This is a genomic window from Mesorhizobium sp. GbtcB19, from assembly GCF_019091085.1.
Lineage (GTDB): Bacteria > Pseudomonadota > Alphaproteobacteria > Rhizobiales > Rhizobiaceae > Mesorhizobium.
The window spans coordinates 1-57,671 of the sequence record NZ_JAGXJY010000027.1; the positions used below are offsets into that span (position 1 = coordinate 1).

At 65.0% G+C, this 57,671-nt stretch carries 43 protein-coding genes (1 of these 43 running past the window's edge); 12 read left to right on the forward strand and 31 right to left on the reverse strand.

Features of this window, described 5'->3' with window-relative positions; genetic code table 11:
* Positions 1-100: 100 nt before the first annotated feature.
* A complete protein-coding gene (locus KVT37_RS28760) occupies positions 101-1,270 on the reverse strand; it encodes a PLP-dependent aminotransferase family protein (RefSeq protein ID WP_217578448.1) in 1,170 nt (389 codons plus the stop codon).
* Positions 1,271-1,561: 291 nt separating this feature from the next.
* Here KVT37_RS28760 and KVT37_RS28765 point away from each other — a divergent pair, with 291 nt between their 5' ends.
* From KVT37_RS28765 to KVT37_RS28775, 3 genes are all read left to right on the forward strand, one after another.
* Positions 1,562-1,837 carry a hypothetical protein gene (locus tag KVT37_RS28765; RefSeq protein ID WP_217578404.1) on the forward strand — a complete coding sequence of 92 codons (276 nt, stop codon included), beginning with the start codon at positions 1,562-1,564 and terminating at the stop codon, positions 1,835-1,837.
* Between the two features lie 287 nt (positions 1,838-2,124).
* Complete coding sequence (locus KVT37_RS28770) at positions 2,125-2,439, forward strand: GYD domain-containing protein (protein ID WP_217578405.1); 315 nt, start codon at positions 2,125-2,127, stop codon at positions 2,437-2,439.
* A 22-nt stretch (positions 2,440-2,461) separates the two neighbouring features.
* Complete coding sequence (locus KVT37_RS28775) at positions 2,462-2,758, forward strand: putative quinol monooxygenase (protein WP_217578406.1); 297 nt, start codon at positions 2,462-2,464, stop codon at positions 2,756-2,758.
* 107 nt (positions 2,759-2,865) lie between these two features.
* Here KVT37_RS28775 and KVT37_RS28780 read toward each other — a convergent pair whose 3' ends face one another.
* The 10 genes from KVT37_RS28780 to KVT37_RS28825 all read right to left on the reverse strand — a co-directional run bounded on the left by KVT37_RS28780 (position 2,866) and on the right by KVT37_RS28825 (position 13,939).
* The gene (locus KVT37_RS28780) at positions 2,866-3,021 is read right to left on the reverse strand and encodes a hypothetical protein (protein WP_217578454.1); all 156 of its coding nucleotides are present in this window, start codon (positions 3,019-3,021) and stop codon (positions 2,866-2,868) included.
* A gap of 223 nt (positions 3,022-3,244) precedes the next feature.
* Positions 3,245-4,447 carry an amidohydrolase family protein gene (locus KVT37_RS28785; RefSeq protein WP_217578407.1) on the reverse strand — a complete coding sequence of 401 codons (1,203 nt, stop codon included), beginning with the start codon at positions 4,445-4,447 and terminating at the stop codon, positions 3,245-3,247.
* Positions 4,448-4,557: 110 nt separating this feature from the next.
* Positions 4,558-5,808 (reverse strand): S8 family serine peptidase, encoded by a 1,251-nt coding sequence (locus KVT37_RS28790; RefSeq protein WP_217578408.1) that lies wholly within the window; start codon positions 5,806-5,808, stop codon positions 4,558-4,560.
* A gap of 24 nt (positions 5,809-5,832) precedes the next feature.
* On the reverse strand, positions 5,833-6,924 hold the full coding sequence (locus KVT37_RS28795) for a trypsin-like serine protease (protein ID WP_217578409.1): 1,092 nt from the start codon (positions 6,922-6,924) through the stop codon (positions 5,833-5,835).
* A gap of 4 nt (positions 6,925-6,928) precedes the next feature.
* A complete protein-coding gene (locus KVT37_RS28800) occupies positions 6,929-8,212 on the reverse strand; it encodes a hypothetical protein (protein ID WP_217578410.1) in 1,284 nt (427 codons plus the stop codon).
* 47 nt (positions 8,213-8,259) lie between these two features.
* A complete protein-coding gene (locus KVT37_RS28805; protein ID WP_217578411.1) occupies positions 8,260-9,678 on the reverse strand; it encodes a hypothetical protein in 1,419 nt (472 codons plus the stop codon).
* Positions 9,678-11,000 (reverse strand): hypothetical protein, encoded by a 1,323-nt coding sequence (locus KVT37_RS28810; RefSeq protein ID WP_217578412.1) that lies wholly within the window; start codon positions 10,998-11,000, stop codon positions 9,678-9,680. The genes KVT37_RS28805 and KVT37_RS28810 overlap by 1 nt, the downstream gene beginning before the upstream one ends.
* 642 nt (positions 11,001-11,642) lie before the next feature.
* Positions 11,643-12,098: a GFA family protein gene (locus tag KVT37_RS28815; protein ID WP_217578413.1), complete on the reverse strand. Its 456-nt coding sequence runs from the start codon at positions 12,096-12,098 to the stop codon at positions 11,643-11,645.
* 181 nt (positions 12,099-12,279) lie between these two features.
* Positions 12,280-12,828: an isochorismatase family protein gene (locus tag KVT37_RS28820; protein WP_217578414.1), complete on the reverse strand. Its 549-nt coding sequence runs from the start codon at positions 12,826-12,828 to the stop codon at positions 12,280-12,282.
* Between the two features lie 202 nt (positions 12,829-13,030).
* Entirely contained in the window at positions 13,031-13,939 is a 909-nt protein-coding gene (locus KVT37_RS28825; protein WP_217578415.1) for a LysR family transcriptional regulator, read from the reverse strand.
* A gap of 98 nt (positions 13,940-14,037) precedes the next feature.
* Between KVT37_RS28825 and KVT37_RS28830 the strand changes: the two genes are divergently transcribed.
* Entirely contained in the window at positions 14,038-15,270 is a 1,233-nt protein-coding gene (locus KVT37_RS28830; protein WP_217578416.1) for an MFS transporter, read from the forward strand.
* Positions 15,271-15,432: 162 nt separating this feature from the next.
* Here the strand turns inward: KVT37_RS28830 and KVT37_RS28835 are convergent, their stop codons facing one another.
* Positions 15,433-17,445: an amidase gene (locus KVT37_RS28835; RefSeq protein ID WP_217578417.1), complete on the reverse strand. Its 2,013-nt coding sequence runs from the start codon at positions 17,443-17,445 to the stop codon at positions 15,433-15,435.
* A gap of 243 nt (positions 17,446-17,688) precedes the next feature.
* Positions 17,689-19,260 carry a WD40 repeat domain-containing protein gene (locus KVT37_RS28840; RefSeq protein WP_217578418.1) on the reverse strand — a complete coding sequence of 524 codons (1,572 nt, stop codon included), beginning with the start codon at positions 19,258-19,260 and terminating at the stop codon, positions 17,689-17,691.
* A 261-nt stretch (positions 19,261-19,521) separates the two neighbouring features.
* On the opposite strand from KVT37_RS28840, the gene KVT37_RS28845 reads away from it, so the two are divergent.
* Positions 19,522-19,614, forward strand: coding sequence for a putative RiPP precursor (locus KVT37_RS28845; protein WP_217578419.1), 93 nt, complete (start codon positions 19,522-19,524; stop codon positions 19,612-19,614).
* 175 nt (positions 19,615-19,789) lie between these two features.
* Here the strand turns inward: KVT37_RS28845 and KVT37_RS28850 are convergent, their stop codons facing one another.
* The 10 genes from KVT37_RS28850 to KVT37_RS28895 form a co-directional block, all read right to left on the reverse strand.
* Positions 19,790-20,980 (reverse strand): hypothetical protein, encoded by a 1,191-nt coding sequence (locus KVT37_RS28850; protein ID WP_217578420.1) that lies wholly within the window; start codon positions 20,978-20,980, stop codon positions 19,790-19,792.
* Between the two features lie 349 nt (positions 20,981-21,329).
* Positions 21,330-22,103, reverse strand: coding sequence for an exodeoxyribonuclease III (gene xth, locus KVT37_RS28855; protein WP_217578421.1), 774 nt, complete (start codon positions 22,101-22,103; stop codon positions 21,330-21,332).
* A 167-nt stretch (positions 22,104-22,270) separates the two neighbouring features.
* Positions 22,271-22,924: an alpha/beta fold hydrolase gene (locus KVT37_RS28860; RefSeq protein ID WP_217578422.1), complete on the reverse strand. Its 654-nt coding sequence runs from the start codon at positions 22,922-22,924 to the stop codon at positions 22,271-22,273.
* Between the two features lie 210 nt (positions 22,925-23,134).
* On the reverse strand, positions 23,135-24,265 hold the full coding sequence (locus KVT37_RS28865) for a tetratricopeptide repeat protein (RefSeq protein ID WP_217578423.1): 1,131 nt from the start codon (positions 24,263-24,265) through the stop codon (positions 23,135-23,137).
* 7 nt (positions 24,266-24,272) lie between these two features.
* Entirely contained in the window at positions 24,273-25,181 is a 909-nt protein-coding gene (locus tag KVT37_RS28870; RefSeq protein WP_217578424.1) for a Ku protein, read from the reverse strand.
* A 381-nt stretch (positions 25,182-25,562) separates the two neighbouring features.
* On the reverse strand, positions 25,563-28,058 hold the full coding sequence (gene ligD, locus KVT37_RS28875; RefSeq protein WP_217578425.1) for a DNA ligase D: 2,496 nt from the start codon (positions 28,056-28,058) through the stop codon (positions 25,563-25,565).
* 264 nt (positions 28,059-28,322) lie between these two features.
* The gene (locus tag KVT37_RS28880) at positions 28,323-28,547 is read right to left on the reverse strand and encodes a hypothetical protein (protein WP_027165877.1); all 225 of its coding nucleotides are present in this window, start codon (positions 28,545-28,547) and stop codon (positions 28,323-28,325) included.
* Between the two features lie 93 nt (positions 28,548-28,640).
* A complete protein-coding gene (locus KVT37_RS28885) occupies positions 28,641-29,870 on the reverse strand; it encodes a GNAT family N-acetyltransferase (RefSeq protein WP_308642790.1) in 1,230 nt (409 codons plus the stop codon).
* Positions 29,871-29,879: 9 nt separating this feature from the next.
* Positions 29,880-31,187: a hypothetical protein gene (locus tag KVT37_RS28890; protein WP_308642791.1), complete on the reverse strand. Its 1,308-nt coding sequence runs from the start codon at positions 31,185-31,187 to the stop codon at positions 29,880-29,882.
* Entirely contained in the window at positions 31,184-32,368 is a 1,185-nt protein-coding gene (locus KVT37_RS28895; RefSeq protein ID WP_217578426.1) for a glycosyltransferase, read from the reverse strand. Before KVT37_RS28895 ends, KVT37_RS28890 begins: the two co-directional genes overlap by 4 nt.
* 377 nt (positions 32,369-32,745) lie before the next feature.
* Between KVT37_RS28895 and KVT37_RS28900 the strand changes: the two genes are divergently transcribed.
* Together KVT37_RS28900 and KVT37_RS28905 are read left to right on the forward strand one after the other, a co-directional pair.
* The gene (locus KVT37_RS28900) at positions 32,746-33,912 is read left to right on the forward strand and encodes a DUF1972 domain-containing protein (protein WP_217578451.1); all 1,167 of its coding nucleotides are present in this window, start codon (positions 32,746-32,748) and stop codon (positions 33,910-33,912) included.
* Positions 33,909-35,177, forward strand: a complete 1,269-nt coding sequence (locus KVT37_RS28905) for a glycoside hydrolase family 5 protein (protein WP_217578427.1) — start codon at positions 33,909-33,911, stop codon at positions 35,175-35,177. The genes KVT37_RS28900 and KVT37_RS28905 overlap by 4 nt, the downstream gene beginning before the upstream one ends.
* A 72-nt stretch (positions 35,178-35,249) precedes the next feature.
* Here the strand turns inward: KVT37_RS28905 and KVT37_RS28910 are convergent, their stop codons facing one another.
* Positions 35,250-35,888 carry a TetR/AcrR family transcriptional regulator gene (locus tag KVT37_RS28910; protein ID WP_217578428.1) on the reverse strand — a complete coding sequence of 213 codons (639 nt, stop codon included), beginning with the start codon at positions 35,886-35,888 and terminating at the stop codon, positions 35,250-35,252.
* A 179-nt stretch (positions 35,889-36,067) separates the two neighbouring features.
* On the opposite strand from KVT37_RS28910, the gene KVT37_RS28915 reads away from it, so the two are divergent.
* A complete protein-coding gene (locus tag KVT37_RS28915) occupies positions 36,068-37,267 on the forward strand; it encodes a TCR/Tet family MFS transporter (RefSeq protein WP_217578429.1) in 1,200 nt (399 codons plus the stop codon).
* Positions 37,268-37,499: 232 nt separating this feature from the next.
* Here the strand turns inward: KVT37_RS28915 and KVT37_RS28920 are convergent, their stop codons facing one another.
* From KVT37_RS28920 to KVT37_RS28930, 3 genes are all read right to left on the reverse strand, one after another.
* A complete protein-coding gene (locus KVT37_RS28920; protein WP_217578430.1) occupies positions 37,500-44,897 on the reverse strand; it encodes a tetratricopeptide repeat protein in 7,398 nt (2,465 codons plus the stop codon).
* Between the two features lie 446 nt (positions 44,898-45,343).
* Positions 45,344-46,594: a VpsF family polysaccharide biosynthesis protein gene (locus KVT37_RS28925; RefSeq protein ID WP_254634325.1), complete on the reverse strand. Its 1,251-nt coding sequence runs from the start codon at positions 46,592-46,594 to the stop codon at positions 45,344-45,346.
* Positions 46,595-46,646: 52 nt separating this feature from the next.
* On the reverse strand, positions 46,647-48,740 hold the full coding sequence (locus tag KVT37_RS28930; protein WP_217578432.1) for a Wzz/FepE/Etk N-terminal domain-containing protein: 2,094 nt from the start codon (positions 48,738-48,740) through the stop codon (positions 46,647-46,649).
* Between the two features lie 246 nt (positions 48,741-48,986).
* On the opposite strand from KVT37_RS28930, the gene KVT37_RS28935 reads away from it, so the two are divergent.
* The 4 genes from KVT37_RS28935 to KVT37_RS28950 all read left to right on the forward strand — a co-directional run bounded on the left by KVT37_RS28935 (position 48,987) and on the right by KVT37_RS28950 (position 53,720).
* On the forward strand, positions 48,987-50,516 hold the full coding sequence (locus KVT37_RS28935) for a formyl transferase (RefSeq protein WP_217578433.1): 1,530 nt from the start codon (positions 48,987-48,989) through the stop codon (positions 50,514-50,516).
* A complete protein-coding gene (locus KVT37_RS28940) occupies positions 50,513-51,721 on the forward strand; it encodes an FAD-dependent monooxygenase (protein WP_217578434.1) in 1,209 nt (402 codons plus the stop codon). The genes KVT37_RS28935 and KVT37_RS28940 overlap by 4 nt, the downstream gene beginning before the upstream one ends.
* A 143-nt stretch (positions 51,722-51,864) precedes the next feature.
* Positions 51,865-53,073 carry an FAD-dependent monooxygenase gene (locus tag KVT37_RS28945; protein WP_217578435.1) on the forward strand — a complete coding sequence of 403 codons (1,209 nt, stop codon included), beginning with the start codon at positions 51,865-51,867 and terminating at the stop codon, positions 53,071-53,073.
* A gap of 149 nt (positions 53,074-53,222) precedes the next feature.
* On the forward strand, positions 53,223-53,720 hold the full coding sequence (locus KVT37_RS28950) for an N-acetyltransferase (protein ID WP_217578436.1): 498 nt from the start codon (positions 53,223-53,225) through the stop codon (positions 53,718-53,720).
* 208 nt (positions 53,721-53,928) lie between these two features.
* Here the strand turns inward: KVT37_RS28950 and KVT37_RS28955 are convergent, their stop codons facing one another.
* The 4 genes from KVT37_RS28955 to KVT37_RS28970 all read right to left on the reverse strand — a co-directional run.
* A complete protein-coding gene (locus KVT37_RS28955; protein ID WP_217578437.1) occupies positions 53,929-54,666 on the reverse strand; it encodes an ABC transporter ATP-binding protein in 738 nt (245 codons plus the stop codon).
* Positions 54,659-55,810, reverse strand: coding sequence for a hypothetical protein (locus tag KVT37_RS28960; RefSeq protein ID WP_217578438.1), 1,152 nt, complete (start codon positions 55,808-55,810; stop codon positions 54,659-54,661). The genes KVT37_RS28955 and KVT37_RS28960 overlap by 8 nt, the downstream gene beginning before the upstream one ends.
* A gap of 103 nt (positions 55,811-55,913) precedes the next feature.
* Positions 55,914-56,924 (reverse strand): LacI family DNA-binding transcriptional regulator, encoded by a 1,011-nt coding sequence (locus KVT37_RS28965; RefSeq protein ID WP_254634326.1) that lies wholly within the window; start codon positions 56,922-56,924, stop codon positions 55,914-55,916.
* A gap of 105 nt (positions 56,925-57,029) precedes the next feature.
* Positions 57,030-57,671 carry the 3' portion of a zinc-dependent alcohol dehydrogenase family protein gene (locus tag KVT37_RS28970; RefSeq protein ID WP_217578452.1) on the reverse strand. 369 nt of this gene lie beyond the right edge of the window, so the window shows 642 of its 1,011 coding nt (coding positions 370-1,011); its start codon lies off the right edge, out of view; the stop codon is at positions 57,030-57,032.

Sequence of the window (57,671 nt, forward strand, 5' to 3'; positions counted from 1 at the left end):
AGCCACCGCATCAAGAAATGCGCATGGAACGACGACTACCTAATCCAGGCCCTGACCCATATGCGATAGCCCTGCCCCCTTGTGGGGGAGATCAGCAGCTTCAACTCCGCAGCAGTTTCGCCAGCCTCGGCACACCCTCACCCACCGCGCGGTCGTCGGCCAGCGTGAACGACATGCGAAGCGTGTTGCGGCCGGTGCCGTCGGCGTAGAAGGCGTTGCCAGGCACGAAGGCGACGCGCGCCTCCTTGACCGAACGCGCCAGGAGCTCGGTGGCGTTCGCGCCTTCCGGCAGCGTCAGCCAGACGAACATGCCGCCGTCCGGGCGGCTCCAGGAAATGCCGTCGGGCATGTTGGCTTCGAGTGCGGAAAGCAGCGCGTCGCGGCGCTTGCGGTAGGCGCCGATCAGCTTTTCCACCTGGCCGTCGAAAATGGTTTCGGCGACGCGGTGCATGACCATCTGGTTGATCGAGGGGCTGTGCAGGTCGGAGGCCTGCTTCATCAGCACCAGCTTTTCCACGACATGGCGCGGCGCGCAGACCCAGCCGACGCGCATGCCGGGCGACAGGATTTTCGAGAAGGAACCGCAATAGAGCGTGCGCGCCTTGTCGATACCGCCCGAGCGGGCGCAATCCAGCGCCAGGATCGGCGGCACGCCCTCGCCGTCATAACGCAGCGCGCGATAGGCGGCGTCCTCGATCACGGCGATGTCGAGTTCGCCGGCAAGGTCAAGCACCGCCTCGCGCTGCCTGGCGTCCAACGTGTTGCCGGTCGGATTGGCGAAATCCGGCACCAGATAGGCGAATTTCACCTTGCCGCCATTCGCGGCCGCAGCGGCGCGATAGGCCTCCGGCGTCATGTTGCCGCCGGCGGTGTTCAGCCGGTCGTAGCGCGGCTCATAGGCGTTGAAGGCCTGCAGCGCGCCAAGATAGGTCGGCCAGGTGACCAAGGCCGTATCGCCCGGCGACAGAAAGAGCTTGCCGAGATAGTCGAGCGCCTGCTGCGAACCGGAGGTGATGAAGATGTTGCCCTCGTCGCACTGGATACCGAGCTTGCCCATCTGGCCGGCCAGCCATTTGCGCAGCGGCAAAAACCCTTCGCTGACCTGATACTGCAGCGCCGTCCCTGCTTCGGGGCCGCCGAGCACGGCCTGATAGGCATCGCCGATCGCCTGCGCCGGAAACAGCGACGGGTCGGGAATGCCGCCGGCAAACGAGATGATGTCCGGCTGGTCGAGCAGCTTCAGCAGCTCGCGGATTTCCGAAGCCTTCATGCGCGTGGAGCGCGAGGCCAGCAGGTTCAACAGGGTCAAGGCGCACCTCCCGTGGGGCGTGTTCTATTTAGGTCAACTTGGCTGACCTATTATCAGGCTTTTCTGCCGAGTTGAATAGCCCAGCCGCGTATCGGGCGCAGGCCAATCGCGGCCGTACCTGCCGCTGCCCCGACCATAATAGTCACCGAAACGTGACCAACGGTAAATATCAGTCGCCTCTAATTCAACCGGCATAGGTGGTACTGATGAAGTGGCTCTGCAGGGAGCCAAAAAAGATGGGAGATACAGGCTATGAATACGAAGATCGCATTTCTGAGCCTATTGGCCGCGTCGGTCATCGCCGGCACGGCATTCGCCGGCATCCTCGACGAGCCGAAGATGATGGCGCCCTTCTTCACCGACAAGACCATGAAGACGATGAAGTCGGACGCCGACATGAAGAAGGTCTGGGCCAAGATGTCGAAGAAGCACCAGACGGCAATGATGAAGGAATGCCAGGACGCGGCGATGAGCAAGCCGCATGCCGAATTCTGCGCGAAGTTGAATGCGCTGGCCGGCCACGCCTGATCGGGTTAGACGGCAGGGTGGCGGGCCAGAGGACCGCCACCCCGCCTTGTCGCCGGCAACGATCCGTCAGGCGGGCGGCGTGGCAAGGGGCCAAGCAAATCGCCTAATTGCCGCTATATTAGAAAGAGAGCATATTACCTCGAGCTGGAGGTACGCTCCGGTCGAACCGCCCGTTGCGCACGATCGTCCGAGCGGTCCACGGACCAGTCAAATGCCAGGAGAAACAGGCACGCCCGTGCTGCCCGCATCATTGGGTAGCCGGGCACTGATATCTGGAGGAGGATCCCATGAAGGTTACCATACTCGCGACTTACGAACCCCATGCCGCCAAAGGGCTGATGCAAGGATCGAATCGGGAAGTAGCCATTGCGGCGCTGTTTGAAAGTGTCGGCGGCCGGATGCACAGCCTGATGTTCACGCGCGGCATCTACGACGTCATCGTCAATGGCGAGGTGCCGGACCAGATTGCCGGGATGGGCATGACGCTCGCCGTGCGGGCAAGCGGTTCGGTGAGCGATCTCGTCGTTCTCGAAGAGCTCGACATGAAGGCGGTGATCGCGGCGGCCAACAAGGCCGCCGGCGCCTACAAGCCGGCCGGCTGATGCCAGACTGAAGGAGGAAACCATGACCGCCTACAATGTAGTTCGCTTTCGCACCAAGCCGGGCAAGGAAAAGGCCTTCATCGACGCGCATGAGAAGGTAACTCTGAACGCCAAGGGCTTTCGCAAGGGCGCCTTGATCAAGACCGGCGAGCGCACATTCTGCATGGTCGGCGAATGGAACGACATGGACAGCCTCGCCGCGGCGCGCCCGATGATGATCGGCATTCTCGACACGTTCCGCGATATGCTCGAGGACCTCGGCGGCGATCTCGGCGTGACCGATCCGGTGTCCGGCACAGTCGTTGCCGAAATTGGCTGAGGACGTTTCCTGTAAGCGTGGCCGGGCCACCATGCGTGCCCGGCCGACGCCGGCGGCTGAACTCGGCGACATGCCGCCCGCGTTGGGGCGGCGCGTTTGTCTTTACCTCAGAACGGCAACCGGATTTCGTCCGGCTCGGTCCTGTCCGGCCAGCCGATGTCCTTCTGGATATCTGCCGGCAGCTCGTTGAGCTCGCGCGTCGTGCGGCGGCGCTTGCTGGCCTGCGCGAAGGCAGCACGTATCCGGTTGAGACTTTTGAACATGGACAGCTCCCATAAATCAGCGGCGCAAAACCGATGCCGCCCATTCACCCGGCGCCGCTTTTGCGATGCGTCTGTAACCAGCGGATTGCGCGCGAACGGTGAAATGCTTCACGAAGCCGAAGCGGCTTGAAACATATGCATGCAAACTAAATTATGGGATCGGCCAGATGGCTTGCGTGTCAGATGAGGCATCGGCGCGAACGGCACGCCGCTGCTTGACGACTTACGCGACCACCTTCCCGCCCCGCGCCACTTCCCTGCCCGCGCGATAGACCGTGCGCTCCTTCGGCACAGCCACCACGGCTTCCGGGACATGCTCGGCCTTGAGCGCGACGAAATCCGCCTTGGCGCCGGCGGCGATGCCGTAGCCTTCCAGCCCTAGCGCCTTGGCGCCGGCCTGGCTCACCACGTCATAGGCGGCTTCCAGCTCCCAATCCTCGTAGAAGCCGGAGCGGTAGCCGATCATGTTGGCGCGGTTCAGCATGTCGCCATCGCCATAGGGCCACCAGGAATCGCGGATGTTGTCGGAGCCGGCAAAGACCGTCACACCCGCCTTGCGCAGCGCCGCCACGGGCGGGAAAGCATGGTCGCCGGGCGCGTTGGTCATGATGGCGAGGCCGGCGGCGGCGATGCGCTCGCCGGCCCTAGCCAGCGCGTCGGCTGAAATGTCGCCCAGCGCATAGGCGTGGCTGACGGCGACCTTTCCCTGCATGCCCGATGCCGTGGTCCGGGCGGCGATCTCCTCGATCTCGAACAGGCCGAGCGTGCCGCCGTCATGCAGATGGATGTCGACACCGGCGCCGCGTTTCTCGGCAAGGCCGAAGACGATTTCGAGATGGCCTTTCACGTCGCGGTCGAAGCTCGCCGGATCGAGACCGCCGATGAGGTCGCAGCCGAGCTTCAGCGCCTCGTCGAGCAGCTCCGCCGTGCCGGGCGAGGATAGGATGCCGCTCTGCGGGAAAGCGACGAGCTGGATGTCGATCAAGTCGCGGTATTTCTCCCGCACGCCGAGGATCGTCTCAACATGCTTCAGCCCGACCGCGGCGTCGACCATGACGTGGCTGCGCATGGCGAGGCTGCCATGGCCGACGCAGAGCTCGAGCTGGCTCTTCGCGCGCTCCGCCATCGGCGCGGCCTGCGCGAGGTTGCGCATCTGGAAAGCCACCCGCTCGCGCACGTCGAAACCGTTGGTGCACGGAATGTGCGGACGCCAGGCATCGCCATAGAAGGACGTGTCGAGATGGATATGGCCCTCGACGAAGGCCGGCAGCACGAGCTGACCGGCGAGATCGATGGCGCTGGACCCGGCTGCATTGCCGGCCGGCGCAATGGCGCGGAAGCGGCCGCCGGCGACGGTGAGGTCGGCGACCGTACCGTCGGCCAGCCTGGCGTTGAGAAAATGAGTCTGGTTCAAGATGCAATCCATTGAAAGTGAACGGCATCAGTGGTCGTCGCTTGGCGGGCCAAGGTCAATGCCGCCAGAGATAGAAACTGTTTCGTCTCGACTTATCTTCTTCTCTTAGAGCAGGTCTGCCCTCATGCCACTGCCAGCTCCTGCTGCAGCTGCGTTACCGCCGCGAGCGCGTCGACGCGCAGGAAGCGCTTGCCGGTAACGGCCAGGCTGGTGACCTCCGAATCGTCCTCGATGACCTTTGCCGACTGCCTGATGATGCGGACCAGCATCGCGATATCGGGACGAGCATTCCTCTTCTCCTTCAGGTGCAGCGACTGCAGGAGCGCAATGACGCCGGCGACGACAGGCGCCGCCTGGCTGGTGCCCTGGCGCACGATGGAAGAGCCGGCATTGCCGCCGATGCCGGTTGCGAGCACCCACGAACCCGGCGCGAAGATGACGGTGCCGCAGCCGTCGGCGTCGACCTTTTCCATGCGCTGCGTATAGATGGCGAGTTGATCGGCGCGCGAGCTCTGGGTCGAGGGGCTGCCGTATTCCGCTCCCAGGCTGCAGGGGCGGCCGGCAGCGTCGTTGCAGGGCTGGTCGTAGACGGCGCCGACGCTCACCACTTGCCTGACGATCGCCGGATAGCACATGCCCTCGGCGGCGAGTTCCTTCGTGGCGAAAAGGCCGTAGTAATTGCCGGCAGCGGCCACGACAGGAATGTTGCGCGCCGCCAGTGCCAGGATCGCCTGGGTGACGGGGTTGGCCGCAAAGCCTGAATCGTCGGCATGATTCTTGTTGTCGCCGACCGAGAGGCAGACAACGCTTATGCCCAGCCGGTCCGCATTGTCGAGAACCCAGTTCAGCCCGTTGGCGATTGCCGAGCTTATGTCCGCGCTCTGGTCGGAGCCGGTGCCTTCGAGAATTTTGACCGGCACGATGCGGCAGGCAGGCGCGACGCCGATATGAACCCCTTTTGCCGCCAGCGCGCCGGCGACATGGGTGCCATGGCCGGACGCATCGGTGATATCGTCTCCGGGCGGATCGGACATGCAGTTGACGCTGGCCGCGATCCGCAGGTCGCTGGGCTGGAAATCGAGATGACCGGTGAAGCAGCCGCTGTCGAGCACCGCCGCCGTCACGCCCTCCCCGTTGGCGATGGCATGGGCTTGCTCGAAATGCACCAGGCTGCTGACCTCGGCCATTTCGAGGGCGTGGCCGGACGATGGTTTGAACGGGATCTGATCCGGTATCGGCGGAGCAACGAAATTGATTTCTGTCGCGGCGGCGGCGCGCAACTTGTCGCGCCCCTTGGCGCGCTGGCCGGCACTTTTCGCCGGCTTGCGTTTCTTCGCCTGTTTGACAGCTTTGGCTGGCCCGGGTTTGCGCATGGCTTTCCCCCTCGCGATCGAGTGCTACTGCGAATTGCCGGAGCCTTCCGGCGCCAAGGTCAGCTCAACGGTGCGAACATGCACCCCGAACGACCACAGCCAGTTGAGCACATCGGAATGACCGATGGCCGTGTAGACGCCCCCGCCGCCGCAGAGCATTCCAGGCAGATGATCGGCATAGATCAGGGCGCGTGAGGTTACGCCGACCAGCGCCGGCGGCGGCAGGAAGGTTTTCCCTTTTGCGTCGGTCTGTTCGGGAGGATACCAGTAGACAGGACCGCCGCTGTCGCCGTTACAGGTGTCGACAGGGATACCCGTGCTGCCGGCGCTGACACGGCCAAGCACGAATTCATGAAAGCCGGCGCAGGGCGTTCCGCCGAAATTGCCCTGGCTGCAAAAATAAGAACCGATGTCGATGCGTCCGCGCTCAAGCGTGCGCGAGAACGTGCCGTTCTGCGTGATGCCGTAACCGGCGGCGGTGAGTTGCTTGGCTCCGGACGCGTAAACCGCGTGCATGCTGGCGACGCGCGTAAGTGGTCCACTGGGCGTCGGGTCCTCGCCATCCTTTTCGTCCTGACGGCTCTGCACGAAAAACAGCGCCAGGTCGCGGCCTGCATTGTCGACAGCGTCGTCGCAAACGTAGCCAGGGAAGCGCACCGCTTCGCGGACTGGACGTAAGGTAAATTTCGCGATCGTGTCCGGATCATCAGGCAAATCGAAGGTGCGTTTGTCAATAAACCGGTAGCTCGCGATCACGCCGCAGGAACAATGGCCAGCTGTCAGCACCGCGTGCTGGTCGTGAAGCAGCGTACCGGTGCAGACTGCTTCCTGATCACTGGCGGGCGACGGGCGGAAGGTAATGCGCACGACGTCCTGGTAAACGCCCGACGGCACCGGCGCCGCATTGATCATCTGCGGGCTGAACTGGCCTTCGCGGTCGTCGGGCACGGACGGCGCGCCGGTGCCGGCCTGCAACGTCTGAAATGTCCCGGTCTGATAGGGGTCGTCTTCCGCGGCGACTGGTCCCATGCAGACGGCAACGAGCAAGGCTGCCAAAAAGGCGAGGCGCACGGCGGAAGAGACCGCGTAAAGCCCCCTGCCCGGCAATCCGTTCATCGCCTCACTCTCCCGCCTGCATCGCCTGGAAGCATTGCGCGCGGCCTTCGGGCGTGGCGTTGATCGTCTCGTCGTCGAGGCAGGAGCCCAGCCGCTGCAAAGCCGGCGACGTCGTCTCGGCGGAGCGGACACCCGGAGCCGCCGGCGCGACTGCCGCGACGGCGCCGCCGCCGTCCGGCCCGACGGCCAGGCGCTGGCCGACCGAGATATCGCCTTTCGCCAGCGCCTGGTCGGCGGTGGTGTCCTGGCGCATCTTTCGCAGCGTCTGGATCAGTTCCGCGTTGGTCTGCCACAGTTCCTTGCGGTTGGCGGCCTCGTTCTGGAAGATCGACAGCGTCGCGGCCGGGATCGAGAGCGCCACCTGCGCGGCATAGAGCGGAATATCCACGGCGGCATTGAGCTCGCTTGGCTTCACGACGGTGACGTTCTTCAACAGGCCGTTTTCGAAGACCACGTCGGTCTCCGCCGTGACGAACATGGCGCGGTTGACGCCAAGCGCGAAGATCGGCGCATGGTTCGGCATCGACACGTATTCGGTGCCGGCAAGGAGCCAGGGTTCGCTCGGGCTGTCAGGATCCTTCTTGCGCAGGATCTTGATGCGGTGCGACAGTTCCGGCCGGTAGAGCACGCCGCGCTGCATCAGCTTGCGGGCATCGGCTCTCTCCTGCTGGTCCGGATAGACAGCGCGGCCAGCGCTCGGCTGGCGGCACAATTGCGGCGACCATCCCTCCACATAAGGGTCGTCGCGGTCGTCCATGTAGACGCAATAGCCGAATGGCCTGAGCGCCTTGTTGACCGCCTCGGCCTCGCGTCTGTCGAACGGATCGTAGTCGAGCGTCGCATAGAGCGCGGTGTCGCTGAGTTGCAGTTGCGCCGATCGGCCGAGATCGGCGAGTTCCTGCGCTTTCGAGGCGGCAATGAGGTCCCCGGTCGCCTGGATAATCGCATTCGCAATCGGCTTCGACCTGTCGTCGGCGAACGTGTAGATGCGGGCGAGCAGGCCATTTTCGCTGCGCTGAATACCGACGCGGTCGTTGGAGAAAGCCGACAACAGGAAATCGAGGCAGAATGTATCCGTCGTGTCGCTGACCAGCTCGGTATTGGCTATCAGTTTCAGGCCGTAATTGGCGGGCGAGCCGCCGATTTCGACATGAACGAGACGCTTTGGCAGAAAATAGGCGCCGGCATTGACATGGCATGCGCCTGGCGGCGAAGCGGTCGCCAGGCCGGCCGGCCCCTCGACCGAACCGGTCTCCAGCATCGACTGCGAGCACGCCGAAACAAGCAAGGCCAGACATGCCGCTGCCAGGGCCGGGAACGATCCCGCGCGGCGCATCAGAACTGCACCGTCGTGGGTCTCGTCCCCACCTGGACGGTACCGACATTGGCTTTGAGCAATTCCGGACAGATGTCCTTCAGCACCGCGTCGCCGGAGATGAGCGCGGTGTCGCCGGAGAGCGCGGCCCCATAGTCGGCGAGTGCCACCGTGCCCTGCGGCGCCGGCACGCCGGTCGCCGTCATCGCGCCGCCCACGGTGGCTCCGAGTTTCAACGGCTGCGCGTCGGTGTGCTGCGGTATGTTGGGCGTGTTCCTGTTACCGGAATCCTTCAGATAGGCGATGTAGGCCTTCTGGGCCTCGACAAGATCGTTTTGCGCGGTGATGAGATCCCTGCGCGTCTTGTTGCTGTTGACCGACGCCTGGATGGTTTGCGTGGGCAAGGCGATGATGCCGTAGACCACATCGAGCGGAATGTTGACGAAGCTGGCCGCCTCGCTGCCCTTGGCGAGGCACACATCGGTCAGCACCCCGTCCTTGAAGACAAGGCCGGTGCGGCGGGTGGCGAAGACCGCCCTGTCGATGCCGACCGAGATCACCGGCGAGATGTTCTCGAAAGCGAAATATTGCATCTGCGCCAGCCGCCAGCGCTCGGAGCTTCCGGGATCGGCCTTGACATAGACGGAGACCGGATAGTTGGCGCGCGGCCGGTAAAAGATGCCGCTCTTAGGCTTTGGAACGAGGTAGCGCTGGCTGGCCGCGATCTCGGCCGTCCTGGACGGATGGTTCGCCTCGGCCTTCTGCGGCGCGGCGCAATAAGCGTCGATCGAGATTGCGTCGATGTCATAGGAATAGTCGCCGAGCACGACGCAGAAGCCAAGCGGGGCGATCGACTGGTTGATCTCGGCCACCTCCTGCTGGTCGAACGGATCGAAGGTCAGATCGCGCACGACCTCGGTTGCCGCCCCGCCGCCGACAGCCGAGCGCGCGCCGGCGAAATTCGGATTGCCCGAAATCAGGATGAAGGCTGTGCGGATCAGCTTGCGGATGATGGTCGCGGTCTGATCCACGGCATTGGAGGCAACAAGTTGGAGGAACGGCGTCGCCTCCTTGGCCGGAGTGGAATCCGTGGCCGTGACCCTTTCCTTGAACACGCGCACCGTGTCGTCTGCGAAAGCGCTGGCCAGATGATCGAGGCAGTAGGTGTGCCTGTTATCCGGCACCTTCTTGTCCGCCTGCTCGACCTTGACGCTGTTGACGCCGCCACCCACGGGCTGCAGGACGACGACGTGCAGCAGGCTCTTCGGCAGCGAGTAGGAGCCCAGCCGGCTGGCGCAGGGCAGCGCGCCGGTAGCGGCGGAATGGACGCCCGATACCTGGGTGTATTCCAGCATCGGCGCCGAACCGACGACCGAGCAGGCCGTGAGCGCCGCTGCGGCCGCGAGCGCCGTCAGCCGGGACAGGGAGCAGCGCCGCATCACTTGGTCACCGTTGGAGCGTTGGCGTCGAAGGGGCAGCGCAGTTCCATCGTGGTGCCGCGCAGGATGGCGAAGCCGGTGGCCGGATTGCGGATGTTGGTCAGGTCGCTGTATTCGAACGGATCTTCCAGCGGATGGCTGGCCAGCCTGTCCCAGACAGCGTCGCCACCGGTGAAGCAAGCGTATTGCACGGCCACGGCCCGTGTGCGGTCGTCGGCCGCCGGGATCGGATCGTAGCCGCAAAGCGCGAGCTTGTAGCCGTCGTCGAGATGGCAGCTGTCCTTGCGCTCGCATTTGCTGATCATGGTGCGCGTGGCGTTGCAGACCCGTTTCGAATACCGCCCCGTCGGCAGATCGCCATAGAGCGCGTCGACGATGTGGATCTGCGGCCGGTAGCCGCTCTGCAGCAGGACGATCGTTTCCTTGGCGGCCTTGGCCGCATCCATTGCCTTGGGATCGTTCTGCAGCAGGGTGCGCCTGGGCAAAGTGGCCGCGACGGCCGTGGCGTCGGCGCCTCCGAACAGATCCCGCAATTGCGTGGCCTGCGTCGTGAACCAGTCGACCGGTCTTGCCCTCGCCACTGGATCGTTCAGCGTCAGGAGGGCCGACTTCATGTCGTTGGCGTAGCCGACCCGCTCGAAAGGCGGCCGATAGATAGGTGTCGACGCTTCCGTGCCGACCATGATCTTCGCCATTTTGCCGAAGGACGCGGCCGCCTTGTCGGGATCGACGACGCGCATCTTCAGCATGATCGCTTCCGCGAGGTCAAATGGATCCTTGGTGTTGTCGGCAGGCCCCCAGTTGGTGGCGGTGATCCAGTTGGAAAGTTCCGGAGCCGCCTTTCCGATCAGATCCGGCTTGCCGAGGCCGCGATAGGTAGCGATATCCTGGACGAGGATGACGAGAGCCGTGCCGACAGGATCGGTCCCGGAAGGCGGTTTGTGGGACCTGAGCCACGCGCCGAGATCGCTGCTTTTTACGGCAATCTCGGTTGATGTTGGTTCGCCTCGATAGGAGGCGATGTCCAGTGCGAGGTTGACGAGAGCCGCGCTGACCGGATCGGTGCCGGAAGACGGCTTGTGAGACCTCAGCCAAGCGCCGAGGTCGCCGCTTCTTGCGACGATTTCAGTCGGTGTCGGCTCGGCGCGGTAGGCGGCGAGCGCCTTCTCAACGTCCTGCGCGGCGACTTCGGCATCCGCCGGTTTCTTTGCCTGCACGGCATCGGCCAGCTTCTTCTGCGCCGCGCTGACGGCATCGAGAAGGGCCTGCTGGCGGTCGGGCGGCGGCGTCTCGGCCGCGAGCAAGGTTGCCTTGCCGCTCAAGACCAGCAGGCACAAACAAGACAAAGCTACGCCAACGGCAGTTTTGAAACTTCCGCGCAAAACCCGCATGAGAGTTGATCCCCCTCCAATGCAGGATGGCAGAACTGCCGACCGAGGCGAGCCGTTTTATTTAGTATCCACAGATATTCTGAAATTAGCCACAGTATGGATGGCGGACGACCATGCAAAGGCCGCGGCTGAACATCCAGGCCTGCCACCCGCTTCGAGATTGAGCTCCGTTCCAAAGCATTGAAACCGAAGCAGCCGGGACCGAACTGGTGTTTTACTTGACGGGGTCGCGCGACCGGCGATGTCAAGCAATTGAAATAGCACCATATTTATAAGGGTGCGCTAAAAAGCGCGGGCGGCCTGGAAGGCTATCGCCCGGGCATTTGGCGCGGCGTCCCACCCTGTTCCGGAGGCCCGGCATATTCCGCTTTCGCGGAAGTTTCAGAGGGCGGCAAATATGTCATGGTGAAGTCTGCGGTATGAGGCCGCCGTGGTCGACGCGGACGCCCAAGCACATCCCCAACAATGCGCCCCCAACGGACGCGTCGACCATTGACGGAAATGCCACCGGCGGCCTTGCCAAGGTCGCCGTTTTTTTTCGATCAGTCCGGTTTTGATCAGCCTCGCTGTTGGTCAGGCTTGCGCGCTGGCATATTCGGCGACCAGCAGCTCATAGTCCTCGAAGGAAGGCAGCGCAGCGTAGCCATGCACCGCTCCTGTCGCGGCCCAGGGCAGTTTCTCAGCCGTCCATGTCTCGATGAAGGGCGTGAACCAGGCATGGTCGTCGAGCATGGTCGGGCGCAGGTTGACGAACCAGTCGAGCCCTTCGGGGCGCGTGAACATCCAAGTCATGCAGTTGCCGCAGAAATAATGCCTCGACGCGCCATGCAGGCCGCCGATCACCGCCTCGCCCCTGGTGATCTCGAAACCCTCGGAGGGAATGGCCGCGCTCAGCGAATAGGCGCTGGACGACATCGACTGGCAGCCGGTGCAGTGGCAGGCCATTGTGAGCAATGGCCTTGCCGAGATCCTCAGGCGCACGCGGCCGCAGCGGCAGCCACCTTCGGCGGGGAGAGCGAGGTCGGGCAAGATGGGCTCCTTGGATCGAGGTTTTTCCTTCTCCCCTTGTGGGAGAAGGTGTCGCCGAAGGCGACGGATGAGGGGTGTTCCAGGGAATGCCAACGTCTCACTCCGCTGGAACACCCCTCATCCGTCTCGGCGCTATCGCGCCGATCCACCTTCTCCCACAAGGGGAGAAGGAGAAAAGCGCTCAGCCGACCAGCTCCGCCGTCGTCGTCATTCGTACGCCCTGCCCGGCAAAAGCCTCGTTATGGCGGGCGATGATCTCCGGCGCCTTTTCCTGGTCGCTGTCCAGCGTCGAATGCGCGTCGGAGACGACGGTGACACCGAGCCCTTCGGCAAAGGCGCCCTTGACGGTGGCGGCGACGCAGAAATCGGTCTGGGCGCCGATGAGCACGACATCCTTGGCGCCTTGCCCGGCCACCCATTCGGCCAATTCGGGGTTGGAGAAGGCGTTGCCGACCTTCTTGCCGAAGGTCGGCTCATCTGCGGCCTGGCCGAGCAGCGGCCAGACCGGCCAGCCGGAAGAGCCCTGCGCCAGCGGATCGCCCTCAGGCCCGTCATGGCGCACGAACGCCACCTTGCGGCCGGAATGCCGCGCCCAGTCGATCAGCGCGCGCGTCCGCCCGGCGATGGCGTCGGCGTCATGGATCGGCGGGTCGAAGCGACCGTCGAACATGCCGGTTTGCAGGTCGATGACGATGAGCGGCGCGGTGGGGGATGGGGTGGTGTGTGGCATGGCGGCGAAAATAGCGTGGGCAGGGGGTGGGTCAAGGCGGAGCGCCCTCTCCTTCTCCCCCTGTGGGAGAAGGTGGATCGGCGCGATAGCGCCGAGACGGATGAGGGGTGTTCCAGCGGAGTGAGACGCTGGCTTTCCCTGGAGCACCCCTCATCCGTCGCCTTCGGCGACACCTTCTCCCACAAGGGGAGAAGGGGGAACTCTACGACATCAGCGGCATCGGGCCCTTCAGCGCCTCCGCCAGCGCATCGCGAAAAACCGCGATCGGCTGCGCCAGCCTTCCGGCCGGCGGGCGGTGCAAGAGCCAGCAGCGCACCTGCGGCTTGAAGCCGGGGCAGTCGACCACCTCGACCGCGTCGCGCCATTGGCTGCCCGACAGCGCGCCCGGCGTGACGATGCCGATGCCGTGGCCGCGCGCCACCAGCGACATACGCAAGTCCGCGCCTTGCGCCTCGACGCCGACATGGAACGGCAGCCGCGCCACCTCGAAACGGTGGCGGATAAAGGCGCGAAAACCGCAGCCGGTCTCGTTGAGCACCCAGGGGTAACGCGACAGCATATCGATCTCGACCGGCTTCGGCACGCCGAGCCCGGGCGAAGCGACGAGCAGCACCGACTGCGTGCCGAGATCGTCGCCGGCAAGCTCCGGCGGCGGCGCGACCCCTTCGGGCAGACAGACGGCGACGGCGTCGATCTCACTGTGCTGCACCTGCTCGACCAGGCGCGGCGACAGGCTGGAGGTGATCTTCAGCGTCAGCCGCGGGAAGGCTTCGCGCAGGCTGTCGAGCGGTGCCGACAAGGCGCTGGTCGAGAGGTATGGCATGATGCCGAGGCGGAACTCGCCCCGCACCGCGCCGTCCAGCGAGACGCCCGCCTTCAGGTCTTCCAGCGAGCGCAGCACGCGGCGGCCATGCTCATAGGCCTCCCGGCCGGCGACCGTCGGCTTCAGCGGCTTCGACTGGCGGTCGAGCAAGGGGGTCGCCAGTCGCTCCTCGAGGTTCTGGATGCGGCGCGTCACGCCCGGCTGGGTGAGGTTCAGCCTGGCCGAGGCGCCGACGATGGAGCCGGTCTCGACGACAGCGACGAAGGCTTCGAGATCGTGAATGTTCATGCGAACCTCGCATAATCATTATCAGGTCATTTGAATTGTAGCATTATGCTGATCTGGAATAAAGTCCTGATGAGATATGCGGATAGCGAGGACTCATCATGGACGGATCGGACAACGCTCAAGCCGTGACAGCGGCGTTCGCCGCGCCGGCCGCGGCAACCGGCACCATCACCAGGGCGCAGACGCTGCTGTTTGCCGGCTCGGTCGGCATCATCATCACCAACATCTTCGCGCCGCAGACACTGGTCGGGCTGATCGGCCCGTCGCTGGGGGCGGCGGCGTCCGAGGCCGGGCTCGTCTCGATGGCGGCGCTGCTCGGCTATGCCGCCGGGCTGTTCTTCCTGGTGCCGCTCGCCGACCTGGTCGAGAACCGCGTGCTGGTACTGCGCATGCTCTGCGCTGCGGTGCTGGCGGCGGCGGTCGCTTCCGTCGCGCCGTCGGCCGCTTCGCTGCTCCTCGTGCTGTTCGTGCTGGGTGCTGCGTCCTCCTGCATCCAGGTGCTGGTGCCGGTCGCCGCCTCGATGGCGCCGCCCGGACAGGACGGGCGCGTCATCGGCGACGTGATGAGCGGGCTGATGATCGGTATCCTGTTGTCGCGGCCGCTGGCCAGCCTCGTCGCCGACGCTTTCGGCTGGCGCGCCTTCTACGGCATCGTCGCCGCGACGCTGGCGCTGCTCGCCCTCCTGCTCGGCTTCACCATGCCGAATCGTAGACCGCTGGCGCATGCGAGCTATGCAGGGCTCATTGCTTCGCTGCTCGAGCTTCTGCGCCAGGAGCCGGTGCTGCGGCGGCGCGCCTTGACCGCCGCCCTGGTGATGGCGGGCTTCAGCGTGTTCTGGACGGCGGTGGCGCTCAGGCTCGCGGCACCGCCTTTCGATCTCAGCCAGAAAGGCATCGCGCTGTTCGCGCTGGTCGGCGCCGGGGGTGCCGCGGTGACGCCGCTGTTCGGCCGCGCCGGCGACCGCGGCTGGACGCGGCCGGCGACGATTGTCTGCCATCTGGCCCTGATCGCGGCGCTCGGACTCGCCGCCTTTGCCGGTGCCGCCGAGACCGGCGGCGCATGGCTGCCGCTGGTGCTGATGGGTGCTGCCGCGGTGCTGCTCGACATCGGCGTCGTCGGCGACCAGACGCTCGGCCGCCGCGCCGTCAACCTGCTGCAGCCGAAGGCGCGCGGCCGCATCAACGGGCTGTTCGTCGGCATCTTCTTCATCGGCGGCGCCATCGGCTCGCTGCTGGCGGGCATCGCCTGGGCCTGGGGCGGGTGGAATGCGGTGTGCGCGGTTGGAGCGGTGTTCGGGGTGATGGCGCTGGTGGTGGATTGGGTGGGGTAGCGCAGTCTTTTCCTTCTCCCCTTGTGGGAGAAGGTGTCGCCGAAGGCGACGGATGAGGGGGGCTCCAGGGAAAGCCGACGTCTCACTCCGCTGGAACAGCCCTCATCCGTCTCGGCGCTGCGCGCCTATCCACCTTCTCCCACAAGGGGAGAAGGGAGAGGCTTACCCAATCCCGCCCGTCACGACATACGCCCCGGCGCTGCGCCCATCCGCCGACTTCACAATGGCCGTGACGATCGAACCGTAGGAGCCGCGCCAGACGCTGTGAAAACCTCGATGCGTCGCGGCCGGCACGACCACCCGGCCGGTGTAACGACTGCCGCTTGCCTGCAGGACGACCGGTTCGCCGTTGAGGTGGACTTTCACCACCGCAACGTCGCCGGCGCCCACCTCGATCTCTAGTGCAATGACGATCTCGTCGGTGTCGCCGAAGCGGGACGTCTCGGCGCTCAGCGTGAGGCCGAGCGGCGCATTGCCGGCACCACGCGCGCTACCCTCGAAAACGTCGCCGGCCAGCGCCGGCGTGCGCGGCGGGACGGTGCGGCGCCGCGTGGCGCGCTCGTAGTCGCCGGCGAGGCTGAGCAGCGCGGCGTCGTCATAGGCCTTGCCCGCGAAGGTCAGCCCGACCGGCATGCCGATATCGGCCATGGTGCCCATCGGCACCGTCACGGTCGGAATGCCGAGATGGCGCCAGACGAGATTGCCGTTGGCGACCCAGGTGCCGTTGCGCCAGGCAAGCGCGGCCGAGGCTTCGTTGACGTCGGCGTCGGCCGGGCCGACATCGGCGACCGCCGGCAGCACCACGGCGTCGAGGCCATTGGCGTCGAGCCACGCCTCGAAGTCGACGCGGCGCGTTTCTTCCAGGCCTTTCAGCCCCGCCTCGATGGTGGGAATTTCCGCGAGCGGCGCAACGCCTCGCCTGGCGCGCTCGACATAGTGCGCCAGGTCGAAATCGGCGTCGCCACCATAGCGGTCGGGCAGCGCGCCCGGCGGCTGCGGGAAAATCTTCTTGCCGTCGACAGAGGCGAGATCGGGGATGGCCGGGTCGGCATTGGCGCGCAGGAAATCGTCCCAGGACCAGATGGACAGGTCCCAGAGTTCACGCTCGGCGAAGTCCGGCGGCACCAGGCCGCGGTCGACCATCGACAGCGCGCCGGGGCGATCTCTCTCGTAGTTGGAGACGACCGGGAAATCGACCTCGACCAGTTTGGCGCCGAGCGCTTCGAGGTCGCGCGCCACCTGCCGCCAGAGATCGAGCACCGAAGCGCGCGTCTCGATCGGGCGATCGGCGCCCTCGTCCTTGCCGATATACATTTTCGGCACGCCAAGACGCTTGCCCTCGAGCGCGCCTTGCAGCGGCAGCGCGGTATAGCGCGCCGGCCGCAGCGCGGAGGCTTTCGGGATCTCCACCCAGGGCTGCACGCGCCAGAAATTGCCGCGTGTCTTGGAATCATCAGCGACGATCACGTCAAGCAATTCGAGCATATCGGGAACAGTCCGCGCGTGCGGCACCACGACATCCATGGTCGGCACCAGAGGCCAGTTGCCCCGCGCCGAGATGATGCCGCGCGACGGTGTGTAGGCGACCAAGGCATTGTTGGAGGCTGGCGCCCGGCCGGACGACCAGGTCTCCTCGCCGAGCCCGAAGGCGGCGAAGGACGCGGCGGTCGCGGTGCCCGAGCCGTTGGACGAGCCGGAACCGAAAGCGGCGGTCAGGAAATCCTTGTTGTAAGGGCTCTCGGCGCGGCCATAGATACCGCGCTGCATGCCGCCATTGGCCATCGGCGGCATGTTGGTGAGCCCGATCAGCACCGCGCCGCCTGCCCTCAGCCTGGCGATGGTGAAGGCGTCTTCCGTGGCGACGAGATGCTCGAAGGCCGGCGAGCCGGCGGCGACCGTCAGGCCCTTCACCTTGTAACTGTCCTTGGCGGTGTAAGGAATGCCGTCGAGCGGCCCGAGCGTCTTGCCCCGGCTGCGGCGTAGGTCGGAGGCTTCGGCCTCCTCGAACATGTTCGGGTTGAGAATGGGGACCGCGTTGAGCTTGATGCCGTGGCGGTCGTAATGCGCAATGCGATTGAGGTAGGCGGCGATCAGCTCGACGCTGGTGACGGTGCCGTCCTCCAGCGCGCGGCGCAGGTCGGCGATCGAGGCTTCGACGAGGTGGAGTTGGGGCATGATTGGCGGGCGAATTCCCTTTTAGAGGTTGCGTTCCGTCACACCCCCCTCTGCCCTGCCGGGCATCTCCCCCGCAAGGGGGGAGATTGGATGTCACGCAGTCTTTCGCCAATTACAAACGTTGCAAGAATGGCGCCTGCGCCGAAGCTGCCGATCTCCCCCCTTGCGGGGGAGATGGCCGGCAGGCCAGAGGGGGGTGCTGTCCCGCCAGCCGATCCCATGAAAAACTCCTCAGCAACACCTTCACTCCGGCGCCCCCGCAAACAGCACCTTGCCGTCCCCTCCGGCTGCCGGCCAGTCGCGGATGGTGCGGTCGATGCCGCCGGTCAGAAGCGTGCCGTCGGCGGCGAAGGCGACCGAATAGATCGGGCCGGTGCCGGGATCGAATTCGGCGATCTCGGCGCCGGTGTCCATGTTCCAGATGCGCGCCGTGCCGTCGAGCGAGACGGAGCCGAGACGCTTGCCGTCGGAAGACAAAGCGAGCGCATAGACGGTGCCGGAATGGCCGTCGAAACGGCGCACTTCCTTGAACGTATCGAGGTCCCAGAGTTTGATCGTGTAGTCGCCGCTGCCGGTGACGGCATGATGGCCGTCGGCGGTGAAGACCGCGCCATAGGCGCCGCGATCGTGGCCGTGCCAGCTGCGCAACTGCCTGCCGGCGGCGATGTCCCAGAGTTTCAATTCGCCGTCGATGCTGCCGGAAATGGCGCGCGTGCCGTCGGGCGAGACGGCGACGGAGCTGACCGACCAGTCATGGCCGGGCAGCACATGCAGCACCTGGCCCTTCGCGAGGTCCCAGACGATGACCGAGCCGGTGTCGTGGCCGCTGACGGCAAGCTTGCCGTCGGAGCTAATCGCCAGATCGCGAACGCCGCCGTTCTGGCCCGACGCAAAGACGTGCAGCACCGTGCCGTCGGCGAGCTGGCGCAGCACGATCTCGCCGTCGTCGCCGGCGGTGAGCGCGGTCTTGCCGCCGGGCATGAAGAGCGCGACACGGGCCATGTCCTTGTGCTCGCCGAGGTCGCGGATCAGCCGCTTGCCGTCGATATCCCAGAGCTTGATCATGCGGTCGGTGCTGGCGCTCATGATCTCGCGGCCGTCGGCCGAAACCGCCAGCCAGACGACGGCGTCTCGATGGCCTTCCGGCGCGGTCGGCCGGGCCGCAGGCGCCGGCGGAGGCGGCGCCACGGTCTGCGGCGTGGCGGGCGCAAGCGCGGTCTGCTGGACGGGTGGTGCCGGTTGGACAGGGCCGGGCTCGACCGGCGCAACGACTGCCGGCGTCGGCGGAATGGGTGGTGCGGGCGCCACTGCGGGTTGGACGGGCGGCGCCGGCTTTGCGGCCTCCTGCTGCGCCGGCGTGGGCGTGGTTGGCCTCGCGCTCGCCCCCGGCATGGTTGGCTTCGCGCTCACCTCCGGCTCGGGCGCCAGCTTCGGCTCGACTGGTGCCGTTGCGACTCGATTCACCGGTTCGCTGTCCTGCGTCCGCCACGGGCCGAACTGGTCGCCGACGATAGCCAGCAGCGCCAAAAGCGGCAAAGCCAGTGCTGCGCGGCGCAGCCACGGATGGCCGGCCGGCGCGATCTCGGCGTCGCGCCCGAACAGAGGGGCGGCTGGATCGTGCCTTGCCGCTGCCGGCAGCAGGCCGGCGAGGAACAGCAGCCCGGCAAGCACCGACAGCGCGCCGGTCACGCCGAAGACTTCCAGGCGCGTCGTCGCCAACGGCTTGCCGCCCAGCACCGGATAGAGCCTGGCGATGCAGGCAATGCCGACGATCAGCATCGCCAGCGCCAGCAGCCTGTCGGTCGATCTCTTCATCCTGCGCCCTCCCGCCCTATGGATGGGCGACCCTGGCATCTTAGCCGAGCTTGCGGTCAAGGCTAAGTGCAAGACATCACACAGCTTCGACGAGCGATATCTTGCGCATCCGGTTCAGGCCGGCACGCTCATTCCACTATTGGACGACGGTTACATCAGTAGAGCGCTATCCCCAGGAACAGAACGGCCCTTTTTCCGCCGGTCATTGACAGAAACTGATCGTATGAGATTATCCGCCTGTATTTCGAGGAGGGAAATCGCATGAAGAAGACTTACGAGAAGCCGGTTTTGGTCCGCAAGGGTAAGCTTTCGATGGTCGTGGCGGGTGGTTCGATCGTCAACGGCGCCGCCTGACACCAAATCCGCTTCGCAACGGCAGCGCGCTAACAGCTACCAGCAACCGTTCGGGCCAAGTCGGCTCATCGTTCATGGAAGCGGTGAGTGGGCCTATTAGTTCCTTTTTGAAGCGATTCCGGACGGAAGTTTTTTCCTGGAACTGCTCCAGCAGCGGATCGTGTTCCTGTAGTTTTCAAAGCGCCACCACCAGATCATCCAGCACGGCTTGCCAGTGGTGCCTGGTGGAGATGCGCACACGCGTCACCGCCTTCAGCATCGGCGCGTAGTTGACCGGCGCCAGCGCCGACAGCACGATCTCGTCGCTGGCGACCAGCTCTTCCCCCAGCCAGCTTTCGACCAGCGCCACCTCGCCTTCCGATGTGAGCCAGGCCCCGGTCAGCATCACCGAGTGGAAGCCGAAGGGCGCGGCGCGGCCGAACTCGCCCGGATGGCCGCTGCTGGTATAGGCGATATAGGCGCCCGACACGTTGCCGTTGACATAGCCCTCGCTGTTCGGCGTGTGGTCGCGCGACATGGCGTTGAGATTGCGCCAATCGAGCCCGGCATGGCCCGACGGCACCTTGCACAGGCCGCGCGGCGTGATGTCGTCGAAGCCGATGGTGGTGAGCATCGCCTCCGGTCCCAGCACGCCGGGCGACAACCGGCCGAAATCGACCGGATAGGCCGACAGTCTGAGCCTTCGATCGAGCCCGGAGCCGCCAATGACGATCGCATCGGCATCGACGCCGAGCGGGAAGCGGAAGGCTGCGTCCGCCGGCAGAGCGCGGCTCTCGAGCAGTTGACCCTTGCGCATGACCGACAGCATGGCGCCCGAGCCGGCCGGCGTGCGGCCGCTCACCGTTCGCCCCGGCGTGAGGCCAACCGGTTTCGGCAGCCCTTCGCCGGCGAGGCCGACCATCGAGCCCGGCGCTTCCATGAGGCGCACCGGCTGCTCCGCGTTGGCGCTCGTGGCGCGCCAGCCGGGCGGCACCGAGACCGCGAAACGATAGACCCCGGGCCGCTGGATCACCGCGCTGCGACGCTTGGCCGACATCGCGAAATTGGCGAAGCCGGCGCCGTTGCTGCGCGACGAGGCAAGGAAAGCGCCGCGCTCGTCATAGAGCCGCACCATGATGCCCGCCATCGGCCGATCGGCCACGCCATAGGCGCCGTCGCCATCGACATCCATGTAGACGAAGGACGAGAAGTTGAGCTTGCCGGATGTCGGCACCCAATTGGCGCGCGGCGCATAGTCGCCCGCCGGATTGGGATTGCCGCGCGCCTTGCGACGCTTCCGGCGCCGGCGCAATGCAACCGCGATCAGGCCGCCGGCACCGGCAAGGACGAGGGCCGAGACGAGGACGACGAGGAGAGTGTCAGCCATGGCGAGGAGGCGATGGGTGAGCACAAATGACCAAGACTATAGGCATGAGATTACAACCCTCCAAGTTTTCCGCAGATTAGTGTTGGACATCGATCCCGCAAGTCATGTTCGCCGGGGGTTATCTCGAATAGAGATGCTGGCGGGACAGCACCCCCCTCTGTCCTGCCGGACATCTCCCCCGCAAGGGTGGAGATCGGATGTCGCGCCGGCTTTCGCCAATCACCAGCGTTGCAGGAATGGCGAGACGCCGAAGCGCTCAATCTCCCCCTTGCGGGGGAGATGGCCGGCAGGCCAGAGGGGGGTTGGGCGGGAACTCGGCCAAGCGCACTTGGTCGCCTTCGCACTGCCCTCACCCCATCTCCACCCAGACCGGCGCATGATCGCTGGGATTTTCCCCTCCCCGCACCTCGCGGTCGATGCCCGCCGCTTTCAGCTTTCGCGCCAGCTTCTTTGACAAGAGGATGTGGTCGAGCCGCAAGCCCGCGTCGCGCGGCCAGCGGTTCCGGCGGTAGTCCCAGAAGGTGTAGAGCCTCGCCTCCTTCGGGAAGACTTTTCGCAAAGCATCGGTCCAACCCTGCTCGATCAGCGCGGCAAAGGCGGCGCGGCTTTCGGGCTGCACCAGCGCGTTGTCGTCGTAGGAGCGGGTCTGGTAGATGTCGCGCGGCTCGGGCACGATGTTGAAGTCGCCGGCGAGCACCACCGGCAGGCCGGTGTCGAGGAGTTCGCCGGCGTGTGCCGCGAAGCGTTCGTGCCAGGCGAGCTTATAGTCGAATTTTGGCCCCGGTTGCGGGTTGCCGTTCGGCGCATAGAGGCAAGCGATGACGACGCCGTCGACCGCCGCCTCGATATAGCGCGCCTGGCGGTCGGCATCGTCGCCAGGCAGCGCGTCGCGTGTCAGCACCGGCTCGGCTCCCCTTGCCAGGATCGCGACGCCGTTCCAGGTCGGCTCGCCCTTCCACACCGCGCCATAGCCGGCGTTCGCCAGCCGGGTCAGCGGGAATTGGGTGTCGCGGGATTTCAGCTCCTGCAGGCAGACGACATCGGGCTTGGCCTTGGCGAGCCAGGCCAGCAGGTTTTCGAGCCGGCTGTTGATGTTGTTTATGTTGAAGGTGGCGAGCTTCATTTGCCGAAGACGCCCCTCGCTTCGTCATCCTCGGGCTTGACCCGAGGATCCATGCCGTGACGACCGCCGTGGAACGCGGCGGGGCAGAATTCTGAACCGTTGCAACGCTTTAGCGTCACGGCATGGATCCTAGGGTCTGCGCGCGTCGCTTCGCTCCTTGCTCCGCCCTAGGATGACGAAGCCGAGGGCTGCGCCAGCCGGGCCTTCACCGTCTCCGCCACCGTCTTCAGATGATCGGCCGTCGAAAACCCTGACACCGCCTTGCGCGGCTTCAAATCGTGGTCGCCGTCCTCCAGCCAGACCACCTCGATGGCATTGGAAAGGCCGTAGGTCGCGACCTCGTCCTTCGTGCCAAACTCGTCGCGCGTGCCCTGGAAGATCAGCGTCGGCGTCTTCAGATCGATGAGATGCTTTGTCCGAAGCTGCTCCGGTTTAGCGGGCGGATGGAACGGATAGCCGAGGCAGATCAGGCCGGCGATCTCTCCCTTGGCAAACATCTCGTCGGCGACCATGGAGGCGACGCGACCGCCCATCGACTTGCCGCCGATGATGAGTTTGCCCGTCACGCCCTTCGCCCGCAGATCGGCGATCGCCTTGACATATTCGGGGTTCACCGTCTCGGCGCGCGGCGGCGGCTTGCGGTGACCGTAGCGGCGCGCGGCCATGTAATGGAACTCGAACCGGGCGACCTGAAAGCCGGCGGCCGCGAGCGCCTTGGCGGTGGCGGTCATCGAGGGCGAGTCCATCGACGCGCCGGCGCCATGGGCGAGCAGGATGGTTACTGGGGCGGTGTCGAAGCCGTCGAAGAGGAAGTGGGTCATGAGTGCTCCAACCTCACCTTCTCCCCTTGCGGGAGAAGGTGGCCGAGCGAAGCTCGGACGGATGAGGGGTGCTCCAGCTTGGCGGACAGGCCTATCAATATCCTTACTTGCGACAAGGTCACCAACGCCTCATTCCTTCCAGCACCCCTCATCCGTCTCGGCGCTGGCGCGCCGATCCACCTTCTCCCACAAGGGGAGAAGGAGAGGCGCTCACCCCGCCGTCCGCGCCGTGTGCAGATCCACGAACTGTATCCCTTTTTGCGCCGTTCTCGCCCATTCAGAGTCCGCGTCCAGTTCCAGATAGCGCACCCACAGCCGCCGGGCTTCCATCAAATTGACCGCATCGAACTCCAGCCGCGCGAGGTTGAACACCGGGTCGGCATAGGTCTTGTCGAGCGCGATCGCCTTTTGCAGATGCCGCCTTGCCGAGGCGACCTTGCCTTCGTCGCTCATCAGTCCGGCAAGGTTGAACCAGGCCTCGACAAAACCCGGGTCGAGTTTGATCGCACGCGCATAATCATGCGCCGCCTCCGCGACGCGGCCGGCGCCGCGCAGGCAGTTGGCGCGGTTGAAGGCGGCGACGGCGTCCTTCGGGTCGATCGCCATGCAGCGCTGGTAGAGTGCGGCCGCATCGTCGTGGCGCCCCTCCTCTTCCGCGGCTTCCGCCTCCGCGAACAGTTCTTCCAGCGTGTCGTCTTCCGGTGAACCGAGGTCGAACAGCAATTGCCCGTCGAGCTCGCTCCTGCCTTCGTCGAGATAGATCGCGTCCGGGCGGCCGTGCTGCGAGCCTAGATTGAGCGACTTGGCGGTGAGCGAGGCGACCGGGCCGGAACGGTGCACGGAGCGCGCGATGGCGCCCCAGGAAGCGCCGCTGGCGATCAGGCCGGCATATTTCCTGGCGAGGATCAGGTCGCGGAAGGAATAGGGCTCGCCGTCATGCTCGAAGGCGTCGAACAGCGACAGCAGGTCGAGATCGGCCCCGGAGAGCCGCGACTGGTCGATCAGCGATTGCCGCGACAGCGACGAGGCGTCGGGCGCCTTCATCAGGCCCAGCAGGCGCAGGAAGCCGTTTTCGCTGACGAGTTGGCGGCCGGCATCGCGCTCGGCCTTTGCGCGGCGCTCGATCTCGGCATCGCCGGTCCGGCTCATCGCGGCTTTGCCGAGAAGCGCTCGGCCGAAGACGACATGAGAGGTGCGGCGGGTGACGCCGCGTCTCAGCTCCGCATGGCGGCGCTCGACCTCGCGCGCGGCCAGCCGCAAGGGAAAGGCGGCCAGCGCGCCGACGACGCCGAAGACGGCGCCGGGAACGATCACTGGCCCCGCACTTCCCGCCACTTGCATTTTGCCGTCACTTCTTGCTCTTGCCGACGGCCTTCAAGAGGTTCGCCTTCAGCGGGTTCTCAGGCGCGCCGCCGGCGGCTGCCTTCCTGGCGGGTTTTGCCGGCGCTTCCTCGGCCTTGCTCTTCGACTTGGCCGGGGGCTTCGCCTGCTGCGAGAGGCTCGCCTTCAGCGCGTCCATCAGGTTGATGACATTGCCGCGCTCGGGCGCGGCCGCGATAATCGGCTTGTGGCCCTTCAGCTTCTCGCGGATCATCGCCATCAGCGCCACTTCGTAGCGATCCTCGTAATTCTTCGGATCGAAGTGGGTTTCCTTCTGCTTGATCAGCGCCTCTGCCAGCTGCAGCATTTCCGCGTCGGGTTTGGCATCCGGGATGTTGCCGAAATATTCAGTCGTGCCGCGCACTTCGTTGGGGTTCCTCAACGTGCAGACGAACATGCCGTTCTCGCGCGCGCCGATCGTCACCACGCGCTCGCGGCTAGACAGCACCAGACGGGCGATGGCGAGCTTGCCGGACTTGCGCATGGCTTCGCGCAGCACCGCGAAGGTTTCTTCCGCCATGGCGCCGTCGGGCGCCAGGTAGTAGGGCGCGTCCTGGTAGATGACATCGACCTCGCCCTCGTCGACGAAGGCCTCGATGTTCATCGTGTGGTTGGATTCGATCCTCACCGCGTCGAGGTCGGCGTCATCGATGATGATGTACTGCTTGTCCTCATACTCGTAGCCGCGCACCAGGTCCGAGCGCTCGACCAGGCCAAGCTCGGGATCGACCGGCTTCATGTTGATGCGGTTGTGCGTCTTCTTGTGCAGCTGATTGAACGAAATGCGCTCGCTCGCGCTGGTGGCCGGATAGAGCCGGACCGGACAGCTGACGAGACTGAGCTTGAGGTAACCTTTCCAACTTGCCCTGGGCGCCATGATGAACTCCTACGCGGCCATGCACTGACAGTTACTTGCAGCGCTCCCGTTCAAGGACGGTTGGCGCCGTGGAAATCCTACACCGACCCCTGATGGTACATGCAAATTGCTGACGAAGTGTTTTCCGGGGCGCGAGCGGAGGATAGTTCAAATTGTAAGAAGCGTCGATGGAGACGGTGGGGGAGACGCTGGCGGGACAGCACCCCCCTCTGTCCTGCCGGACATCTCCCCCGCAAGGGGGGAGATTGGCAGCTTGGGCGACAGCGCCTTTTTCTGCAACGTCGGTGATTGGCGAAAGCCGATGCGACATCTGATCTCCCCCCTTGCGGGGGAGATGTCCGGCAGGACAGAGGGGGGTGTGACGGAACGCTACGCTTCCAATTACCTCTCCGCTATCACCGGCAGATCCCTTGCTGCCTCGTCGATCTCCGCCCAAGGATCACCCGACGTCTCCAACAGCCCCGGCAGCGAGGCGTAGTTCAGGTCCTCGGGCGCGTCGATCGTCTCCAGGTCCGCCCAGCTCACCGGCGTCGAGGCGGGCAGATTGGTGCGGGCGCGCAGCGAATAGGGCGCGGCAGAGGTATGACCTCTCGCGTTGCGATGGAAATCGATAAAGATGCGTTTCTTGCGGTTTTCCTTGCCCATCGTCGTGGTGAAGGTGTCGGGCGCGCTTGCGGCCAGCAAAGTTGAAATGGCGCTCGAGGCCTGGTGCAGCTTCTTCCAGTTCTGCTTGCGCGTCACCGGCACGGTGATGTGGATGCCCTTGCCGCCCGACGTCTTGGCGAAGGGCACCAGTCCCAGGCTTTCCAGCCCCGCCTTGATGTGGACGGCGGCCTCCACCACCTCGCGCCATGAAATCCCCTCGCCCGGGTCGAGGTCGAAGACGATCTGGTCGGGCTTGTCGAGTTTTGTCCGATGCGTGCCCCAGGTGTGGAATTCCACCACACCGAATTGCGCCAGCGCCAGATAGCCCTTGGCGTCCTCGACCGAGAGATAGGTTTTTGTCTCGCCCTCCGAATTGATCGTTTCGAACACCGCCACCGAAGGCGGCATGCCGGTGAAGGCGTGGCGCTGGAAGAAGCAGTCCTGCGGCTTGCCTGTCGGGCAGCGCACCAGCGACACCGGACGGCCGATAATGTGCGGCAGCATGAAATCGCCGACCAGCGCGTAGTAGACGGCGATGTCGAGCTTGGTCGGGCCGGTCTTGCCGAATAGCCGCCGCTCCGGATTGGTGACCCAGATGGTGGCGAGGTCGGATTCGGCGATCAGCCGCTTGCGCTTGACCGGCGCCGGCGTGGTCAGCCCGCCGACATCGCGCAGGCCGCGGAACACGCCGTGGCGGATCGCGTTGTCCGCGGTGCGGTTGGAATAGCGGACACGTGCCGACAGCAGCGGCTTCACCCAATGCATCTCGCGCATGATCTCGCGCGGCACGCCCTCGGGCGGGCTGGCGCCGGCGGTCAGCCGCTCCAGCCTGGCGAGCAATTCCCGCGCCATATCGCTGTCGAAGCCCGTGCCGACCTTGCCGCGATAATGCAGTTCGCCATTCTCGAACTCGGCCATGCCAAGCGCGGCCAGCCCTTCCGCGCGGTCGGAGACGGTGTAGCCGGCGATGACGAAATCGTCCGTCTTCTGCGCCTTCACCTTGGTCCAGCTCTTGGTGCGGCCGCTGATATAGATCGCGTCGGCGCGCTTGGAGACGACGCCTTCCAGACCAAGCTCCGATGCCTGATCGTAAAGCCCCTGCCCGTCGCCCTCGACATGGTCGCTGTACTGGATGGCGGCGTTGGCGGCCTGGCCGGCGAGCAGTTCGGCAAGCAGCGCCTTGCGCTTCTGCAGCGGCGTCTTGCGCAGGTCCCAGCCGTCGAGGTGGAGAAGGTCGAAGGCGTAGAAATGCAATTTCGAGCCGGCGCCCTCGGCCAGCGCGTCCTGCAGCAGCGCGAAACGCGAGATGCCCTTATCGTCGAGCACCATGATCTCGCCGTCGATGATCGCCTGGGCGATCGGCAGACGCGAAAAGGCTTGCGGAAGATCGCCATAGCGCTTCGTCCAATCGATGCCGCCGCGGGTGATCAGCCGCACCTCGCCATCCACCACATGCGCCATGGTGCGGTAGCCGTCGAATTTTATCTCGTGCAGCCAGAGCTCGCCGGTGCGCTCGGCGGGATCATCGCTGCCCGGCGGCTTCGGCACCTGGGTGGCGAGCTGCGGCTCGATGCGGCTCGGCGGGTCGCCCTTGACGGCGCCGGGCAGCGCGCCGGGTTTCAAGGAGCCGGCCTTCGGCGGCAGGCGCTCACGCTTCTTCGGCGGCGCCACCAGTTCCTCGATACGGCGGCCGGATTTCACGCTTTCCGGGCGGGCCTCCAGGATGTCGAGCCTGGTGTCGGAGGCGAGATCGCGCTCCTTGAACAAGAGCCAGTTCTTCTTGTTCTCGTCCTCGCCGGGTTTCGGCTTGAGACGCGTCAGCATCCAGCCGCCATTCAGCTTCTGCCCGGCCAGCCGGAACTTGAAGGCGCCGGTCCTGAGGCTCTTTTCGACATCCTCCATCGGTGCCCAGGTGCCGGTGTCCCAGACGATCATCGGCCCGCCGCCATATTCGCCCTCGGGGATGACGCCCTCGAAGTCGATATATTCGACCGGGTGGTCCTCGGTCTCGACCGCGAGGCGCTTGTCGGCCGGGTTGAGCGAGGGGCCGCGCGGGACGGCCCAGCTCTTCAGCACGCCGCCGATTTCGAGGCGCAGGTCGTAATGGTCGGCGGTGGCGTGGTGCTTGTGGACGACGAAGCGGTTGCCGCCCTCGCCGGCGGCGCCGCCTGCAGGTTCAGGGGTGCGGGAGAATTCGCGCTTGGCACGGTAGGAGGTGAGCTTGGCGGACATGGCTAGGCGGAAGTGGTATCAAGCGAAGGCTTCCAGCGTCGCGTTCCTTCACACCCCCCTCTGGCCTGCCGGCCATCTCCCCCGCAAGGGGGGAGATCAGATGTCGCCGCCGGTTTCGCCAATCGCAAATGCTGCAGGAGAAGCGCCGGCAGCGAAGCTGCTAATCTCCACCCTTGCGGGGGAGATGGCCGGCAGGCCAGAGGGGGGTGCTGTCCCGCCAGCATTTCGGATTTTCCTACATCGCGGCGGAGCAAGGGACCAGGATCAATCGTCGGCAGCCGGCGTCAGCTCAAGCTCCGCCGGCGTCAACCCCTGCCGGAGCTGGCTCAGCCGGAACTCGTCGACCCAATAGGCCTCGCCGTCGACCAGCACGCGGGCGCTGTAGGAGCCGCCGGAAAAACGCTGCGCGGTGACGTAGACCTTGTGGCGCTCGAGCGCGGTCTTCACCGCGGCGCGGCGGGACTTTTCTCTGGCAACGGGACTGGCCATGGCCTCACTCAAACACGCCGCTCGAATGGCGGCCGCCCATAAGCATGGCGGAGAGCGCAATATGAGTCAATTTGCCGGGCCAGCTTTGCCCATTCACCGCCCTGCCCGCAGCCGCCGCCAGCGCTGCATCGTTTCCTGCGCGAGCTTGAACAGGCGCGGGTTGTCGCGCACGAAGGCGACGCCCCGGCCGCGGTATTTGATGGCCTCGCTCGCCGCCATGCCCTTCAGCGTGATGCCGTAGCAGAGTTCGGACAGAACCGCCTTCACCGCGCCCATATGTTGCTTGTAGCTCTGGTCGCCGACCGACAGGTCGAAATAGTCGAAGCCGGCGCCCCGCCCCCATCTGATCAGCTCGCCCATCACGCAAAGCCCGGGCGAGACGTTGGGCACCGCGCCCTGGTCGATCGCGATCAAAAGCGCATGCAAGGTGCCGAGATGGGCGGCCAGATACTGGACCGCGACCATGACGTCGCCGGCGCGCAGGCCGAAGATCCGCACCGAACCGTCCGTCAGGCCGCGATGCGCGGCTTCGCGGTAGAAATCGACCACCGCCGGCTGCGCCATGAGATCGAACCGGCCGAGCTCGCGAAAACGGCTGAGCCGCAGTTCGACCAGCTTGCCGAAGATGGAGTCGACGAGGGCCGGCGTGTCGGCTTCCACCAGGGCCAGGCCGCCATTGCGGTCGAGCCGGCGCAGATCCTTGTTGAGCGCCTTGACGAAGGACGGGCGGCAGATGCGCTTGACGACGCTCTCGGCGTCGCCGTCCATGGCGATGCCGTAGTGGGAGTGGATGGAGTCGCGCGCCTGCGAAAGCAGCGCCAGGGGATTGGCGACGCCGCTAACCTCTTTCGGGATACCGGCGATGTGGATGCGGTCAGCCGGCGGCAGCACGGAAAGCGCCGCCGCCCAGGCGGCCTCGGCGGATTGCCTGGTCCAGGGGGTCGCGTCGGCAAGCAGGGGCGCTGCATAGTCGCAGACCCCGCGGCTCAGCCACTCGATCACCCAATGGTGGAACGCGCGGCGCCGCATCAGCGGCACAAGCATCACCGGTTCGCCCGTCGCGGCGTCGCGCAGCTCGACGATGGCAAGCTCGGCCTTCTGCGGCAAAAGCCGTTCGACGATGCCTTCGGCCCAGGCGAAATGCTGGTGGCCGGTGCACACGCCCCTCGTCTCGAAACGCAGCCAGAGCGGCCTCACCGCTTCGAGGCTGGTGTGCAGCCGCGCCACGTAAGTGCCGCTGGCCGCGCCTGCGGCGTGCGGTGCCGCCGCCTCCTCGGCCAGGCCGGTCGTCATCGCGGCCATCGGCATTGCCTGGCTTGCCACATCATTCTCCTATCGTCTCTGCACGGCCAGCGTGGCCGCGCGGCGCCAGGCGCCGATCACCGTGGGGCGCTGTTCGTTCGGATGCTTGAGGTTCCACATGCGGTTGGCCGCGAAATACCATGAGGCCACCAGCACGAAAGTCTCGGAAACCGCCGCGCCCGCCAGTGACCATGTCGATGGCGCAATGGCCAGCAGGAGCCCGATCGTCGCCAGCCCGACAGCCGCGCCGGCCAGGGTGATGAAGGCGACGATGCGGAAATCGCCGACGATCTCGAGGACCACGCGCGGCATGACATAGGCCATGATCGGCACGAAATTGGCGATGGCGAAAATCCCGATCAGCCCGACCGAGGCATGCTGCAGGGCCTGGGATTTGATCATCGGCAGGATGAACAGGACGCCGCAGCCATAGGCCAGGCTGCCGACGCCCATGACGATCGCCCAGACCTTGGCCTGCGTCCACACGCGGTCGAATTCGTTGTTGCGCACCAGCCTTGCGAGTTCCGGCTGCGTCATGTTGGAAAAGGCGAGGCTGGAGATGCGCAGCGGCGCAAACAGCACCAGCACCGCCGCCAGCGGCGCGTAGGCTGCCGGGCCGGCGATGCCGGCGACCAGCAGCGCCAGGCTTTGTCCCTGGATGTTGGTGGTGGTGGCGCTGAACCCCGACCAGGAGAGCTGCGGCCAGAGTTTTGCATAGCGCCGCCAGGTCGGAGCGCGGAAGGAAATGCGCAGTTTGCGGCGCGCCAGCCTGACCAGCACGGCGATGCCGACTATGTTGGCCGCGGTGAGCGCATAGAAGGTGGCCTGAAGCGCGTCGGCGAAGAACCAGATCGCCGCCCATGCTAGCACTATGCCCGCGATCGTGAACACGGCGTCGCTGATGGAGACGACGAGCTGCATGCGGCGCGCGAAGAAGGCCGTGCGCATATGGCTGCGCAGCGACCAGGCGCAGACGAAGCAGGCGGCGCCGATGCCGCTCGGGTCGCCCAGCAGACGCATCAAAAGCCCTGTGCCAAGCCCCATCAGCAGTGCCACCACAAGGGCCGCCGATCCGAAGGTCACGTCATAAGCGTCGACACCGGCCTTGTTGGTGCTCTTGTTCATCCATACGGTGGCCGGAACGGCGGTGAGCGAGCGGATATAGGACAGGCCGACGCCGCCCATCACCATGGCCAGCGCGAAGAGGCCATAGCCCTCCGCCGACAAAAGATGCAGCAGCGCGATGTTGAGGGCGAAATGGAAGCCGCTCTGCATCGCCTCGCCTCCGATCATCAGCATGAGGCGCCGCACCAGATGAGCCGGAAACGCGAAATTCACGGGCTGGTCTCCGCCTCGCGGGCGACATGCGCCCGCCCCTGCCGCGCCGTTGCCGCCCTCAGCTTGTCGGCCACGATCGCGACGATCGCGGCGGCGGCGATATGTTCGCTGAACACTGCCTCGTAGCGCGCCCGGCCGGCGGCGGCAAAGCCGCGCCAGAGTTCCGGCCGCATGATGATCTCTGTCAGCTTGCCGGCAAGGGCGGCGGCATTGCCCGGCGGTACGTGCCAGCCGGTCTCGCCGTCGGCCACCACTTCCACCAGTCCGCCGATCGACGACACCAGCGGCGGCCGGCCCCAGCCCATCGCCTCGATGGCGACGCGGCCGAGCGATTCCGGCCGGCGCGACGGCACCGCCACAATGTCAGCCCAGCGGTAATGGTCGGTCGGGTCGGAGACGAAAGGCAGCACCTCGACATACCCGGTCAGTCCCATGCGGGCGACCAGTTCGGCCAATGCCTGCTCGCGTTCGATGCTTTCGAAGGCGCCGCCGACCAGGCGGACTTCAACGCGATCGCGTAATTCGGTAGGGAGCGAAGCGACCGCTTCGAGCAGCACCTCCTGCCCCTTGATGCGGTTGACGCGGCCAAGCAGCAGGACCCTGAGCGGTCGGCTGCCGTCATAGGTCACCGGCAGGGCGGCCACCGGCCCGGCAACGCCGTTGTAGACGACATGCGTGCGCCGGCCCCTGGCATCGACGGCCGGCGGGTCGCCGAAGGTGGCGCGCGTGGCGCGCGAGTTGAAGATCAGGTCAGCACGGCTCCAGCGCATCAGGGCGACGAGCACCTTGCGCAGGATGCCTTCGGGAATCTCGTGGATGTGCAGCAGCGCCTTGCGCGGCAAAAGCCGCGCCGCCAGCGCATAGTCGGCGATGATGGAGGTGTTGATATAGGTCAGGTCGTTACCCTGCATGCGCCGCCAGGCGCGCCAGAGCGCCGCCGGCAGCCGCGCCATCTCGACGGTGGCGAGCTTGAGCATCGCCTGGCGCCTGAGCACCCAGAGCGGCTCGAAGACGATGCGGCTGGCATGCGGCTTGAGGATGTCGACGATCGGCCCGTCGCGCGGCAGAACGACCTCGATCTCGGCGGCCGGAAACGCGGCGCGCAGCGCGGCTACGCTCTCCGCGAAGCTGCGGTCAGAGCCATAGAGCTCGTAGCCCTGATGAACGCAGGCGATGCGCATTGCTATCTTTCCACCTTGCACCCCTGGTCCGCTCCGTGCGCCGGACCCTCAAGCGCGGAAGAAACTTCATGCCAAATCCGCACGCCGCTCTACCCAGCGGTGGCCACTGCAAGCCCGGGAGCAAGGATCATGCCGGGTCTGATTTGCCCGGCCGCGACCCACGAAACCCGGCCGTGCCCCGTATCGATACAGATACGTCTCGAAAGTTGACCGATAATGAAGCAAAGCACGCGTTCTGAAGAGAAATTTTACACCTTCATGCGAGTATTCGCCCTGGGGGTACCCTGGCACAGATGTTGCTGGGCGTGTCATTGACGTAACAACAACCATGACCGGACCCCGGGGAATCCTTTATTTTGACACCGGAACGACCTCCCATCCAGATCGAAAAGCCTTCGATCCTGATCCTGGGTACGCGCGGCATTCCAGCGTCCCATGGCGGCTTCGAGACTTTCGCCGAACGCCTGGCGCTTTTCCTCGCCGGCCGCGGGTGGAATGTCGGCGTCTATTGCCAGAAAGAGGTCGAGCGCGTCGGTCAAAGGGTGATGACCGGAACCTGGCGCGGCATCGAGTTGATCACCATCGAGGTCGCCTCCAAAGGCCCACGCGCGACGCTGGAGTTCGACTGGCAATGCGTGCTCGACGCCGTGCGGCGGCCGGGCGTTTGCCTGGTGCTCGGCTACAATGGCGCGGTGTTCCTGACCTGGCTCAGGCTCATGCGGCGCCGGATCATCACCAATATGGACGGCATCGAGTGGCGGCGGCCGAAATGGGGACCGGCGGCGCGCAGCTGGTTCTGGCTCAACGAATGGATCGGCGCCTGGTTCTCGCACCGGCTGGTCGCCGATCATCCGGCGATCGCGGACCATTTGGCGACCAGGCGGCCGCGCAGCGCCATCGCCACCATCGCCTATGGCGCCGACCCGGTGACTTCGGCGCCTGAAGAGCCGATACGCGCGCTCGGGCTGGAACCCGGCAAATATCTGGTCTCGATCGCGCGGATCGAGCCCGACAACAACATCCTGCCGATCATCGAAGCCTTCCGCCGCCGCGATCGCGGCGACATGAAGCTGGTGGTGCTGGGCACGCTCAACGACGACATCCCTTACCACCGCGCGGTGCGCGAGGCGGCGGGCGAGACGGTGATCATGCCGGGCGCGATCTACGACCAGGCGGTGGTGAAGGCGCTGCGTTATCACGCGCGCGCCTACATGCACGGACACACGGTGGGCGGCACCAACCCCTCGCTGGTCGAGGCGCTGGCCGCCGGCAACATGGTGATCGCGCATGACAACCGCTACAACCGCTGGGTCGCCGGCGAGGCGGCGATCTATTTCAGCGACGTCGACAGCCTGAGCCAGCGCATCGACGAGGCGTTGGCCGACGACGCGCTGGTGGCAAGATGCGGCAAGGCGGCGCGGGCACGGGCGCGCGAAGCCTTCCGCTGGGACGACATCCTGCTGGCCTATGAGAAGGAAGCGCTGCGGCAGCTCGGCGTCACCACCGCTGCGCCAGCGAAAGCCGACCGCGCCCGGCACGCATGACCGGCTGGTCGCGCCGCCGGTTCTTCGGCGCGGCGCTGGCCGCGGCGACAGTACCTCTGGTGAGTGCGGTTCCACCAGTCGCATCCCCGGCGCGTGCCGCCACCGGCCAATGGCCCTTCCGGCGCGGTGTCAACACCTGGCCCTGGTTTGCGCTGACGCGCGAATTTCCGGCACCCCTCACCGACTATGACTGGCCGCCTTTCCAATCGCAGCGGCCGGTGCCGACGCCGGCCGATCTCGCGCGGCTGCGCGCCAGCGGGCTCGATTTCATCCGCCTGCCGGTCGATCCGGGCCCGTTCCTTGCCGCCGAAGCGGCCCAGCGCGGCGAGTTGATGGACATGCTCGACGCAGCGGTCGATGCGGCTCGGGCCGCCGACCTCGGCGTCATCGTCAACGTGCAGGCCAATGGCGCCACGCATTACTGGAATCCCGAGCGCATGGTTTCCAGCACCGCGGCGCCGGAATTCGAGTCCTACCGGGCGCTGGTCGGCGAAATCGCCGAGAGGCTGCAGAGCAAGAGCATGGTGGCGCTGGAGCCGGTCAACGAGCCGCCGCAGGACTGTTCCTCGGCGGCATGGCCGGCCGTGCAGGCCTCGCTGCTCACGGCCGCCAGGGTTTTGGGGCCGAGCGTGCCGCTCGTCGTCACCGGCGGCTGCGGCTCGATGGTACGGGGCTTGACCGCGCTCGACCCGGCGCCATTGGCCGACTACGAGCCGATCCTGTTCACCTTCCACTTCTACGAGCCCTATCTGTTCAGCCACCAGGGCGCGCCATGGATGCGCGAGCCGGTCTACCGCGCGCTGAACAACGTGCCGTGGCCGGCCTCGGCGGGCTCGCTGGAAAAGACGCTGGCCTCGGTCAAAGCGAGGATGGCTGAGGATACGGAAAGGTCCGACGAGGCCAAGAAGGCCGCCTATGCCGAGACCGAGCGCGTGCTGAAAGTCTATTTCGACGCCCAGCCCGATCGCCGCTTCATCGACGGCTACCTCAAGCAGGTGAGCGGCTGGGCGGACACCCATGGCATCGCGCATGAACGCATCATCATGGGCGAGTTCGGCGCGCTACGCACCGATGCCCGCTATACCGCCGCGCCCAACCCCGACCGCGCCCGCTATATCGCCGATGTGCGGCAGAGCGCCGAGGCGGCCGGCTTTCCCTGGGCGTTCTGGGACCTGTTCGACGGCATGGGCATGATGGACGACACCACGCGCGCGCTCGACCCGGCGATGGTCGAAGCGCTCGGGCTGAGGATGCCGGCGGATTAGGTCTTGAATTGTTGAATCACCAAACCGGGCTAAGGGTCTGGTTTCATTTGGGAGCCGGCCGAATGGCCATGCTCAGATGTATGGCGTAGCAGCCATAGCGGCTTTCAGGCCTGCGGTGCCCCTGTCGACCAGGGCCAGGAAAGCCTCGTTCGCTTTCTCCCGGCTTCTCGTCTGGCGGAAGGTGCGGTGCGCTTCGAGGAAGGCGACCGTCCAGGTCGCAAGCAGCAGGCCGGCCGCGAGACGCGCATCGGGATCGTCGGGATCGCGCCCGATCGCTTCGGCGAGCGCCTCGGCTACCAGATCCGCCAGTTCGTCGCGGATCGCCCGCGCCCGCGCCTTCAGGGTTTCGCTGCCGGCGACCGTCGGCACCAGACGCTCGCTTCTGGCGGAAAACTCCACCACCGGGCTGCGTTCGGCGACCAGCCGATGCGCGAGCAGGCACAGCGCCTCCAGCGGCGCGACGCCGGCGGCGCGCTGCCCGACCGCCGCGCGCAACATCTCGCGGCCCTCCTCGTCGCGGTCGAAGAACATGTCCTCCTTGCGCGGGAAATGGTTGAACACCGTCATGCGGCCGACATCGGCAGCCTCGGCGATCTCGTCCACGGTCACATGATCGAAGCCGCGCTCCATGAACAGGCGCGTGGCCGCATCGGAGATGGCCTTGCTGGTTGCGAGGCGCTTTCTGGAGCGGCGGTCGGACGGTTCTGGCATGGCTTCTCGTAGCATGATCTTTGTACTCAGTACATATTCGTATTGACTCCGCGGCATCAATGCCAGATATGTGTACTCAGTATATATTAAAACTCAGTACAGATTTCTTGACGCCCTGGCGCGAGGCGACCCCCCCGCTGCCGCCCGGCGCACCAACCCTTGCTCCCGGAGCTCATCTCATGAACAAACCTCTCATCGTCATCTTTGCCGCCATCTGCCTCGATGCCGTCGGCATCGGCCTCGTCTTCCCCATCCTACCGCGCCTTCTCGAGGAGGTGACGCAGGGCTCGGACATCGTGGCCTATATCGGCATCATGACCGCGCTCTACGCGGCCATGCAGTTCCTCTTCGCGCCGGTGCTCGGCGCCTTGAGCGACAATCTGGGCAGGCGGCCGGTCCTGCTGATTTCGTTGGCGGGCGCTGCGATCAACTACCTGATCATGGCCTTCGCGCCGCAGCTCTGGATGCTGTTCCTCGGCCGCGCCATCGCGGGCTTGACCAGCGCCAACATTTCCGTGGCGACGGCTTACATCACCGACATCACGCCTGATGATAAGAGAGCAGGCCGGTTCGGCCTGTTCAGCGCCATGTTCGGCATCGGCTTCATCATCGGCCCGGTGCTGGGCGGCGTGCTCGGCGACCACTGGATCCGACTGCCCTTCATCGCCGCAGCCGTGCTCAACGCAGCGAACCTGCTTCTCGCCGTCTTCGTCCTGCCGGAATCGCGCCAACCGGCCCGCCGGAGGATCGACCTCGCCGCTCTCAATCCGCTGAAGCCGCTGCGCTGGGTGTTTTCGATGAAAGGGCTTGCGCCCATCGTCCTGGTCTATTTCATCCTGTCCGGCGCCGGTGAGGCCTACGGCACCTGCTGGGCGCTCTGGGGTTTCGACACGTTCGGCTGGAACGGCCTCTGGATCGGGCTGTCGCTCGGCATGTTCGGCCTTTGCCAGACGCTGGTGCAGGCCTTCCTGCCCGGCCCCGCCGCCCGGCTGCTCGGCGAGCGCAAGGCCTTCGTCATCGGCATCGGCTTTGCCTGTGTCGCGCTTCTCACCATGGCCTTCGCCGACCAGGGCTGGATGGTGTTCGCCATCATGCCGGTCTTCGCGCTCTCCGGCATCGGCACGCCGGCCTTCCAGGCGCTCGCGACAAGGCAGGTCGACGCGGAGCTACAGGGCCAGTTGCAAGGCGTGCTGGCTTCGGCCGTCAGCCTGGCCTCCATCGTCGCGCCGCTGGCCTTCTCGACCTTCTACTTCGCCACGCAAAGACAATGGCCCGGCGCCATCTGGCTTTCGGTGATCGCGATCAATCTGGTCGCGGTGCCGCTGGTGTTGCTTGGGACAAGGGGGCGCGAGGCGAGCGGGGTGATTGTAGGAGCTTAAGAGGAAACGATGTGACCAAGCGAACGAGCGCGTTGGTCTTGCTTGTCCATGGGTCGTCGCGCGCACATTCGGCTGGATGACAAGATGGTAGCGCCCTGCGCGGAGCGCATCGACGCCTCTCTTACGCCATGCCCCTTGTCGTCACGGGCGGCGATCTCATCCGACAAGGCTTCCGCTCTTGCTGACTCGAGAAAGCCGGCGTCGAAAAAACAATCCAGTTCCTTGGATCAGATCAGTGTCCCTGCTGCAGTTCACCCTGAGCGGTGTAGGTTGCCGAAAGATCACGCTGCCAATCGGCGTTGCTCGGATCAAGAGCCGCCAGCTTCTGCCGGAGGGCAAGGGACTGCTGACAGTTGTCCAAGGCGCCCGCTGAGTTGCCCTGCGCCTTCTGGAGGTCGCCGATTTCGAAATAGACCGTAGACAGCTCACTCTGCCAGTCGGCGTTGTTCGGATCGAGGGCCACCAGCCTCTCACGTATGGCGAGGGATTTCTGATAGTTCTCCAGAGCGACCGCCAAATTGTTCAGTGCCTTCTGGACGTCGCCGATGGATCGGTAGTCGATCCCTACGCTGCTAACACGAATCATGTTTGCTGCGTCGGCAACACTTAGCTTTTCATCGATGGTGAGGCCGCGCCGATAGTTCTCCAGGGCGCCCGCCGGGTCCCCTTGAGCCTTCTGAAGATCACCTAGTGCGATGTAGATCGATGACAGGCGGCTCTGCCAGTCGGCATTGTTGGGATCGAGAGCTACCAGCTTATCACGGATGGCAAAGGACTTCTGATAGTTCTCCAGCGCGGCCGCCAAATTGCCCTGCGCCTTCTGGACGTCGCCGATGGATCGGTAGTCGATCCCTACGCTGCTGAGACGGACCATGTTTTCGCGGTCCGCGGCACTTAGCTTTTCATCGATGGCGAGGCCGCGCCGATAGTTCTCCAGGGCGCTCGCCGGGTCGTCCCGAGCCTTCTGAACATCACCTAGTGCGATGTAGATCGATGACAGGCGGCTCTGCCAATCGGCATTGTTCGGATCGAGAGCCGTCAGCTTCCCACGGATGGCAAAGGACTTCTGATAATTCTCCAGGGCGCCCGCCAAATTCCCCTGCGCCTTCCTGACATCGCCAATTTGGCTATAGGCATAGTCAAGATTGCCCGCCCAGTAGGTATTGTCGGGGTCTCCCGCAAAAAGCCTCGCTCGTATGGCTTGGCTCTTAGAGAAACTTTCGAGAGCTTTTGCAAGGTTTCCATTCGCTCTCTGCGCTAGACCGACTCTTTCGTAGATGAGCGACAGGCGGTTCTGCCAGTCGGCATTGTTCGGATCGAGGGCCACAAGCTTCTCACGGATGGCAAGGGACTTCTGATAGTTCTCCAACGCCCCGGCCAAGCTCCCCTGCGCCTTTTGGACGTCGCCGACGGAAGAATAGTCAGTGGCAAGATTACTTTGCCTGTCGGTGTTTGCCTGGTCCGCCGCGCTCAGCTTTTCATCGATGGCAAGGCCGCGCCGATAGTTCTCCAGAGCGCCGGCCAGGTTACCCTGCGCTGTCTGAACATCGCCCTGTGTGGTGTAGATCGATGACAGGCGGCTCTGCCAGTCGGCATTGTTCGGATCGAGAGCCACCAGCCTCTCACGGATGGCAAGAGACTTCTGATAGTTGTCCAGGGCGCCCGCCAAATTCCCCTGCGCCTTCCGGACGTCGCCAATCTGGCTATAGGCATAGTCAAGATTGCTCGCCCAATTGGTATTGTCGGGGTCTCCGGTAAAAAGCTTTGCTCGAATGGCCAGGCTCTCAGAAAGGCTCTCGAGAGCTTTTGCAAGATTTCCACGTGCTCTCCGAGCGAGACCGACTCTCTCGTAGATGAGTGATAGGCGGTTCTGCCAGTCGGCATTGTCCGGATCGAGAGCCACCAGCCTCTCACGAATGGCAAGGGATTTCTGATAGCTGTCCAGGGCGCCGGCCAGGTTCCCCTGCGCGTCCTGTACGTCGCCGACGGAAGAATAGATCGTGGAAAGATCGCTCCGCCAGTTGGCATTGTTGTTCGGATCGAGAGCCACCAGCTTCTCACGGATGGCAAGGGACTTCTGATAGCTCTCCAGGGCTCCAGCCAGGTTCCCCTGTGCCTTCAGGACGTCGCCGACGGAAGAAAAGTCAACGGCAAGATTACTTAACCTGTCGGTATTTCCCTGGTCCGCAGCGCTTAGCTTTTCATCGATGGTGAGTCCGCGCCGATAGCTATCCAGCGCGCCCGCCAAGTTCCCCTGCGCTGTCTGAACATTGCCCAGTGTGGTGTAGATCGATGACAGGCGGCTCTGCCAGTCGGCATTGTTCGGATCGAGAGCTACTAGCTTCTCACGGATGGCAAGGGACTTCTGATAGCTCTCCAGGGCGCCTGCCAGGTTCCCTTGTGCCTTCTGGACGTGGCCAATCTGGCTATAGGCATAGTCAAGATTGCTCGCCCAATTGGTATTCTCTGGGTCTCCGGCAAAAAGCTTTGCTCGAATGGCCAAGCTCTTAGAAAAGCTCTCGAGAGCTTTTGCAATATTTCCACGCGCTTTGTGAGCTAGACCGACTCTTTCGTAGATGAACGACAGGCTGTTCTGCCAGTCTGCATTGTTGTTCGGATCGAGAGCCACCAGTTTCTCACGGATGGCAAGGGACTTCTGATAGCTCTCAAGCGCGCCAGCCAAGCTCCCCTGCGCCTTTTGGACGTCGCCTATGGAAGAATAGTCAACGGCAAGATCATTCAGCCTGTCGGTGTTTCCTTGGTCGGCAGCGCTCAGCTTTTCATCGATAGTGAGTCCGCGCCGATAGTTCTCAAGGGCACCCGCGAGATTCCCCTGCGTTGTCTGAACATCACCCAGTGTGGTGTAGATCGACGATAGCCGGCTCTGCCAGTCGGCATTGTTCGGATCGAGAGCCACCAGCTTCTCACGGATGCCAAGGGACTTCTGATAGTTCTCCAGGGCGCCGGCCAAATTTCCCTGCGCCTTCTGGACGTCACCGATGGAAGAATAGTCAACGGCAAGATCATTCAGCTTGTCGGTATTTCCTTGGTCCGCAGCGCTTAGCTCTTCATCGATGGTGAGGCCGCGCCGATAGTCCTCAAGGGCACCCGCGAGGTTCCCCTGCGTTGTCTGAACATCACCAAGTGTGGTGTAGATCGATGATAGCCGGCTCTGCCAGTCGGCATTGTTTGGATCAAGAGCCACCAGCTTCTCACGGATGCCAAGGGACTTCTGATAGTTCTCCAGGGCGCCGGCCAAATTTCCCTGCGCCTTCTGGACGTCGCCTATGGCAGAATAGTCAACGGCAAGGTCATTCAGCCTGTCGGTATTTCCTTGGTCCGCGGCGCTTAGCTTTTCATCGATGGTGAGGCCGCGACGATAGTTCTCCAGAGCGCCCGCCAGGTTCCCCTGCGTTGTCTGAACATCTCCCAGTGCGGTGTAGGTCGACGACAGGCGGCTTTGCCAGTCGGCATTGTTCGGATCGAGAGCTACCAGCTTCTCACGGATGCCAAGGGACCTCTGATAGTTCTGCAGCGCGCCGGCCAAATTTCCCTGCGCCCTCTGGGCGTCGCCAATGGAAGTATAGTCAACGGCAAGATCACTCAGTCTGTCGGTGTTTCCTTGGTCGGCAGCGCTTAGCTTTTCATCGATGGCGAGTCCGCGCCGATAGTTCTCCAAAGCGCCCGACAAATTCCCCTGCGCTGCCTGGACATCGCCCAGCGTGGTGTAGATCGACGAAAGATTGCCCTGCCAGCCGGCATTTTTTGGATCAAGAGCCACCAGCTTCTCACGGATGGCAAGGGATTTTTGATAGTTCTCCAAGGCACCCGCCAAGTTGCCCCGCGCCTTTAGGACGTCGCCGATAGATTGGTAGTCGATCGCTACGCTGCTAAGACGGACCATGTTTCCGCGGTCCGCGGCACCTAGCTTTTCATCGATGGCGAGGCCGCGCCGATAGTCCTCCAGAGCGCCCGCCAGGTTCCCCTGCGCTGTCTGAACATCACCCAGCACCGTGTAGATCGACGAAAGATTGCTCTGCCAGTCGGCATTGTTCGGATCGAGACCCACCAGCTTCTCACGGATGGCAAGGGACTTCTGATAGCTCTCCAGCGCGCTCGCCAAGTTTCCCTGTGCCTTCTGGACGTCGCCGATCGATCGGTAGTCGACCCCTACGCCGCTAAGACGGACCATGTTTCCGCGGTCCGCGGCACTCAGCTTTTCATCGATAGCGAGGCCGCGCCGATAGTTCTCCAGGGCGCCCGCCATGTTCCCCTGCGCTGTCTGAACATCACCCAGCCTGGTGTAGGTCGATGACAGGCGGCTCTGCCAGTCGGCATTATTCGGATCGATAGCCGCCAGCTTCTCGCGGATGGAGAGGGACTTCTGATAGCTCTCGAGGGCACCCGCCAAGTTTCCCTGCACCTTGCGGACGCCGCCGATGGAAGAATAGTCAACGGCAAGATCACTTAGCTTGTCGGTGTTGCCTTGGTCGGCGACGCTTAGCTTCTCATCGATGGCGAGTCCACGCTGATAGCTATCCAGCGCCCCGGCCAAGTCCCCCTGCGCTGTCTGAACATCACCCAGCCTGGTGTAGGTCGATGACAGGCGGCTCTGCCAATCGGCATTGTTCGGATCGAGCGCCGCCAGCTTCTCACGGATGGCAAGGGACTTCTGATAATTCTCGAGGGCACCCGCCAAGTTTCCCTGCACCTTGTGGACACCGCCGATGGAAGAATAGTCAACGGCAAGATCACTTAGCCTGTCGGTGTTGCCTTGGTCGGCGGTGCTTAGCTTCTCATCGATGGCGAGTCCACGCTGATAGCTATCCAGCGCCCCTGCCAAGTTCCCCTGCGCTGTCTGAACATTGCCCAGCGCGGTGTAGTTCGATGACAGGCGGCTCTGCCAGTCGGCATTGTTCGGATCGAGAGCCACCAGCCTCTCACGAATGGCGAGCGATTTTTGATAGTTCTCCAGCGCGCCGGCCAAATTGCCCTGCGCCTTCAAGACGTCGCCCTTAACTTGAAAAGCTGTTCCCAGTGCTGCTTGCCAAGGGTGATCGAGCGGGTGAGTACCGCCAAACCTGGAAGCTATTTCCTCAGCGCGCCCGGCATATTTCAATGCAAAATTTGTATCGCCTTGAGCCAATAATGTTTTAGCAATTTCAACAAATGTCGCTTCCTGCGCACGCCGGACCCCCATATCGTCCCCAACGGCTTCTATCAACTTACCCTGCAACTCTTCGGCTTTTACAAGTATATTTCTTACCACAAATACAGATACACCCTTAACATTTCGGAATTTTTGCGCCAATTCAAGAGTCGTTGAGTTTGCTACTGCTGTCGATGCTGACAACAATTTCTGCGCCCGGCTTTGTTCACGCCATGCGATGACCCCACCGATGATTGCGGCGATCGCAAGAACGACCGCGATCGCCGCACCTATTCGCGTACGCCGGCTTGCTTCCCTGACAGCTATGATCTGGCCGGTTGCCGCGTCGGCGGCTCTCCTCTGCTCTTCCGCAATTGTCTCGGCGTCGGCAAGTTGCCGCGCCGTTGCCGCCTCCTTTTCGGCAGCCACGGCATTGTCGCGGGCTTTGCAGGCGGCAAGGTAGTCGGCGGTCTCGCTGTTGACGAGACTTTTCATCTCTCTGCGTTTGGCCTGTTCGCTTGTCCGATCAAGCAGCGTACCGGAATGCTGCAGCCAGTCGCCGAGCCTCCCTTTGGCACCCCATTCACGCGCCGCGTCTGCCGCGCGGCGCAACATGGCAATCGCCTCACCTTCCGCGCGCAACCATTCGCGCATTGGCCGCCACTGCCTGAGCAGTGCCTCGTGCGCGATCTGCAACCGCGTTTCGCCGCTCTCTGGCGCTGAATCTGACGTGAGCAACCGCTTGTCGACGAGCGCGTCGATGAACGGTAGCCCCTCCCGAGGCAGATCGCCCCGGAAAGCGGGACGGCCCTGTGGCTCCCGCGTTGCCGGATCGACGATCGCCAGCTGCGGAATAAGAGTTGCACGCAAGAGAGCGAAGACGGCGTCGCGGTCCTTGGGGATGTCCGGGTTGCCGGCGAGCGTCGCCAGCGCGTCGTTCACCGCCTTTTCGATCGCCCCGCCGATGCCGCCGCTCTGTTGATACTCGGCAAGCGTGATGACATCGTCACCGCCATAGTCCAAGAACATTCGCTCCATGACAAATGCCAGCAACGGCATCTTGTCGGCACCTCCATCCTTGATCACGTCGCGTAGCAGCGTGTCGATGAAGTCCTGTTTGAGCACCAGTTTCCGTTTCGTGTTCTCGTTCAGCACCTCGGCAGGTCCGATGACCACCTCCTTGAAGCTCGCTTCGGTCATCGGCCCGACCGAGAACGGGGTGTGCGCAACCGGCCCGAAAGTCGGGCTCGTCTGCAGCCGCTCGTAGGCGTCGGAGCGGATGGTGATGATGGCAAGCGTCGTTGCTAAAGAGGCATGGGCGACTGTCGTCGGACCACCTGTGTTCTTGAGATGGAGCAGTTCGACCAGCCTCTTCAGGAAGACCGCAGTCTGCGGCAACGCATTGCTGGCAAACAGTTCCTCCCCCTGGTCGATCGGGATCACCAGTGTCGGCAGTCCGATGTCGGGATCGCCCGGCGATGCCGGGGGCTTGGCCTTGCTGCAGATTTCTTGGACAAGATCGGAAAGGGCCTCCCCGCCGGCGTCAACCGCCGCACGGATCGAGGCGCGATCCTTCTTCAGGCCGACCTTCGCTGCGGTTGTGACGAGAGCTTGGGCAAGGCCGGCTTCACCGTCGACGGCACCGAATGCCGCGCGGATTGGCGGCAGCACGAGGAAACGCCGATCATCGCGGTCCAGTCGAGGAATTATGCCTGCTCGCAGGAACGAGGACTTGCCGGCGCCCGACGCCCCCAGGACCACCAATAGCCGCGGCGCTGCCGCCTCGCGCAGTCCGCGCAGCCTGTCGAGTGCCTCTACAATCAGGCCGTCGCGGCCAAAGAAAATGCCGGCATCGACCGCCTCAAGCGGCTTCAATCCTCGATAGGGTGAGCGGTCCGGCTCTTCCTTTGGCGGCCAGGCAAAGAAGCCGGCATCAAGCCCTGCCCTCTCCAGGCCAGACTTCAACCGCTTGAGGGCGCTTTCCGAGAAGGTGACATGCTGTTCCTCGGCCCTGTCTTCTGTCAGAGTCGGGATGATCACGCCGTCGCGCCCCTTGGTCAGATCCACCGCCTGCCAATATGCCTTCAGCTTCGGCGGCAACGCCTCTATCGTCACCTTGTCGTCGATGATGACGCCGAACATCGGCTTATCGAGCTTGTGGGCGAGCATCATCTCCTTTTCGCACCAGTCGGATTCAAGCCATGCCCTGCTGACCAAGAACAGCACCGCCTGGCAGCGATTGGCCGCGTCGTGCAGCGCACGCTCCCAGCGCTGACCGGCGACGATGCCGCGCTCCGGATCAAGGTCGAGGAAATAGTCGTTCCAGCCATTTGAAATCAGCCAGTCGCGGATCGCCCGCGCCTCAGCGTTATCGCGACTCGAATGACTGATGAAAATGCGGGACAAACCCGTCGCCCCCCAGCAATCTCTTAACCCTGGCACATCGCGAAATAGCGGATTGCTGGCGATAGCGTCGAGCATTCTCGGCGCGGCCCCTCCTCCGGATGTCCCTAGCGCCAGCCTGTCGACTGTCGGAGAAACATGCGCCACGATCTCGCGGATGACCCCACTATAAGATTACCATAACATACCGATAAGTCAAATAAATGAATGAGTTAACCTGATAAAACTACACATGACAAAGTTACGACTATATGATCGTTGACCTTTCTCTCGCCAAGCCGTCGACTTCCGAGTCAATTCATTACAATGGTGAGCACATCTCAAAGTCAAATTTGACCAGTCAGGGCGTAAGCGTGATATTGAATTTTACCAAAATTGCGCAATACTCAATATGCTACACGAATAACCTACAACGCAATTTGTTTAAGACAATATTTTGTCTCTCATCGCGGTCACGCGGTGCAATGACCTCCTTTCAGTGGTACGCGGGACGCGGCGAGGATCCTCAACTCAGAGCGCCGCGCCTACCTCACGCCACCCCTCACCGGCCGATACAACGCCAGGGCGATCACCACGAATTTGGTCATCAGCGTCGTCTTGGAAGCCAGGCTTTCCGAGGTGTTGATGATGAGAAGCCAGCCCAGCATCGGCAGCCAGATGCCGGGATGGCAGCGGCGGGCCACCTCGTGCATGAACAGCGCGAAACCGGAGAACATCAAAAGCGTGAAGAAGGCGCCCTGGTAGAGGGTCATGCGGATGATCGGGTTCTCGATACCCTGTTCGAGGCCGCTGATGCGGCGGGTGCTCTCCAAAAGGTCGATGTCGGGGCCAACGATGATGTCGCGCAGCTCCAGCCGGCTGAACAGGTCGAACATCTGGACGCGCGCATTGGCGCTGCCGTTATCGGAGACGAAGCGCTCGAGCAACGCGTCGAAGAAGCCGTAATAACCGGCGAGCACGATCGCCAGCGGCAGCAGCGCGGCAAGCATGGTCACGAGAGCCGCGGCCAGAAGGTTGACGCGCCCGGTCCTGAGCTGGGCGACGCCGCGGGTCAGCATATAGGCGCTGCCGAGCAGGACCGTCAGCACCATCGCCGAGCGGCCGCCGAAGGCGACAAGCGCGCAGAACTGCAGCCCGACCAACGCCAGCCTGAGCGGCGTCGACAGCGCGCGCGAACCGGAGAGCAGCGACAAGACATAGATCGTGGTGACAGTGGCGTTGGACAGCGGGTGCCCCTGCAGCGCCGTCGAGCGCGGGTCGTTTACGAACAACGCGCCGTCGAAGCGATAGGGAAAGACCAGCGTCTTGGAGGCGAATTCGAACAACGCCAGCAGCGCGTTCGCCGTCATCACGGCATGGATGACGACCTGCAGCCGGGCAAAGGTCTTTTCGTCGTCTTCGCTCAACACCAGGACGAGCAGCGCCGGGGCGACGAAGGTGTCGATCATGCCGGCCATGCCGGGGCGTTGCCTGACAATGACGACGATGAGAAGCACTATCGCGGTCACCGCCAGCAGCGCGGCAGCCGGACGCCGGTTGGTGACATTGACGACATAGCCGACCGGATTGCCGAAGGTGCAGGAGCGCCAGGCAAATACCAGGACCAGCAGGTAGGTGGACGGATGGATCTTGGTCAGCGCGCTGCCTTGCAGGCCCTCGTAATTATAGCCGAGCAGCCACAGCAAGCCGCCTGACACGGCAAACAGGAGAAGCACGGCCGCGATAATGCCGAAGCGGGTCAGCGCATCGACCGGAACGGTGCGCGGGCCGGCCATGCCATAGGCGGCCGGGACGGGACGGGCCGGCGCGACCGAGATCGCGGCCATGTCAGGCCGCCTCGTCGACCAGCATGGCGCCGGTCGGCAACCGCCCCATGACGGAGACCGCTTCCGAGGTCGAGGCGACGTCGCGCATCGACGTCGTGTTCAGCCTGGCGACGAGCAGGATCTCGTCGGCCATGGCGACCAACGGCAGGACGTTGAGGTCGTCGGTCAGCGCGCCGCCGTCGATGACGACCAGCTCGAAACCGTGATTGGCCTCGGCCAGCATGCGATGGGCGAAATAGAGCGCCTGTGCTTCCTGGAACACCGCGGCCGGCCGGCCGCGGCCAAGCAGAGCGATGGAGCTGCCCGGCGCATAGCGGCTGACCGCGTCGAGCGGATATTCGCCGCGCAGCACGTCGAGCATGCCGGGCTGCGGGTCCTTCTGGCCCTTGCCGGCGTTGATGTCGATGAACAGCACGCGACGTCCCCTGGCCGCCGCCGCATTGGCGAGCTGCCATGCCACCCTCGACCGCTGCGCCTTGTCCTCCGGCGGCGACGCCACCAGGATCGATGGCACCAGCGGCCAGTCGGCCGGGCGCCTGGTCGCGGCGGCGATGCGCTGCAGCGCCAACCCGGCCACGGCGTCGGTCTTCTGGGCGACGGCGCCGGAGCGGCGGCGTCCCCTGCCCGGCAGCACGCCCAGCACCGGCGCGTCGATGGCCGACTGCATCTGGTTGGCGGACAGCACGGTCGGCGAGAGATATTCGGCGACCAGCGCCATGCCGACGCCCAGCGCCAGCCCACCAAAGATGGCGCCGAAAATAAGCAAGCCCTTCGGCGGCCAGCTCTTCTTCAGCGCCGGCATGGCTTGCGAGATGATGCGGGCATTGGTGCTGTTGACGCTGGTCTGCTCGCGCGTTTCCTGGGCACGCTGCAGGTAGTTGGCATAGACCGTGCGCACGGCATCGAGATCGCGCTGCAGCTCGCGCAGCCTGACCGACGCCTGGTCGGTGTCGAGCGACTTGCCCTTCATCGACGCCACCTTGGCCTCCAGCGCGTTTTGGTTGGCCAGAGCGCGCTCGTAGTCGGTCTCGGCGGCGGTGACGAGGCGGCCGAGCTCGCGGGAAATCAGCTTGCGCAGGTCGCTCAGCTGCTGCTGCGCCGAGATCATCGAGGGATGACGCGGCCCCAGCTCGGTGCCGAACTGCGCGATCTGGTCGACCAGCGTCGCCTCCTGCGCCCTGAGACTGGCGATCACCGGCGAGCGCATCGCCTCCGACGTCGCGTCCGGCGCGCCGCCCTGCCGGCGCAACTGGTCGACCTGCGCCTTGAGCTGCGCGGTACGCGTCTGTGCCGCGGTCAATTGCGTGTTGAGGTCGGTCAGTTCCTGGTCGCTGACCAGATTGCCGGCCGCCATCACCATGTTGTGCTCGGCCTTGTAGGTTTCGACGGCGTTGGCCGCCTGCTCGACGCGCTTGCGCTGGTCTTCCAGCCGGGCGCTGATCGCGTCGGAAGCGTCGGCTGCGGCCTTCGAACGCGCGGCCGCCTGGTCGTCGAGATAGGCCTGCGCGATGGCGTTGGCGAGCTTTGCCGCAAGGTCCGCGCTCTTGGCGGTGACGATGATGTTGAGGACCAGCACCTTGTCGTCGCGCTTCACCGCGAGGCGGCGGCGCAGCGCATCGAGCGTCTCGGCCGTCCTGTCACCGTCGTCGGAGCCGAAGAGCATGCCCAGCCAGCGGTCGAGCACGCCCAAGCCGTTGAATTCTGGGTTGTGGGTCAGGTCGGTCGCGGCGATGGCGCGCAGAAGGACGCTGTTCGATTGCGCCACGCTCACCTGGCTTTCAACCTGGGTGATGCCGCCGTCGGGCGAAATGCGGCTCGGATTGACGTCGTTGGTGACGACCTGCAGGTCTTGCGGGTCGATGATGATCTGCGCCGTCGAGGAGTAGAGCGCCGGCGTCAGCATGGCATAGACGAGCGTCACGGCGGTGAGCAGCGCGGTAACAGCAAAGATCAGGAAACGGCGCCGCAACAGGATGCGGCCGAGGTCGCCGAGCTCGACCGTGGCGGATGCGGGCGCGTGCGCGTAATAGGCCGGGGCCGGCGCGACCGCCTCCGGAGCGTTCTGCTGAGGCACCATGAGCAGGGGTGATTGCAAAGGTCGCTCCGACAACGCTCCATCGGCCGGCAAGACGAGAAATGCGGCGTTGGCCTAGCTATTCCCGGCAACGATTAAAACACTGTTAATTATGTTCATAAATTGATGCCGTACTGGCACGAAGTTTGCACCGACGCAGTAGAAATTAAGTGCAGCCTAAATCGGAGACATCGTGCGCATGCGGCGGGAATTCGACCTGGCCAGCCGGACCGACAGTACCGGATATGAGTCGCCCGGGGGTCGGCAATGCGCCTGACCCTGCGCCTCAACGGCGATTGCGTGCGCGCTTTCCATGCGGCACTGGCCGAGCGGCTGTCGTTGCTGCCCGGCGTTGAGCTTTCCATCGATGCCCGTCCCGCGGCGAACGGTGTGCCGCGCGGCGGCGAGGCGCTGTTCCAGCTTGAGACGCTGATCCATCGCCTGCCCGCCAATGGGACGGCCAGGCGTGTGCCACTTTCGACACTGGCCGGCCATGCCAGGCCATCCGCGCCGGCCGATCTCACAATCGATCTCGTCGGCGATGTGGAGCCGCAAGGCCGACGCGTCTGGCGGCTCGCTTATGACGGCGTCTGTGGCGAGGAGGCCCTGCTGGCGCTGATCCTTGCCGGCCGCACCCCGCTCGCCCGCCTCGAGCAGAACGGTGCCGTTGTCGCCGAGGGCCGGCTCGGCACCGAATATCACGGTATTGCGCTGGCTTCCTTCCAGGACATGCTGGCGCGCAGCGCCAGCCTTATCGTGGCGGCGGCCAACGGCGCCGCGCGCTCGTCGCTGCCGGTGCTGCCCGAACCGTCATCCGAGGCGTCCCCGCCGGCTATGCCGTCAGCCACGAAACTCGGCGTGCGGGCGACGAAAGCCATGGCACGCCGCATCGTGCAGCAGCTCTACCACCTCTGCTACAACGCCCCGCACTGGCGGGTCGGCTGGCGCGAGACCGGGGGCAAGGATCTCTATGAGCTGCGCGCCGATCCACAATCGGGCTGGCAGGACCTCTCCGACGACGGCAGCCGCTTCTACGCCGATCCGTTCCCGGTGCTCCATCGCGGCCAGGTGACGCTGTTCGTCGAGGACTATATCCACCGCACCGGCAAGGCGATCCTGTCTGCAGTGGCGTTCGGACCGAATGGACCGGCCGGCACCCCGAAGCCGGTGCTGGAACTGCCCTATCACCTGTCCTACCCCTTCGTGTTCGAGCGCGACGACGAAATGTGGATGGTGCCGGAAAGCTCGGCCAACCGTACGGTCGACCTCTACCGCGCCACGGCTTTCCCGGGCGGCTGGGTGAAGGAAGCCACGCTCCTGTCGGACATCGTCGCCAGCGACGCCACGCTCGTCGAGCATGGCGGGCGCTGGTGGATGTTCGCCACCGTGCGCGATGGTGGCGGCGCCTTTTCGGACCAGTTGCATCTGTGGTCGGCGCCGGACTTCCGCGGGCCGTGGACGGCGCATCCGAAGAACCCGGTGCTGATCGACATCGCCTCGGCGCGACCGGCGGGCCGCATGGTGAGCCACAACGGCCAGTTGCTGCGTCCGGTGCAGGATTGCCGCAGGAGTTATGGCGCGGCGCTCGGCATCGCGCGCGTCACGCAACTCGACGAGACCGGCTTCGAGCAGGTCGTCGAGACGATCCTCAACCCCGGCGCCGGCTGGGCCGGCCGCAAGCTGCACACGCTCAACGAAGCGGGCGGGCTGGAATTCATAGATGGTTCGGCGATGGCGCCGCGCTGGAAGACCCGGCCGCGTGATGTCATGCCCACGGCCCGTGGAGACGGAAAATGAGCATCGCGGAGCATCGCGAAACGCCGGTCGTGCCGCCTGGCCGGTCCGAGGTCGACGTGGCGATCGTCGGCGCCGGGCTCGCCGGCACCGTGCTGGCGCTGACGCTCGCCAAGGCGGGCCGCAGAACGGCGCTGGTCGATCCGCATCGCATCCACCACGACGAATTCCGGGCCGAGAAGACCCGCGCGGAGCAGATGGGGCTGTTCGAGAAACTCGGTCTCGGCCCGCTCTTCCGGTCGCTCGTCACGCCGATGACCGAGATCGACATCTTCCGCTTCGGTGAGTTTTTTGAGCGCAAGGAGGGTCCGGAGTTCGCCTTTTCCTATACGCCGCTGGTCAACGGCCTGCGCGCGGCGCTGCCTGCCGATGTGCCGCTGACGATTGGCAAGGTCGCCGAGGTGTCGACCGGGCCGGACCGGCAGCGCCTGCTGCTCACCGACGGCGCCGTCATCGATGCCCGCCTGCTGGTGGTGGCCACCGGCTACAGCGAGGCGGTGCGGCGCGCCATCGGCGTCGAGCGCATCGAGGAATCGAAGGCACACTCGCTGACGCTGGGTTTCGACCTCGCGATCACGCCGCAGGACTTTGGCCCCCAGTCGCTCACCTTCTATGGCAGGCGGGTTGCCGATCGCATTGCCTTTCTTACCATCTTCCGGATCGGCGAGCGGATGCGGGCTAACATGTTCATCTACCGGACCGTCGCCGATCCATGGGTGCGGGCGTTCCGCGAAAACCCGCAAAAGATGCTGTGTGAGCTGATGCCGGAAATCGCGCCGCGATGCGGAAACTTCGCCATCGCCAGCGAGGTCGACGTGAGGCAGGTCAGCCTGACCACGACGCAGGGCCATCGCCGCGACGGCGTCGTCTTCATCGGCGACGCGTTCGCCACGACCTGCCCGGCGCAGGGCGACGGCATCCACCGGGTGCTTACCGATGTCGACTGCCTGGCCTCGACGCATATCCCCGCCTGGTTCGCGACGCCCGGCATGGCGGCCGACAAGATCTGCGCCTTCTACGACGATCCGATCAAGATCGCCGCCGACGACAGAGCCATGCGCGCCAGCATCTATGCCAGGCGGATCAACACCGAAACGGGGCTCGAATGGCGGCTGCGCCGCCTGCGCAACAGCACCGCGCGGCACTTGATGGTCTTTGGCCGGCGGTTCCGCGAGGCTGGAAAGCCGGCGACACGGCGCCTGGCTTGAGCCGGCGGTCGGCTGCCCGTGCACGAAACATTAAAGCGCCTCGATTAACCTAATTTTTCATTGCTACTCGGCTCGCGCCTGGGTTGCTTGAGATTGTTTCAGCTACTCGTGATATTCGCTCGCGTGGGCTGTGGAGCAGAAGAATGAGCACCGCGCAGGGCCGCGAAACGCCTGCCGTCCAGGCGGGCGTGGCCGAAGTCGATGTGGCAATCGTTGGCGCGGGTCTCGCCGGAACCGCGCTCACGCTTGCCCTGGCCAAGACCGGCCGCAAGGTGGCGCTGGTCGATCCGCATCGCACCCATCACGACGAGTTCCGCGCCGAGAAGATCGGCATGGCGCAGATGCTGCTGTTCGAGAAGCTCGGCCTCGGTCCGGCCATCAAGCCTCTCGTGACGCCGATGACCGACATCCATGTTTTCCGCCTTGGCCAGCTCTTCCGGCGCGAACGGGAATGGGAGTTCGGCTTTTCCTATGGCCCGCTGGTCAACGGCCTGCGCGCGGCTTTGCCGCCGGAAGCGCCGCTGACGGTAGGCAAGGTTGCGGAGGTCTCGACCGGACCGGACCGGCAGCGCCTGGTGCTCACCGACGGTTCGATCATCGATGCCCGCCTGCTGGTGGTCGCCACCGGCTACAGCGAGGCGATACGGCGCGCCATCGGCATGGAGCGGATCGAGGAATCGAAGGCGCATTCGCTGTCGCTGGGCTTCGACCTTGCGGTCACGCCGCGGCAATCTCCCTACCCGGCCGTCACCTGCTATGCCAGGAATCCGGCGGATCGCACCGCCTATCTGAGCGTCTTCCCGATCGGCAACCGCATGCGCGGCAATATGTTCGGCTACCACACGGTGGCCGATGCGTGGACGCGGGATTTCCGCGCGAACCCGCAAGAGATGCTGCTCGAGATGATGCCGGAGATCGCCGCGCAATGCGGCAATTTCGAAATCGCCAGCCCGGTCGAGGTGCGGCAGGTCAGCCTGACGACCACCATGGGCCATCGCCGTGACGGCGTGGTCGTGATCGGCGATGCTTTCTGGACGACCTGCCCGACGCCCGGCGTCGGCATCAACCGGGTCATGACCGATGTCGACCGGCTTGTCTCGACCTTCATTCCCGAATGGCTCGAAACACCCGGAATGGCCGCCGACAAGATCTGCGCCTTCTATGACGACCCGACCAAGATCGCCACCGACGGATCGGCGATGCGCTCGAGCATCTACGCCAAGCGGATCACCATCGAGACCGGCATGGAATGGCGGCTGCGCCGGCTGCGCAACAACACCGCGCGCCAGTTGATGATCCTCGGCCGCAAGATCAGCCAACGCGACGAATTGCGGACGCCGAGCGCGGCGTAACGGAAAAGCCCAAGGCCCCCCTCCGCCCGCTTCGCGGACACCCTTTCCCCCCGCTCCGACGGAGCGCGAGGAACCCAAGCCTTCGCATGCGGGCATTGGCTGTGTCGGTCGCGTCGCCCTATCTTGAGACTCCAACGAGGATGATGACCATGACCCTTGTCAGGGCGATGACGCGCAACGATCTGGCGGCGGTGTCACAGCTGCTCGGCCAGTCCTGGCGGCGGACCTATGCGCCGATCATGGGCGATGAGGCCGTGGCCCGGCTTTCCGACGAGAAGCATGCGCCGGACAAGCTCGCGGCCGAGCTCGACGACGAGAACAAGATGTCCTTCGTCGCCGAACGCGCCGACGGCTCGATCGCCGGCTACGCCATGGCGGCGATGGATAAGAAAGGCGACGTCTTGCTGGACCGGCTCCACATCGAGCCGCAGGCGTTCGGCAGCGGACTGGCGGTCGACCTTTTGCACGCGGTGCTTGCCGCGCATGCCGGCATTCCCTCGATCGCGCTGGAGGTGATCGAGGGCAACGACCGCGCGATCGCCTTCTACCGCAAGTATGGTTTCGAGGTGGTCGAACGCCGCGACGCCGCGCATGGCGTCGGCGGGCACGCCTCGCTGATCATGCGTCACATGCTGCCGAGGGCTTAGGGGTGAAGCCTTCCACGCCGGCGTGAGGCCCCCCTCTCTGCCCTGCCGGGCATCTCCCCCTCAAGGGGGGAGATTGGCAGTTTCGGCGCCAGCGCACCCCTTGCAACGTTGGCGATTGGCGAAAGCCGGCGTGGCTTCTCCCCCTTGAGGGGGAGATGGCCGGCAGGCCAGAGAGGGGGCCTCGCGCCGACATACGGTCTGAGAGGTCCTAAGCCGCGGCCTGCCTCCTTAGCGCCTGCATGACGCTCTCCTCGAATGCGCCGGGCGCCCTGCCCGCCTCGGCCAGTTGGGCCGCGTCCCATCTGCGAGCCAGTCGACCCCCGGCCATCAGCACCGCGCGGCTGCAAAGCGCCGGCACCGCCTCGACCACGTGGGTCGAGACGATGGCGGCGTGACGCCCTGTCGCGCAGAGCGCGGTGATGATGCGTTTCACCTCCCAGGCCGCGACCGGATCGAGGCCGTTCAGCGTCTCGTCGAATATCAGCAGCGGCGGCTTGCCGAGAAGCGCTGCGAGGATCGCGACCTTGGCGCGCGTGCCAAGCGAATATTCGGCGATCGGGCGGTCGATCCAGCGGCCGAGGTCCAGCCGCTCCAGGAGGTCGCCGCGCGGCAAGTCGTCCGGAGCGCAGCCGCGGATCGAGGCGACGAGCTCGATATACTGGCGTCCCGAAAGCGGCGGCGGCAATTCATGCGGCTCGATGGCGAGGCCGAAACCGGCCTTGGCGCGCTCCGGCGCGGCGGCGAGGTCGATACCGTCGACCACCACGCTGCCGCTGGTCAGCGGGATCTGGCCGGTGATCGCCTTGAGCAGCGTCGACTTGCCCGAGCCATTGGCACCGAGCATACCGAGAATGCCGCCCCGGCGGAGCGCAAGATCGATACCCTGCACAACGGCGCGGCCGCGATAGCCGGCGCTGAGTTCCCTGACGACGAGGACTTCATCCATTGCGATACCTTTGTCGGGTGCGGTGCCACAGGAAGAACACCAGCACTGCCAGACCGATCAGCACGGTGCGGCCATATTCGAGCGTCTCGTAGGCGGCATAGGCGAGAGCGCTGGCGAAGCTCAGCGAGGCGACGAAGGGCGCGTTGAGAAAATAGGCGCCGAAGACAGCATAGGCGCCGTTCAGCACGAGCAGCCAAAGTCCACTCGCCATCGGCACTGACCAGGCCGTCGGCTCGGCCGCAAGCGCGGCGCCCGCCGGCAGCAGGAAGAAGGCGAGCGACAACTGCAGCGGCAGTTGCACCAGCCGCAGCCAGACGCGGGTGAAGCCGATAGGTGCGGTGCGCAGCACCGGCGAGCCGAGTGGCTGGCAGCGCAGGCTGAGCATGAAGACGAGAATCCCGCCGATCAGACCCGCGACCGCCGCAGGCCCGGCCGTCCGCCCGGCCAGGCTGGCCCATGCGCAAAGGATGGCGGCGGTCGCAAACACCAGGCAGGCGGCGGCCAGCCTCCATGACGGCCGCAGATGGCCGCCCGGCAGTTTCCAGGCCCAGCTGGAAAGCCAGCTCGGCCGCGCACGGTCGAAGCGGTGGAGCAAGGGGCCTCCACTCGGCGCAGCCTCGCTTCCTGTCTCGTCAAGGAGATGCTGTGGCCGTCGCAGGCGCCAAAGCGCCGTCGCGCCGTAGCTGGTGGCAAACAGCATCGCCGCGCCCAGGCCCCAAGCCGGCGCCAGCGGCTTTTCGATGACGGCACAGGTGAAGCTCGCCGAAACGCCGACCAGCAGCGCAAGCGGCGCGCCAAGCACGAGAGTCGCCTCGCCCGCCATGCGGCGACGCCGGTCAGGCGAAAGCGGCAGCGCCTTCAGGAAGGGCGCGTAGGCACGTTGAAGGCTAAGCCCGGACATGGCGTTGCCGACGAGCGCTCCGAGCACCGCCAAAGCGACCGGCACGCCAAGAACCCACAGAAGCTGGTCGTGCCGCAGCTTGGCCGCCGCGCCATGCAGGGCGAGCACGACATCGGCGATCGCATAGGCCAGCAGCCCGCCGCCGCCGAGCGCAATCCAGCCGAGATCGCGACGCCTTGTCGCCCGCAGGCCGGCGACCAGCTCGCGCCAGAGCAATATCAGGACAAGCCTGTCGTGCCGCATAGACCCGCGATTCCGTTCCTCACCCGCCAAGCAAGGCCGAGATTGTGCCGCCAATAGGGCCGATCGATGGACAGCAGCGCGAGCGTACGAACGATCGCCCCCCTCAAGCCGAGCGGCGCAGCATCAATTCGGCGTTGAGCAGGACGCGGGCGTTGTCGCGCTTGGCGGGCGGGGCTTTTTCGTCCAGCCGTTGCAGCAGGAGCTCGATCGCCAGGCGGCCGATCTCGTTGTAGTTCTGCGCCACCGTGGTGATCGGCGGGCAGGCATAGCGCGACAGAGGATGATCGTCATGGCCGGCGACGCGCAGGTCGCAGTCGGCGCCATGGCCGACCTTCAGGCCAAGCGCGTAGGCGGCGCTGATGACGCCGAAGGCGATGCGGTCGTTGGCGCAGAGCACCGTTCCGGTCGGGAAGCCCGACCCCTTGAGGATGCGCAGCGCCTCGTCATGGCCGAACTTCTCGAAATCCCAGGAACCGGCTTCCTCGACCGCCACGATCGACGGCGTCATCTTGAACTCGCGCATGGCCTCGACATAGGCCTCTTGCCGCGCCGAAGCGTTGTTGTTGACCAGCGGCATGGCAAAGTAGCAGGGCGGCTCGCCCGAGCGGCAAAGATAGTCGACGATCAGCCGGAAACTCTGCCGGTTGTCGGTGCCGACGAAGGACGAGGTCTCGTCGAGCGGCGAGTCGACATAGATCAGCGGGATCGAGGCGCCGAGCTCGGCAAGCACGCGGTGGTGCGAGCGCACGCCGAGCGGGGCGATGATGGCGCCGGCGATGTTCATCGAGCGGAAGGTCTGGATCGCCTGGTCCTCCATCTCGGCGCGGCCGTCGGAGGAGAGCACGAAAGCGAGGAAGCCGGCCTCGTTGGCGATCATCTCGATGCGGCGCGTCAGCGCCATGTAGAACGGGTCGGTCGAATTGGGGACGATGACGCCGAGGATGTTGGAGCGGCGGCGGTTCAGATTGACCGCGAACATGCTGGGACGGAAATCGGATTTCTTCAGCGCCGCTTCGATGACGCTGCGCGTGTTCTGCCGCACCGAACCCGGATCGTTGAAGTATTTCGACACCGTGGTGCGGGACAGGCCGACAAAGGCGGAGAAATCCTCCATCGTCCTGATCGTCTTTGCCATCCTTGCGCCCCCGTCGGTACCGCCGTCACGACTGTCTACTTGAGTCACCGCTCGGCGCAAAGGCAGGCAATCGCGCTCTCCCGCTCAAGCCCCGGCCGAGAACTGGACCTTCATGGTCGCAGGATTGCCGCCCTTGGCGAAGAAAGGCAGCACCTCGCCGAGCGGCAGCCGGTGGCTGACCAGCCTGGCCATGGTGCCGTCGTCGCGGCTCAGGATTTCCAGCGCCTGCGGGATGTTGCGGTTCAGCGAATGCGATCCCGCCAGCCTGATCTGGCGGCGGAAGATCTCGAACGGGGCGACGGCGATCCGGGCGTCGGGCGCGCAGACGCCGAAGACCAGGGCCGTGCCGCCATCGGCGGTGAGGCCGATCATGCTTTCGACCACCTTGGCGATGCCGGTGGCGTCGGCGACGAAGTCGAAACTTTTCGCCCGCGCCGCCAAGTCCTGCGAACCAGACACCAGCGGCTCCAGCCCGAGCGAGGCGGCGAAGGCAAGACGCGGTTCGCTGATGTCGGCCACCGCCGCTTTCGCCACCCCGCTTGCCTTGAGCGACAAGGCCATCAGAAGGCCGATCGGCCCGGCGCCGAAGACGAGCGCATTGCCCGGCACGTGACCGCTCGCCCCTACCCCGGCCGCGCCGAGGCCGTTGAGCACGCAGGCGAGCGGCTCGGCAAGAGCCGCCGTCTCGAAAGCGAGATCGCCGATGGCGTGGAGATGATCGACGGC

What these genes read in the sequence shown, in the direction of transcription:
- KVT37_RS28850 (WP_217578420.1), bottom strand. Translation starts at nt 20,980, where the DNA reads ATGGCTGACACTCTCCTCGTCGTCCTCGTCTCGGCCCTCGTCCTTGCC.
- KVT37_RS28825 (WP_217578415.1), bottom strand. Translation starts at nt 13,939, where the DNA reads ATGAACATTCACGATCTCGAAGCCTTCGTCGCTGTCGTCGAGACCGGC.
- KVT37_RS28905 (WP_217578427.1), top strand. Translation starts at nt 33,909, where the DNA reads ATGACCGGCTGGTCGCGCCGCCGGTTCTTCGGCGCGGCGCTGGCCGCG.
- KVT37_RS28805 (WP_217578411.1), bottom strand. Translation starts at nt 9,678, where the DNA reads ATGCGGCGCTGCTCCCTGTCCCGGCTGACGGCGCTCGCGGCCGCAGCG.
- KVT37_RS28920 (WP_217578430.1), bottom strand. Translation starts at nt 44,897, where the DNA reads ATGCTCGACGCTATCGCCAGCAATCCGCTATTTCGCGATGTGCCAGGG.
- ligD (WP_217578425.1), bottom strand. Translation starts at nt 28,058, where the DNA reads ATGTCCGCCAAGCTCACCTCCTACCGTGCCAAGCGCGAATTCTCCCGC.
- KVT37_RS28940 (WP_217578434.1), top strand. Translation starts at nt 50,513, where the DNA reads ATGAGCATCGCGGAGCATCGCGAAACGCCGGTCGTGCCGCCTGGCCGG.
- KVT37_RS28760 (WP_217578448.1), bottom strand. Translation starts at nt 1,270, where the DNA reads ATGAAGGCTTCGGAAATCCGCGAGCTGCTGAAGCTGCTCGACCAGCCG.
- KVT37_RS28775 (WP_217578406.1), top strand. Translation starts at nt 2,462, where the DNA reads ATGACCGCCTACAATGTAGTTCGCTTTCGCACCAAGCCGGGCAAGGAA.
- xth (WP_217578421.1), bottom strand. Translation starts at nt 22,103, where the DNA reads ATGAAGCTCGCCACCTTCAACATAAACAACATCAACAGCCGGCTCGAA.
- KVT37_RS28965 (WP_254634326.1), bottom strand. Translation starts at nt 56,924, where the DNA reads ATGGAGGATTTCTCCGCCTTTGTCGGCCTGTCCCGCACCACGGTGTCG.
- KVT37_RS28840 (WP_217578418.1), bottom strand. Translation starts at nt 19,260, where the DNA reads ATGAAGAGATCGACCGACAGGCTGCTGGCGCTGGCGATGCTGATCGTC.
- KVT37_RS28785 (WP_217578407.1), bottom strand. Translation starts at nt 4,447, where the DNA reads ATGGATTGCATCTTGAACCAGACTCATTTTCTCAACGCCAGGCTGGCC.
- KVT37_RS28960 (WP_217578438.1), bottom strand. Translation starts at nt 55,810, where the DNA reads ATGCGGCACGACAGGCTTGTCCTGATATTGCTCTGGCGCGAGCTGGTC.
- KVT37_RS28925 (WP_254634325.1), bottom strand. Translation starts at nt 46,594, where the DNA reads ATGGCCGGCCCGCGCACCGTTCCGGTCGATGCGCTGACCCGCTTCGGC.
- KVT37_RS28945 (WP_217578435.1), top strand. Translation starts at nt 51,865, where the DNA reads ATGAGCACCGCGCAGGGCCGCGAAACGCCTGCCGTCCAGGCGGGCGTG.
- KVT37_RS28795 (WP_217578409.1), bottom strand. Translation starts at nt 6,924, where the DNA reads ATGAACGGATTGCCGGGCAGGGGGCTTTACGCGGTCTCTTCCGCCGTG.
- KVT37_RS28860 (WP_217578422.1), bottom strand. Translation starts at nt 22,924, where the DNA reads ATGACCCACTTCCTCTTCGACGGCTTCGACACCGCCCCAGTAACCATC.
- KVT37_RS28950 (WP_217578436.1), top strand. Translation starts at nt 53,223, where the DNA reads ATGACCCTTGTCAGGGCGATGACGCGCAACGATCTGGCGGCGGTGTCA.
- KVT37_RS28765 (WP_217578404.1), top strand. Translation starts at nt 1,562, where the DNA reads ATGAATACGAAGATCGCATTTCTGAGCCTATTGGCCGCGTCGGTCATC.
- KVT37_RS28880 (WP_027165877.1), bottom strand. Translation starts at nt 28,547, where the DNA reads ATGGCCAGTCCCGTTGCCAGAGAAAAGTCCCGCCGCGCCGCGGTGAAG.
- KVT37_RS28835 (WP_217578417.1), bottom strand. Translation starts at nt 17,445, where the DNA reads ATGCCCCAACTCCACCTCGTCGAAGCCTCGATCGCCGACCTGCGCCGC.
- KVT37_RS28845 (WP_217578419.1), top strand. Translation starts at nt 19,522, where the DNA reads ATGAAGAAGACTTACGAGAAGCCGGTTTTGGTCCGCAAGGGTAAGCTT.
- KVT37_RS28830 (WP_217578416.1), top strand. Translation starts at nt 14,038, where the DNA reads ATGGACGGATCGGACAACGCTCAAGCCGTGACAGCGGCGTTCGCCGCG.
- KVT37_RS28955 (WP_217578437.1), bottom strand. Translation starts at nt 54,666, where the DNA reads ATGGATGAAGTCCTCGTCGTCAGGGAACTCAGCGCCGGCTATCGCGGC.
- KVT37_RS28915 (WP_217578429.1), top strand. Translation starts at nt 36,068, where the DNA reads ATGAACAAACCTCTCATCGTCATCTTTGCCGCCATCTGCCTCGATGCC.
- KVT37_RS28935 (WP_217578433.1), top strand. Translation starts at nt 48,987, where the DNA reads ATGCGCCTGACCCTGCGCCTCAACGGCGATTGCGTGCGCGCTTTCCAT.
- KVT37_RS28820 (WP_217578414.1), bottom strand. Translation starts at nt 12,828, where the DNA reads ATGCCACACACCACCCCATCCCCCACCGCGCCGCTCATCGTCATCGAC.
- KVT37_RS28895 (WP_217578426.1), bottom strand. Translation starts at nt 32,368, where the DNA reads ATGCGCATCGCCTGCGTTCATCAGGGCTACGAGCTCTATGGCTCTGAC.
- KVT37_RS28865 (WP_217578423.1), bottom strand. Translation starts at nt 24,265, where the DNA reads ATGCAAGTGGCGGGAAGTGCGGGGCCAGTGATCGTTCCCGGCGCCGTC.
- KVT37_RS28870 (WP_217578424.1), bottom strand. Translation starts at nt 25,181, where the DNA reads ATGGCGCCCAGGGCAAGTTGGAAAGGTTACCTCAAGCTCAGTCTCGTC.
- KVT37_RS28790 (WP_217578408.1), bottom strand. Translation starts at nt 5,808, where the DNA reads ATGCGCAAACCCGGGCCAGCCAAAGCTGTCAAACAGGCGAAGAAACGC.
- KVT37_RS28770 (WP_217578405.1), top strand. Translation starts at nt 2,125, where the DNA reads ATGAAGGTTACCATACTCGCGACTTACGAACCCCATGCCGCCAAAGGG.
- KVT37_RS28780 (WP_217578454.1), bottom strand. Translation starts at nt 3,021, where the DNA reads ATGTTCAAAAGTCTCAACCGGATACGTGCTGCCTTCGCGCAGGCCAGC.
- KVT37_RS28910 (WP_217578428.1), bottom strand. Translation starts at nt 35,888, where the DNA reads ATGCCAGAACCGTCCGACCGCCGCTCCAGAAAGCGCCTCGCAACCAGC.